Annotated in this window: 53 protein-coding genes (2 of these 53 cut by a window edge); 34 read left to right on the top strand and 19 right to left on the bottom strand. The window is 72.5% G+C overall.

Annotation, left to right across the window (positions count from 1 at the left end; translation table 11 throughout):
- On the top strand, positions 1–766 hold the 3' portion of the coding sequence (locus tag ACIF80_RS25440; RefSeq protein ID WP_399808721.1) for a 3-oxoacyl-ACP reductase. 167 nt of this gene lie to the left of the window's left edge; only the last 766 of its 933 coding nucleotides appear in the window; the start codon falls outside the window, past its left edge; its stop codon occupies positions 764–766.
- A 20-nt stretch (positions 767–786) separates the two neighbouring features.
- Here ACIF80_RS25440 and ACIF80_RS25435 read toward each other — a convergent pair whose 3' ends face one another.
- Positions 787–1,398 carry a TetR family transcriptional regulator gene (locus tag ACIF80_RS25435; protein WP_399808719.1) on the bottom strand — a complete coding sequence of 204 codons (612 nt, stop codon included), beginning with the start codon at positions 1,396–1,398 and terminating at the stop codon, positions 787–789.
- 174 nt (positions 1,399–1,572) lie between these two features.
- Between ACIF80_RS25435 and ACIF80_RS25430 the strand changes: the two genes are divergently transcribed.
- The 5 genes from ACIF80_RS25430 to ACIF80_RS25410 all read left to right on the top strand — a co-directional run bounded on the left by ACIF80_RS25430 (position 1,573) and on the right by ACIF80_RS25410 (position 7,959).
- The gene (locus tag ACIF80_RS25430) at positions 1,573–3,180 is read left to right on the top strand and encodes an FAD-dependent oxidoreductase (protein ID WP_399808716.1); all 1,608 of its coding nucleotides are present in this window, start codon (positions 1,573–1,575) and stop codon (positions 3,178–3,180) included.
- Positions 3,181–3,192: 12 nt separating this feature from the next.
- Positions 3,193–3,987, top strand: coding sequence for an SDR family NAD(P)-dependent oxidoreductase (locus ACIF80_RS25425; RefSeq protein ID WP_399808713.1), 795 nt, complete (start codon positions 3,193–3,195; stop codon positions 3,985–3,987).
- 79 nt (positions 3,988–4,066) lie between these two features.
- A complete protein-coding gene (locus ACIF80_RS25420) occupies positions 4,067–5,686 on the top strand; it encodes a FadD3 family acyl-CoA ligase (RefSeq protein ID WP_399808711.1) in 1,620 nt (539 codons plus the stop codon).
- A 60-nt stretch (positions 5,687–5,746) separates the two neighbouring features.
- Positions 5,747–6,913, top strand: a complete 1,167-nt coding sequence (hsaA, locus tag ACIF80_RS25415; RefSeq protein WP_399808708.1) for a 3-hydroxy-9,10-secoandrosta-1,3,5(10)-triene-9,17-dione monooxygenase oxygenase subunit — start codon at positions 5,747–5,749, stop codon at positions 6,911–6,913.
- Between the two features lie 278 nt (positions 6,914–7,191).
- Positions 7,192–7,959 (top strand): SDR family NAD(P)-dependent oxidoreductase, encoded by a 768-nt coding sequence (locus ACIF80_RS25410; protein WP_399808705.1) that lies wholly within the window; start codon positions 7,192–7,194, stop codon positions 7,957–7,959.
- 327 nt (positions 7,960–8,286) lie between these two features.
- On the opposite strand, the gene ACIF80_RS25405 is transcribed toward ACIF80_RS25410, so the two are convergent.
- The 5 genes from ACIF80_RS25405 to ACIF80_RS25385 are packed head-to-tail and all read right to left on the bottom strand — an operon-like array spanning position 8,287 to position 13,254.
- Positions 8,287–9,075 (bottom strand): SDR family oxidoreductase, encoded by a 789-nt coding sequence (locus ACIF80_RS25405; RefSeq protein ID WP_399808702.1) that lies wholly within the window; start codon positions 9,073–9,075, stop codon positions 8,287–8,289.
- Between the two features lie 46 nt (positions 9,076–9,121).
- A complete protein-coding gene (locus ACIF80_RS25400; protein ID WP_399808699.1) occupies positions 9,122–10,195 on the bottom strand; it encodes an acyl-CoA dehydrogenase family protein in 1,074 nt (357 codons plus the stop codon).
- A gap of 40 nt (positions 10,196–10,235) precedes the next feature.
- Entirely contained in the window at positions 10,236–11,222 is a 987-nt protein-coding gene (locus ACIF80_RS25395) for an acyl-CoA dehydrogenase family protein (protein WP_399808696.1), read from the bottom strand.
- Complete coding sequence (locus tag ACIF80_RS25390; protein ID WP_399808693.1) at positions 11,222–12,397, bottom strand: acyl-CoA dehydrogenase family protein; 1,176 nt, start codon at positions 12,395–12,397, stop codon at positions 11,222–11,224. The genes ACIF80_RS25395 and ACIF80_RS25390 overlap by 1 nt, the downstream gene beginning before the upstream one ends.
- A complete protein-coding gene (locus ACIF80_RS25385) occupies positions 12,397–13,254 on the bottom strand; it encodes an enoyl-CoA hydratase (protein WP_399808690.1) in 858 nt (285 codons plus the stop codon). Before ACIF80_RS25385 ends, ACIF80_RS25390 begins: the two co-directional genes overlap by 1 nt.
- A 46-nt stretch (positions 13,255–13,300) precedes the next feature.
- Here ACIF80_RS25385 and ACIF80_RS25380 point away from each other — a divergent pair, with 46 nt between their 5' ends.
- From ACIF80_RS25380 to ACIF80_RS25365, 4 genes are read left to right on the top strand one after another with little or no spacing between them, the layout of a single operon-like run.
- Positions 13,301–14,467 carry an acyl-CoA dehydrogenase family protein gene (locus tag ACIF80_RS25380; RefSeq protein WP_399808687.1) on the top strand — a complete coding sequence of 389 codons (1,167 nt, stop codon included), beginning with the start codon at positions 13,301–13,303 and terminating at the stop codon, positions 14,465–14,467.
- On the top strand, positions 14,464–15,249 hold the full coding sequence (locus ACIF80_RS25375; protein ID WP_399808684.1) for an SDR family oxidoreductase: 786 nt from the start codon (positions 14,464–14,466) through the stop codon (positions 15,247–15,249). The genes ACIF80_RS25380 and ACIF80_RS25375 overlap by 4 nt, the downstream gene beginning before the upstream one ends.
- Positions 15,246–15,848, top strand: coding sequence for a TetR/AcrR family transcriptional regulator (locus ACIF80_RS25370; RefSeq protein WP_399808682.1), 603 nt, complete (start codon positions 15,246–15,248; stop codon positions 15,846–15,848). Before ACIF80_RS25375 ends, ACIF80_RS25370 begins: the two co-directional genes overlap by 4 nt.
- A 32-nt stretch (positions 15,849–15,880) precedes the next feature.
- On the top strand, positions 15,881–17,038 hold the full coding sequence (locus tag ACIF80_RS25365; protein ID WP_399808680.1) for an acetyl-CoA C-acetyltransferase: 1,158 nt from the start codon (positions 15,881–15,883) through the stop codon (positions 17,036–17,038).
- 179 nt (positions 17,039–17,217) lie between these two features.
- Here ACIF80_RS25365 and ACIF80_RS25360 read toward each other — a convergent pair whose 3' ends face one another.
- On the bottom strand, positions 17,218–17,490 hold the full coding sequence (locus ACIF80_RS25360; protein WP_399808678.1) for a hypothetical protein: 273 nt from the start codon (positions 17,488–17,490) through the stop codon (positions 17,218–17,220).
- A 229-nt stretch (positions 17,491–17,719) separates the two neighbouring features.
- On the opposite strand from ACIF80_RS25360, the gene ACIF80_RS25355 reads away from it, so the two are divergent.
- Entirely contained in the window at positions 17,720–18,619 is a 900-nt protein-coding gene (locus tag ACIF80_RS25355; protein ID WP_399808675.1) for a penicillin-insensitive murein endopeptidase, read from the top strand.
- 237 nt (positions 18,620–18,856) lie between these two features.
- On the top strand, positions 18,857–19,768 hold the full coding sequence (locus ACIF80_RS25350) for an aminoglycoside phosphotransferase family protein (RefSeq protein ID WP_399808672.1): 912 nt from the start codon (positions 18,857–18,859) through the stop codon (positions 19,766–19,768).
- Positions 19,769–20,431: 663 nt separating this feature from the next.
- Here the strand turns inward: ACIF80_RS25350 and ACIF80_RS25345 are convergent.
- The 6 genes from ACIF80_RS25345 to ACIF80_RS25320 all read right to left on the bottom strand — a co-directional run bounded on the left by ACIF80_RS25345 (position 20,432) and on the right by ACIF80_RS25320 (position 24,650).
- Entirely contained in the window at positions 20,432–20,638 is a 207-nt protein-coding gene (locus ACIF80_RS25345) for a DUF397 domain-containing protein (RefSeq protein ID WP_399808671.1), read from the bottom strand.
- A complete protein-coding gene (locus ACIF80_RS25340) occupies positions 20,635–21,024 on the bottom strand; it encodes a DUF5753 domain-containing protein (protein WP_399808946.1) in 390 nt (129 codons plus the stop codon). Before ACIF80_RS25340 ends, ACIF80_RS25345 begins: the two co-directional genes overlap by 4 nt.
- Positions 21,025–21,179: 155 nt before the next feature.
- On the bottom strand, positions 21,180–22,259 hold the full coding sequence (locus ACIF80_RS25335; RefSeq protein ID WP_399808668.1) for an NAD(P)H-dependent flavin oxidoreductase: 1,080 nt from the start codon (positions 22,257–22,259) through the stop codon (positions 21,180–21,182).
- Positions 22,256–23,035, bottom strand: a complete 780-nt coding sequence (locus ACIF80_RS25330; protein WP_399808666.1) for a CoA-transferase subunit beta — start codon at positions 23,033–23,035, stop codon at positions 22,256–22,258. The genes ACIF80_RS25335 and ACIF80_RS25330 overlap by 4 nt, the downstream gene beginning before the upstream one ends.
- Positions 23,032–23,880: a CoA transferase subunit A gene (locus ACIF80_RS25325; protein ID WP_399808943.1), complete on the bottom strand. Its 849-nt coding sequence runs from the start codon at positions 23,878–23,880 to the stop codon at positions 23,032–23,034. Before ACIF80_RS25325 ends, ACIF80_RS25330 begins: the two co-directional genes overlap by 4 nt.
- 14 nt (positions 23,881–23,894) lie before the next feature.
- Positions 23,895–24,650 (bottom strand): enoyl-CoA hydratase family protein, encoded by a 756-nt coding sequence (locus tag ACIF80_RS25320; protein WP_399808664.1) that lies wholly within the window; start codon positions 24,648–24,650, stop codon positions 23,895–23,897.
- 134 nt (positions 24,651–24,784) lie between these two features.
- Between ACIF80_RS25320 and ACIF80_RS25315 the strand changes: the two genes are divergently transcribed.
- Entirely contained in the window at positions 24,785–25,705 is a 921-nt protein-coding gene (locus tag ACIF80_RS25315) for an SDR family oxidoreductase (protein ID WP_399808661.1), read from the top strand.
- A 99-nt stretch (positions 25,706–25,804) separates the two neighbouring features.
- Here the strand turns inward: ACIF80_RS25315 and ACIF80_RS25310 are convergent, their stop codons facing one another.
- Both ACIF80_RS25310 and ACIF80_RS25305 read right to left on the bottom strand, forming a co-directional pair.
- Positions 25,805–26,326: a nuclear transport factor 2 family protein gene (locus ACIF80_RS25310; protein ID WP_399808658.1), complete on the bottom strand. Its 522-nt coding sequence runs from the start codon at positions 26,324–26,326 to the stop codon at positions 25,805–25,807.
- Positions 26,323–27,198 carry an LLM class F420-dependent oxidoreductase gene (locus ACIF80_RS25305; protein ID WP_399808656.1) on the bottom strand — a complete coding sequence of 292 codons (876 nt, stop codon included), beginning with the start codon at positions 27,196–27,198 and terminating at the stop codon, positions 26,323–26,325. The genes ACIF80_RS25310 and ACIF80_RS25305 overlap by 4 nt, the downstream gene beginning before the upstream one ends.
- 149 nt (positions 27,199–27,347) lie before the next feature.
- On the opposite strand from ACIF80_RS25305, the gene ACIF80_RS25300 reads away from it, so the two are divergent.
- Both ACIF80_RS25300 and ACIF80_RS25295 read left to right on the top strand, forming a co-directional pair.
- Positions 27,348–28,064: a TetR family transcriptional regulator gene (locus tag ACIF80_RS25300; protein ID WP_399808654.1), complete on the top strand. Its 717-nt coding sequence runs from the start codon at positions 27,348–27,350 to the stop codon at positions 28,062–28,064.
- A 13-nt stretch (positions 28,065–28,077) separates the two neighbouring features.
- A complete protein-coding gene (locus ACIF80_RS25295; RefSeq protein ID WP_399808651.1) occupies positions 28,078–28,854 on the top strand; it encodes an SDR family oxidoreductase in 777 nt (258 codons plus the stop codon).
- A 60-nt stretch (positions 28,855–28,914) separates the two neighbouring features.
- Here the strand turns inward: ACIF80_RS25295 and ACIF80_RS25290 are convergent, their stop codons facing one another.
- Positions 28,915–30,558 (bottom strand): class I adenylate-forming enzyme family protein, encoded by a 1,644-nt coding sequence (locus ACIF80_RS25290; protein ID WP_399808648.1) that lies wholly within the window; start codon positions 30,556–30,558, stop codon positions 28,915–28,917.
- A gap of 294 nt (positions 30,559–30,852) precedes the next feature.
- On the opposite strand from ACIF80_RS25290, the gene ACIF80_RS25285 reads away from it, so the two are divergent.
- From ACIF80_RS25285 to ACIF80_RS25250, 8 genes are all read left to right on the top strand, one after another.
- Positions 30,853–32,472: an ABC transporter substrate-binding protein gene (locus ACIF80_RS25285; protein WP_399808645.1), complete on the top strand. Its 1,620-nt coding sequence runs from the start codon at positions 30,853–30,855 to the stop codon at positions 32,470–32,472.
- Positions 32,473–32,518: 46 nt separating this feature from the next.
- Entirely contained in the window at positions 32,519–33,487 is a 969-nt protein-coding gene (locus ACIF80_RS25280; protein WP_399808642.1) for an ABC transporter permease, read from the top strand.
- On the top strand, positions 33,480–34,514 hold the full coding sequence (locus ACIF80_RS25275) for an ABC transporter permease (protein WP_399808639.1): 1,035 nt from the start codon (positions 33,480–33,482) through the stop codon (positions 34,512–34,514). The genes ACIF80_RS25280 and ACIF80_RS25275 overlap by 8 nt, the downstream gene beginning before the upstream one ends.
- Positions 34,487–35,551 (top strand): ABC transporter ATP-binding protein, encoded by a 1,065-nt coding sequence (locus ACIF80_RS25270; RefSeq protein WP_399808636.1) that lies wholly within the window; start codon positions 34,487–34,489, stop codon positions 35,549–35,551. The genes ACIF80_RS25275 and ACIF80_RS25270 overlap by 28 nt, the downstream gene beginning before the upstream one ends.
- On the top strand, positions 35,548–36,582 hold the full coding sequence (locus ACIF80_RS25265) for an oligopeptide/dipeptide ABC transporter ATP-binding protein (protein ID WP_399808634.1): 1,035 nt from the start codon (positions 35,548–35,550) through the stop codon (positions 36,580–36,582). The genes ACIF80_RS25270 and ACIF80_RS25265 overlap by 4 nt, the downstream gene beginning before the upstream one ends.
- Complete coding sequence (locus ACIF80_RS25260; RefSeq protein ID WP_399808632.1) at positions 36,579–37,814, top strand: NADH:flavin oxidoreductase; 1,236 nt, start codon at positions 36,579–36,581, stop codon at positions 37,812–37,814. The genes ACIF80_RS25265 and ACIF80_RS25260 overlap by 4 nt, the downstream gene beginning before the upstream one ends.
- Entirely contained in the window at positions 37,811–39,232 is a 1,422-nt protein-coding gene (locus tag ACIF80_RS25255; RefSeq protein WP_399808629.1) for an amidase, read from the top strand. The genes ACIF80_RS25260 and ACIF80_RS25255 overlap by 4 nt, the downstream gene beginning before the upstream one ends.
- A gap of 770 nt (positions 39,233–40,002) precedes the next feature.
- Positions 40,003–40,875, top strand: a complete 873-nt coding sequence (locus tag ACIF80_RS25250; protein ID WP_399808627.1) for an SGNH/GDSL hydrolase family protein — start codon at positions 40,003–40,005, stop codon at positions 40,873–40,875.
- 203 nt (positions 40,876–41,078) lie between these two features.
- On the opposite strand, the gene ACIF80_RS25245 is transcribed toward ACIF80_RS25250, so the two are convergent.
- Positions 41,079–42,023 carry an IclR family transcriptional regulator gene (locus ACIF80_RS25245; protein WP_399808940.1) on the bottom strand — a complete coding sequence of 315 codons (945 nt, stop codon included), beginning with the start codon at positions 42,021–42,023 and terminating at the stop codon, positions 41,079–41,081.
- Between the two features lie 324 nt (positions 42,024–42,347).
- Here ACIF80_RS25245 and ACIF80_RS25240 point away from each other — a divergent pair, with 324 nt between their 5' ends.
- From ACIF80_RS25240 to ACIF80_RS25210, 7 genes are all read left to right on the top strand, one after another.
- Positions 42,348–43,325, top strand: a complete 978-nt coding sequence (locus tag ACIF80_RS25240) for an LLM class flavin-dependent oxidoreductase (RefSeq protein WP_399808624.1) — start codon at positions 42,348–42,350, stop codon at positions 43,323–43,325.
- A gap of 300 nt (positions 43,326–43,625) precedes the next feature.
- Positions 43,626–44,771: a Rieske 2Fe-2S domain-containing protein gene (locus ACIF80_RS25235; RefSeq protein WP_399808621.1), complete on the top strand. Its 1,146-nt coding sequence runs from the start codon at positions 43,626–43,628 to the stop codon at positions 44,769–44,771.
- A gap of 39 nt (positions 44,772–44,810) precedes the next feature.
- The gene (locus ACIF80_RS25230; RefSeq protein WP_399808618.1) at positions 44,811–45,989 is read left to right on the top strand and encodes an acyl-CoA dehydrogenase family protein; all 1,179 of its coding nucleotides are present in this window, start codon (positions 44,811–44,813) and stop codon (positions 45,987–45,989) included.
- Positions 45,990–46,026: 37 nt separating this feature from the next.
- Positions 46,027–46,932 (top strand): VOC family protein, encoded by a 906-nt coding sequence (locus ACIF80_RS25225; protein ID WP_399808615.1) that lies wholly within the window; start codon positions 46,027–46,029, stop codon positions 46,930–46,932.
- A 403-nt stretch (positions 46,933–47,335) separates the two neighbouring features.
- The gene (locus tag ACIF80_RS25220) at positions 47,336–47,590 is read left to right on the top strand and encodes a hypothetical protein (protein WP_399808613.1); all 255 of its coding nucleotides are present in this window, start codon (positions 47,336–47,338) and stop codon (positions 47,588–47,590) included.
- Between the two features lie 12 nt (positions 47,591–47,602).
- Entirely contained in the window at positions 47,603–48,199 is a 597-nt protein-coding gene (locus tag ACIF80_RS25215) for a nuclear transport factor 2 family protein (RefSeq protein ID WP_399808610.1), read from the top strand.
- On the top strand, positions 48,196–48,732 hold the full coding sequence (locus ACIF80_RS25210; RefSeq protein ID WP_399808607.1) for a nuclear transport factor 2 family protein: 537 nt from the start codon (positions 48,196–48,198) through the stop codon (positions 48,730–48,732). Before ACIF80_RS25215 ends, ACIF80_RS25210 begins: the two co-directional genes overlap by 4 nt.
- A 341-nt stretch (positions 48,733–49,073) precedes the next feature.
- Here ACIF80_RS25210 and ACIF80_RS25205 read toward each other — a convergent pair whose 3' ends face one another.
- The gene (locus ACIF80_RS25205; RefSeq protein WP_399808605.1) at positions 49,074–49,835 is read right to left on the bottom strand and encodes an SDR family NAD(P)-dependent oxidoreductase; all 762 of its coding nucleotides are present in this window, start codon (positions 49,833–49,835) and stop codon (positions 49,074–49,076) included.
- Positions 49,836–50,292: 457 nt separating this feature from the next.
- Between ACIF80_RS25205 and ACIF80_RS25200 the strand changes: the two genes are divergently transcribed.
- The 3 genes from ACIF80_RS25200 to ACIF80_RS25190 all read left to right on the top strand — a co-directional run bounded on the left by ACIF80_RS25200 (position 50,293) and on the right by ACIF80_RS25190 (position 53,517).
- Positions 50,293–51,207, top strand: a complete 915-nt coding sequence (locus ACIF80_RS25200; RefSeq protein ID WP_399808602.1) for a diiron oxygenase — start codon at positions 50,293–50,295, stop codon at positions 51,205–51,207.
- Positions 51,208–51,230: 23 nt separating this feature from the next.
- Positions 51,231–52,781 (top strand): FAD-dependent oxidoreductase, encoded by a 1,551-nt coding sequence (locus ACIF80_RS25195; protein ID WP_399808599.1) that lies wholly within the window; start codon positions 51,231–51,233, stop codon positions 52,779–52,781.
- Between the two features lie 337 nt (positions 52,782–53,118).
- On the top strand, positions 53,119–53,517 hold the full coding sequence (locus ACIF80_RS25190; protein WP_399808596.1) for a carboxymuconolactone decarboxylase family protein: 399 nt from the start codon (positions 53,119–53,121) through the stop codon (positions 53,515–53,517).
- Positions 53,518–53,775: 258 nt separating this feature from the next.
- On the opposite strand, the gene ACIF80_RS25185 is transcribed toward ACIF80_RS25190, so the two are convergent.
- Complete coding sequence (locus ACIF80_RS25185; RefSeq protein WP_399808593.1) at positions 53,776–54,036, bottom strand: GlsB/YeaQ/YmgE family stress response membrane protein; 261 nt, start codon at positions 54,034–54,036, stop codon at positions 53,776–53,778.
- Positions 54,037–54,328: 292 nt separating this feature from the next.
- Between ACIF80_RS25185 and ACIF80_RS25180 the strand changes: the two genes are divergently transcribed.
- On the top strand, positions 54,329–55,044 hold the 5' portion of the coding sequence (locus tag ACIF80_RS25180) for a Vms1/Ankzf1 family peptidyl-tRNA hydrolase (protein WP_399808590.1). It continues 430 nt past the right edge of the window; 716 of the gene's 1,146 nt are visible here — the first part of the coding sequence; the start codon lies at positions 54,329–54,331; the stop codon falls past the right edge of the window.

Below are 55,044 nucleotides of genomic sequence, written 5' to 3'. Positions count from 1 at the left end.
CGGGGGCGCGGTGGCGGTGACCGGTGACGTCGGGGACTGGTCCATGGGCGACCGCCTGGTGGAGGCAGCCGTGGAGACCTTCGGCGGCCTCGACATCGTCGTCAACAACGCGGGCGTGCTGCGCGACAGGATGCTGTTCAACCTGACCGAGTCCGACTGGGACGACGTCATCCGCGTCCATCTCAAGGGCCACGCCGGCCTCTCCCGTGCCGCCGCCGTGCACTGGCGCGCGGCCTCCAAGGCGTCCGGCGGCCCCGTCTACGGCCGGGTCGTCAACACCTCCTCCGAGGCCTTCCTGTTCGGCGCCCCCGGCCAGCCGAACTACTCCGCGGCCAAGGCCGGGATCACCGCGCTCACCCTGGCCACCGCCCAGGGCCTGGCCCGCTACGGCGTGCGCGCCAACGCCATCTGCCCGCGCGCCCGCACCGCCATGACCGCCGACTCCTTCGGCGAGGGCGTGAACGCGCCGGGCGGCCTCGACATCATGGCCCCCGAGCGGGTCGCCACCCTCGTGGCCCACCTGGCCTCACCGGCCGCCGACGGGATCAGCGGGCAGGTCTTCGTCGTCTACGGCGACATGGTCGCCCTGCTCGCACCGCCCACCGTGGAACACAAGTTCACCGCCGCCGACGGCACCTTCACCCCGCAGGAGCTCGACGCCCAGCTGACGCCGTACTTCAGCGGCCGTGACCCGTACCGGACCTACGCGGCCTACAGCGTCGCCGGACTCGACACGACGGGGACGCAGCAGACGCCGACGGGCTGAAGACCCCGGTCGCCGGCGGGTCAGACCCCGTCGTCCCCGGGGGCGAGCAGCAGCCGGCAGGCCAGCCGCAGGTCGGCGTCGGCCTCCTCCGGGGTGATCCGCTCGTTGAGCCGGGACTGCAGTACGCCGTACCAGAGCAGGGTCAGCAGCCTCAGCCGGGCCACATGGTGCTCCGTGGGCCGTTCGACCCCCCAGGCCCGCATCAGCAGGTCGAGGAAGCCCGTGTCGACCCGCTCCAGGTCGGGGACGGCCGAGGCGCGGGCGGAGTTCGCCGACTGGATCATCGCGGTGGCGAGCGCCGGCCGGCGCAGCAGATTGCGGGTGGCGCCGGCCAGCGTCGCGAAGACGGCGTCCTCCGGCGACCCGTGCGCGGCGCGGCCGGGCAGCCGCGCGCCGAATTCCTCGATCTGATCGGCCATCGCGGCCGTGAACAGGTGGGTCTTGGACGGGAAGTACCGGTACAGGGTGCCGATCGCCACCCCCGCGGACCTGGCCACCTCGTGCATCTGCACCCGCTCGAGCCCCGTCTCGGCGGCGATGTCCGCCGCCGCCCGGAGGATGTTCTGGCGGCGTGCGTACTGCCGGGGCGAACTGGGCTCCGCCCCCGCCCTGGCCTCGGCGATCCTGGGCACGCTCTTCCTCCACACGCTGGGTCGCGGCAACGGCCTTCGACAATACGCGCGGCGCGGTCGTCACGGCAGGTGCTGTCCGTCCCTCCGTACCGGTCAGTGGGACCGCTCCCGTCCCCACCGCCGCCGGCGGGGTCTGCTGAAGCCCCACACCACCGACGGGCAGGAGAGGCATCCATGCGGGACGGCCGAGGAGGAGACGACGCCACCCACGACGTGATCGTCGTCGGGTCCGGCGCGGGAGCGATGACCGGGGCCCTGGTGGCCGCCGCGGACGGCCTGGACACGGTCGTCCTGGAACGGACGGAGCTGCTCGGCGGGACCTCCGCGTACTCCGGGGCCGCCTGCTGGCTGCCCGGCACCCAGGTGCAGGAACGGGCGGGCCTCGGCGACTCCACCGAAGCGGCCCGCGCCTACCTGCGCGCCCTCGTCGGCGACGCCGGGGCGGACCGCCGGGAGGCCTTCCTGCGGCACGCGCCCGAGCTGGTCGCCCGGCTCGAACGCGACCCGGCCGTGGAGTTCGAGTGGTCCGCCTTCCCCGACTACTTCGCCGCCCCCGGCCGGATGGACGCCGGACGCTCCTTCATGCCACGCGACCTGTCGCCGGACCTGCTGGGCGACCTGCTGCCCCTGGTCCGCCCGGCGGTCGACCGGGACCGCGCGGGCCAGGGGCACCCCGACGGGCCGCTGATCGCGGGCCGCGCCCTGATCGGCCGCCTCCTGCTCGCCGCCACCCGCACCGGGAACGCGACCGTGCGCACCGGGCACCGGGTCACCGGACTGGTCACCGAGAACGGGCGGGTGACCGGGGTCGAGGCCGAGACCGCGCACGGCACGGTCACCGTACGGGCCCGGCGCGGCGTGCTGCTGGCCGCGGGCGGCTTCGAGGGCGACGACGCGCTGCGCGCGGAGCACGGGGTGGCGGGCGGGGCGGCATGGACCATGGCGCCCCGCGGAGCCACCACCGGCGACCTGCTGCGCGCCGCCGTCCGCATCGGTGCCGCCACCGACCTCATGGACGAGGCCTGGTGGTGCCCCGGCACCGAACGGCCGGACGGCACGGCCGCGTTCACCCTCGGCCTGCGCAGCGGCATCGCCGTGGACGGCTCCGGACGCCGCTTCGCCAACGAGTCACTGCCGTACGACCGCATGGGCCGCGCCCTCGCCGCCGCCCGGACGCCCGTCCACCTCGTCTTCGACTCCCGCGAGGGCGGCTCCCTCCCCGCCATCGCCCTGCCGCCCGCCGACCCCGCGGAGCACCTGGCGGCCGGCACCTGGGCGCGGGCCGACTCGCTGCCGGAACTCGCCCACCGCATCGGCGTCCCGGCCGACGCCCTGACCGACACCGTCGCACGCTTCAACGGCCACGCCGCCACCGGCACCGATACCGACTACCACCGCGGCGAGGACCCCTACGACCGGTTCTTCGCCGACCCCCGCGACGCCCCCGGACCCAACCCCTGCCTGGTCCCGCTCGACCGCCCGCCCTACTACGCGGCCCGCCTGGTCCTCGCCGACCTCGGCACCAAGGGCGGACTGCGCACCGACGCCCACGCCCGCGTCCTCGACACCGACGACCGCCCCGTACCGGGCCTGTACGCCGCGGGCAACACCAGCGCGTCCTTCACGGGCCGGGTCTATCCGGGCCCCGGCGTCCCCATCGGCAGCGCCATGGTCTTCGCCTCGCTGGCCGTGCGGGACATGGCGCTCCCGGCCAGTGGGATCTCCGGCGGCGCCCCCGGCGGCGGGCGTTCTACGGTCACGGCACCGCCGGGCCAGGACTGAGAGAGGTACTCGATGATCGACAAGAACGTGTACGGGCCGTGGGCGGTCGTCGCGGGCGGCTCCGAGGGCGTCGGCGCCTCGTTCGCCGAACTGCTCGCGGACGCCGGGATCAACCTGGTCCTCATCGCCCGCAAGCCCGGCCCGCTGCGGGAGACCGCCGACCGGGCCCGCGCCCGGGGCGTCGAGGTCCGCACCCTCGCCCTCGACCTGCTCGACCCCGGAGCCCTGACGACGGTCCGCTCGGTCACCGACGACCTGGAGGTCGGCCTGCTGATCTTCAACGCGGGAGCCAACTCCTACGGCCACGAGTTCGTCACCGGCGACCTCGACCGCGTCCAGGGCGTCCTGGACCTGAACATCACCGCGCAGCTCGCCCTCACCCACCACTTCGGGGCCCTGATGAAGGAGCGGCGCCGCGGCGGCATCGTGCTGGTCGGCTCGCTCTCCGGCTTCATGGGCCAGGCGCGGATCAGCGTCTACTCGGCGGCCAAGGCCTTCGGCCGCGTCTTCGCCGAGGGCCTGTGGCTGGAACTGCGGGAGTACGGCGTGCACGTCCTCGAACTGGTCCTGGGAGTGACCCGGACCCCCGCGATGGAACGCGCCGGACTGCGCATGGACCTGCCCGGCCTCCGGGTCGCCGAACCGGACGACGTCGCCCGGGAGGGGCTGGAACACCTCGCCGACGGACCCGTGTGGGTCGCCGGGGGCAACGCCCAGACCGCCGAGCGGCGCAGCGGCTTCCCCCGCGCCGAACTGGTCCTCGACGCGCACGAGGCGTCCCAGCGGCTGCTGCCCTCGTCCTCCTGACCGGGGAGCGGCGCACCTCCGCGCGCCGCCGGCCCGCCACCCGTACCGACCGCGCACGCCGTTCCCTCCCGGAGAGCAGATGAGCGAGACCGACCCCCCACTGACGATTCCCGGCGTCCTCGGCCTCGCCGTGGACCGCGCCCCCGACCGGGAGGCGCTGGTGGACGGCGATGTGCGGCTGACCTGGGCGCAGTTGCGCGACCAGGTGCGGGCGGCCGTGAAATCGCTGCTCGCGCTCGGCACGCGGCGCGGCGACCGGATCGCCGTCTGGGCACCCAACAGCCACCGCTGGGTGGTGGCCGCGCTCGCCGTCGCCTCGGCCGGGGCGGTACTGGTCCCCGTCAACACGCGCTACAAGGGCGCCGAGGCGCGCTGGCTCCTGGAACGCGGCGCGGCTCGGCTGCTGTTCGTCGAGAACGGCTTCCTCGGCAAGGACTACCTGGCCATGCTGGGCGAGGGCGAGGGCGAGGGCGAGGGCGAGGGCGAGGAAGCCGGGGAAGAGGCGCGTCCGGTGCCGTCCCTGCCCGGGCTGGCCCGGGTGGTGACCCTCGACGGCGGCGAACGCCCCGGCACCCTGCCGTGGGAGGACTTCCTCACCCACGGCGCTCACCTGCCGGACACCGACGTCACCGTGCGCACCGCGTCCGTGCGTCCCGACGACCCGTCCGACCTGCTCTTCACCTCGGGCACGACCGGCCGGCCCAAGGGCGCGCTGACCACGCACCGGCAGAACCTCACCACCTACCGGGCCTGGAGCGGACGGACCGGACTCACCGGCGACGACCGCTACCTGATCATCAACCCGCTGTTCCACTGCTTCGGCTACAAGGCCGGTGTCCTGGCCTGCCTGCTGCGGGGCGCCACGTTGGTGCTGCAACCGGTGTTCGACGTGCGCCGGGCCCTGCGCGCCGTCGAGGCCGAACGGATCACCGTCCTGCCCGGCCCGCCCACGATCTACACCGAACTCCTGGACGCCCCCGAAAGAGAGCACTACGACCTGTCGTCGCTGCGTCTCGCCGTGACCGGGGCCGCCGTCGTGCCGGTCGCCCTGGTCCGGCGCATGCGGTCCGAGCTGTTCCCCGAGGTGCTCACCGCCTACGGCCTGACCGAGTGCTGCGGCACGGTCACCGCCTGCTCCGCGGACGACGACGCGGAAACCGTGGCCCTGACCGCGGGCCGTCCCATCGACGGCGTCGAGGTGCGGATCACCGACGGCGACCGGCGTCCGCTGCCCGCCGGCCGGGACGGCGAGATCATGGTGCGCGGCCACAACGTGATGCTCGGCTACCTGGACGACCCGGCGGCGAGCGCGGCGGCCGTCGACGCGGACGGCTGGCTGACCACCGGCGACGTCGGCCACCTCGACGAGCGCGGCAACCTGGTCGTCACCGGCCGCTCGAAGGACATGTTCGTGGTCGGCGGGTTCAACGTCTATCCGGCGGAGGTCGAGCAGGTGCTCGCCGGGCACGACGCCGTCGCGGAGGCCGCCGTGGTCGGCGTCCCCGACGCACGGCTCGGGGAGGTCGGGCGGGCGTACGTGACGGCCCGGCCCGGCACCGGGGCCGACCCGGACGCCCTCGTCGGCTGGTGCCGCGAGCGGCTCGCGAACTTCAAGGTCCCCCGCGAGGTCGTCGTCCTGAGGGCGCTCCCGCGCAACGCCTCCGGCAAGGTCGACAAGGCGGCGCTGCGCACCGACTGACGGACGCGGCGCCGCGACGCGCCGCACGGACACGGCTCGCGAGGGCCGGAAGGACGGACGATGGGCAATCAGGTTCTGGAGTCGGTGCGCGCCCTGCTGCCGGCCATCGGGGAACGGGCCGTCGCCGCGGACGAGGCGCGGCGCATACCGGAGTCCACGGTCCGTGAGCTGACCGGGGCCGGCGTGTTCCGGATGCTGCAGCCGGCCCGGTACGGCGGCCTGGAGGCCGATCCGGCCGACTTCTACCAGGTGGTGCGGGAGATCTCCGCGGTGTGCTGCTCCACCGGCTGGGTGGCGTCGGTCCTGGGCGTGCACTCCTGGCAGCTGGGCCTGTTCCCGCGCCGGGCGCAGGACGACGTCTGGGGCGACGACCCGGACGCCCGCGTCTCCTCCTCGTACGCGCCGGTGGGCCGGCTCACGCCCGTCGACGGCGGCTACCGGCTCACCGGCCGGTGGGGCTTCTCCTCGGGCTGCGAGCACGCCACGTGGGCCCTGCTGGGCGCCCTGGTCGTCGGCGCGAAGGGGCGGCCGGTGGACTTCCTCACCGTCCTGGTGCCCCGGTCCGACTACACCATCGAGGACATGTGGGACGTCGTCGGACTGCGCGGCACCGCCAGCAACGACATCCTCGTCGAGTCGGCGTTCGTGCCCGCCCACCGGGTGCTGCGCAACTACGAGCAGGCCCAGTTGAAGGTACCGGGGCAGCAGGTCAACAAGGGGCCGCTGTACCGGCTGCCGTTCGGGGCGATCTTCACGAGCGCCGTCACGGCACCGGTGATCGGAGCCGTGTCGGGCGGCTACGACGCGTACGTGCTGCTGATGAAGGAGCGGGTGCGGCTCAGCCTGGGCGGCGGCAGGTTCACCGAGGACCCCTTCGCCCAGGTCGCCATCGCGCGCGCCGCCTCCGACATCGACGCGACCGTCCTGCAGATGGACCGGAACCTGCGCGAGCTGTCCGCACTCGCCGCCGCGGACCAGGAGATCCCCATGGAGCTGAGGCTGCGCACCCGGCGCGACCAGGTCCGGGGCACCGAACGGGCCGTCGCCGCGATCGACCTGCTCTTCAAGACCGCCGGCGGCAACGCGCTGCGACGCGGCAACCCCATCGAGCGCGCCTGGCGCGACGCCCACGCGGGCAGCGTCCACGTCGCCAACGACGTGGAACGGGCCCTGGCCATGTACGGCCGCGGGGCCTTCGGCCTCACGGTGGAGGACAACCTGGTCTGAGGAAGGCCGCCCCGGCCCGCGGGTGATGCGGCCGGGGCGCGCGCGTACGCCGTGGGTCCGGCGCACACCACGCTCACCGGCGGCGCGACGGTCGCGGTGTGCCACGCGCCGACACCGGTGCAGGGCCGGTACGGGATGAGCGGTGCAGCCGTGCAGCCGCGGACCGCCGTCAGCCGCGACGCACCGGGACCGGCCGGCAGGTCCCCCCGCACCACCGGAATTTCCGCCGGGCGTCCGGACGGCCGGCCGCCCGGCGGCGGAGCGCAAGGAGAGAAGGCATGCAGCTCGAAGGACGTGTGGCGATCGTCACCGGCGCCGGAGACGGAATCGGCGCCGCGGTGGCCCGGCGGTTCGCCGCCGAGGGGGCCAGGGTGCTGGTCGCGGAGGTGAACGAGGAGACCGGCCGTGCCACGGCCGACGAGATCGGTGGCCGCTTCGTGCACACCGACGTCGGCGACAAGGCGCAGGTGCTGGCGATGGTCGACACCGCGGTGCGGGAGTGGGGCGGCGTCGACATCCTGGTCAACAACGCCTGGGCGACCGGCGACCTCGGACGGGTCGAGAACAAGACCGACGAGATGCTGTCCCGCGGTCTGGGCATCGGCTTCTACGGACCGTTCTGGGCGATGCGGGCGGCCTTCCCGCACATGAGGGAGCGGGGATGGGGGCGGGTCATCAACATGTGCAGCCTCAACGGCGTGAACGCCCACATGGGGACCCTGGAGTACAACGCCGCCAAGGAGGCCCTGCGCACCCTCACCCGGACCGCCGCCCGCGAGTGGGCCCCGACCGGGATCGTGGTCAACGCCGTCTGCCCCGGCGCGAAGAGCGCGGCCTACCGGCTGAGGATGAGCGAAAACCCCGAACTGGAGAAGCAGGTCGGTGCCATGAACCCCATGGGCCGGATCGGTGACCCCGACCTGGACATCGCCCCGGCGGCGTTGTTCCTCGCGGGCGAGGGCGCGCGCTACGTCACCGGAAACACGCTCTTCGTCGACGGCGGCTCGCACATCAACGGAGTCGCCTGGGCCCCCGACCTGCCGTGACCTCGCCCGCGCGAAGCCCGTCGCCGCCGCCCGGTCGTGCCGGAGGCCCGGACGGCCGGGCGCTCGGACGGACGGGTGGCCGGCACCTGCCCGGCGACCCGCCCGGCCGGGACGCCGGCACGGCCGCCCGGGTGAGCCGCGCGCGACGGCCCCACGGCGAGCGATCACGACGGCCCTGCAGTGCGTGGACACGCCGGGGGCCCGGGAGGGCGCGGCTCACCCGGGCCCCCGGCCGGTTCTTCCGTCTTCGGCGCTCACCGGCGTCGTACCGCGGGGCCCTGGCTGCCGCGCCGCCCGTGCCGCGGGGCGCGGCAGCCGAGGCCCCCTTCACCCCTGCCCGCCGGCCGACTTCGCGGCGAGGTAGCGGGCCGGGAACTCCCCGCCCCCGTGCACCGCGAGATCGGCGCCGTTGACGTAGCCGGCCAGATCGCTCGCGAGGAACAGACAGGCGCGGGCGACGTCCGCAGGGACGGCCATCCGCTCCATCGGGATGACGCCGGCCACTGAGGCGCCGCCGTCCGCCCCGTACACCGAGGCCGCGTTCTCGGTGCGGATCAGCCCGGTGGTGATGTGGTTGACCCGCACCTCCGGCGCCCACTCCAGGGCCAGCGCCTTGGTGAGGGCCAGCAGCCCCGCCTTGGCGGCCGTGTACGCGGCGGTGCCCGGCTGCGGGTCGTGGGCGGAGACGCTGCCGATGTTGACGACCGAGCCGCCGCCCGGCCGGCCCCGCATGACGCGGTGGGCCGCCTGCGCCACGTAGAACGGCGCGAGCAGATTGAGCGCGACGATCTTCTCCACGAAGCGGGGCGAGACGGTCGCCGCGTCGGCGTCCGGGGAGCCGCCCGCGTTGTTGACGAGCACGTCGAGGCGGCCGAAACGCTCCACCGTGCTGTCGACGAGCCCGGCCGCCGCCGCGGGATCGCGCACGTCGGCGGGGACGAAGACCGCCTCCCGGCCCTGTGCCGCCGGCGGGGCGTCCGGGGCGGTGCGGCCGCAGACGACGACGTCGGCCCCGGCACCGAGGAACGCCTGGGCGATGACGGCACCGATGCCCTTGGTGCCGCCGGTGACGAGCACCACGCGTCCCGTGAAGTCCAACGGGTTGCCGATGTCCATGTTTCCGGGCCTCTCCTGTTCGCTGGGGTGCGTGTTCCGTGCAGGGTCAGTGCGAGGTCAGCCCGAGCCCGGCGGCCAGCCGCGTCCGGTGCCGGGCGGGCGCGCCGAACAGCTCGCCCGCTCCGTGCGCCCGCTTGAAGTAGCGGTGCGCGTCGTGCTCCCAGGTGATGCCGATCCCGCCGTGCAGCTGGATCGTCTCGCCGGCCACGGCCGAGAACGCCTCGGAGCAGACCGACTTGGCGACGGCGGCGGCCCGCGGCAGCGCGGAGGGGTCCTCGTCGGCGGCGAAGGCGGCGCCGAGCGCGGCCGAACGCGCCGACTCCACCAGCACGTAGGCGTCCGCCAGCCGGTGCTTGACGGCCTGGAACGAGCCGATGGGGCGGCCGAACTGGACGCGGTCCCGCGCGTAGGCGACGGTGAGCTCGAGGCAGCGCCCGGCGGCGCCCACCTGCTCGGCGGCGAGCGCCGCGCAGGCCAGGTCCCGTACGTGCGCCAGGGTCCGCTCCCCGTCGCCGTCCACGCCGATCAGGTGCCCCTCGGCGCCGCTCAGGACCCACCGGGCCTGGCCACGGGTGCCGTCCATGGTGACGACGGGTTCGCGGCGTGCCCCGGCGGCGTCGACCGCCACCTCGAAGAGCGAGACCCCGGCCGCCGTACGGGCCGCGACGAGCAGCACGTCGACGCCGGGCCAGTCCAGGACGTACTCCTTGGTCCCGGTGAGAAGCCAAGTGTCCCCGGAGCCGGGCACTGCCTCCGCGCGCACCGCCGCCGCCTCCCAGGAGCCCCGCTCGGCCCAGGCCAGCGTGCCCACCGAGCGGCCCTCGGCGAGCGGCGGCAGCAGACGTCCGCAGGCCTCCTTGTCGCCGGAGGCGAGCAGCGCCCCCGCCGTGAGCACCGCCGAGCCGAGCAACGGCAGCGGACTCAGGCTCCGGCCCAGCTCCTCCATCAGTACGTGCACGTCCCGGGCGCCGCCGCCCGCGCCCCCGTACTCCTCGGGCACGGCGAGCCCGGCGACGCCGACCTGCTCGGCCAACGGCCCCCAGGCCGCGGCTCCTTCGTGCCGGGTCAGCAACGACCGTACGGCCGACCGCAGCTCTTCCTGCTCCTCCGTCAGCCTCATCGGGCTGCTCCCCTCGGTGTGGCGCGCGATGCCGCGCGCGTCAGACGGCCAGTACGCGGGCCCGGCAGGCGGCCGGGGTGCCCCAGGCGTCGCGCAGCGGGCGGGCCTTGCGGATCCACAGGGACAGGTCCAGTTCGTCGGTGTAGCCGACCGCCCCGTGCAACTGCAGCGCCGTGCGGGCGGCCCGGTAGGCGGCCTCGCCCGCCGTGACCTTGGCGGCGGCGATCTCCCGGCCCGCGTCCGGGGAGCCGGCGGCGAGCGCGAGCGCGGCGCCGTGCACCAGCGGCTCGGCGAACTCCAGGGCGACGAGGGTGTCCGCGAGCCGGTGCTTGACGGCCTGGAAGGAGCCGACGGCCACCCCGAACTGGGTGCGCTGCTTGACGTACTCGACGGTACGGGCGAGCAGCGCGCGGCCGAGGCCCAGGGACTGGGCCGCGGTGGCCAGCGCCGCCACGTCGGCCGCGTACGCGGCGGCCGAGGCCACGGCCGGGCCCTCGGCGAGAACCGTTCCGCCGGACGGCCGCGACAGGCGCCGCCCCGGGTCGGCCGAGGGTTGTACGGGGCCCGGCCGGGCCCCGACGCGCAGGGTGTCGCCGTCCACGACCAGCACCGTGTCGGCCGCGTCGGCGTCCAGGGCGTACGGGCCCAGCGCGGTCGGACAGAGGGAGACGACGGTCTTGCCGGAGGCGATGCCGGGCAGGTGGGCGCCGGCCGCGTCCGCGTCGCCGAGCCGGTCCAGCAGGGCCGCCGCCGCGACCGTCTCCACCAGCGGGCCGGGGACGGCGTGCCGCCCCAGCTCGGTGAAGGCGACGGACAGTTCGAGCGGCAGCGGGCCGAACCCGTCGTGCCGTTCCGGCACGGCCAGGGCGAACACCCCGGCTTCGGCCAGCCGCGCCCACAGGGCCCGCCCCGGGGCGTGGTCGCCGGCCGCCCAGGACCGTATCGCGGCCGGGGTGTCGCAGGAGGCGAGCAGCCCGTCGAGGGAGCGGGCGAACTCCCGCTGCTCGGCGTCGAGGAGGAACCGCATCACCGGCGTCCCTTCGGCAGGCCGAGCAGCCGCTCGGCGATGATGTCGCGCTGGATCTCGTTGGTGCCGGCGTAGATGGGCCCGGCCAGGGAGAAGGTGTAGCCCTCGGCCCAGCCGCCGTGGGCGGGGGAGTCGGGCGCGTGGTCGGCGAGTTCGCCGTACGGGCCGAGCAGGTCCAGGGCCGTCTCGTGCAGGGCGATGTCCAGCTCGGACCAGTAGATCTTGTTGAGGCTGGAGGCGGCGCCGGCCGGTCCGCCCTCGTCGTGCAGGATGCGGGAGGCGCCCGCGTAGGAGAACAGCCGGTAGGCGCGGGCGCCGATCACCGCGTCGGCGACCCGGTCGCTCAGCGCCGTGTCGGTGGGGTCGGCGTGCTCGCGCCACAGCGCGGTCAGCCGGTCGGCGGCGGTCGTGAAGCGCCCCGGGCTGCGCAGGGTGAGCCCGCGTTCGTTGCCGGTGGTGCTCATCGCGACCCGCCAGCCCCCGCCGGGCTCGCCGATCACGTCCTCGTCCGGCACGAACACGTCGTCCAGGAAGAGTTCCGCGAAGGCCGGCCTGCCGTCGAGGCGCCCGATGGGCCGCACGGTGACGCCCTCGGCGTCCAGCGGGAACATCAGGTACGTCAGCCCGTGGTGCGGCTTTTCGGCATCCGGGTCGCTGCGGAACAGGCCGAAGGCCCGGTCGGCGAAGGCGGCCCGGGACGACCAGGTCTTCTGCCCGCTCAGCAGCCAGCCGCCGTCGGTGCGCCGGGCCGTCGACTTCAGGGAGGCCAGGTCGGAACCGGACTCCGGCTCGGACCAGGCCTGGGCCCAGACGACCTCGCCGCTGGCCATCGCGGGCAGGACCCGGGCCCGCTGCTCGGCGGTGCCGTGCTCGAAGAGGGTGGGGGCGAGCAGGTTGATGCCGTTCTGACCGACCCGTCCGGGGGCGCCGGCGGCGAAGTACTCCTCCTCGAAGATCAGCCAGTGCAGGATCGAAGCGCCCCGCCCGCCGTACTCCTCGGGCCAGGACACCACCGACCAGCGGTCGGCGGACAGTTCGGCCTCCCAGCTCCGGTGGGCGGCGAAGCCCTCGGCGCTCTCCAGGGACGGCAGGGGAGTGGCCGGCACATGGGCGGCCAGCCAGTCGCGGACCTCGGCGCGGAACGCCTCGTCCGCCTCGCTGAAGTCGAGGTCCATCAGCCGCCCGCCTTCTTCATCGCGCGGATGTCCATGCCGCCGAGCGCGTCGGTCGCGGTCTCGGCGTTGTGCGCGTGCGCCAGGTGGTGCAGGCCGAACACCGAGTCCATGCCGGTGTGCAGCCCCTGCAGATCCTCGGCCTGGTTGACGGCGCGCTTGGTCAGGGCGAGACCGAGGCGTGGCATCTCGGCGATCCGCAGCGCCAGCTCCTGTGTGCGTTCCGCCAGTTCCTCGCGGGGGACGACACGGTTGACCATGCCGACCTCGTAGGCGCGCCGTGCGCTCATGCGGTCGCCGGTGAAGAGGAACTCCTTGGCGATGCGCGGCGGCATCACCCACGGGTGGGCGAAGTACTCGACACCCGGGATGCCCATCCGCACCACCGGGTCGGCGAAGAACGCGTCCTCCGAGGCCACGATCAGGTCGCACACCCAGGCGAGCATCAGACCGCCCGCCACACAGGCACCCTGCACGGACGCGACGAGCGGCTTGGGCAGCTCGCGCCAGCGGCGGCACATGCCGAGGTACACCTCGGACTCGCGGGCGTAGCGGCTCTCCGCGCCCTCCTTGTCCGAGTGGTCCCACCACAGTCCGGCCCTGCGCTCGAACGGCAGGTGGGCGTCCCGTTCGGGGGTGCCGATGTCGTGGCCGGCGGAGAAGTGCTTGCCCGCTCCCGCCAGGACGACGGTCTTCACCTCGTTGTCCTCGGCCGCGCGGTAGAACGCCCGGTCCAGGGCGTAGGTCATCGCGGAGTTCTGGGCGTTGCGGTAGTCGGGCCGGTTCATGGTGACCGTCGCGACCGGGCCCCGCTTCTCGTAGCGCACGGGTTCGTTGGGTTCGTCGTGGGCAGCGGACATCGCGCCCTCCTTCCCTAACAAGTGTTTGGTAGATTAACGTAACGGCATGAGCAGCGTCGAGGAGTTCCGCACCGAGATCCGCGGCTGGCTGGCCGCCCACCTCACCGGCGCCTTCGCGAGCCTGCGAGGCCGCGGCGGGCCCGGTCGTGAGCACGAGGCCTTCACCGAACGGCTCGAGTGGGAACGGCACATGGCCGCCGCCGGCTGGACCTGCGTCGGCTGGCCCGAGGAGTACGGCGGCCGGGGCGCGACCATCGAGCAGCAGGTCGCCTTCCATGAGGAGTACGCCCTGGCCGACGCTCCCGCCCGGGTCAACCACATAGGCGAGCAACTGCTCGGCCCGACCCTGGTGGCCTTCGGCACCCCCGAGCAGCGGGCCCGCTTCCTGCCGCCGATCGTCGCCGCCGAGGAACTGTGGTGCCAGGGCTACAGCGAGCCCGACGCGGGCTCCGACCTGGCGAACGTACGGACCAGGGCCGAGCGCGAAGGCGACGACTGGGTGGTCACCGGGCAGAAGATCTGGACGTCACTCGCCCACGAGTCGCAGTGGTGCTTCGTGATCGCCCGCACCGAGCCGGGCTCGTCCCGCCACAAGGGCCTGTCCTACCTCCTGGTCCCGCTCGACCAGCCGGGCGTCGAGGTCCGGCCCATCACCCAGCTCACCGGCACCTCCGAGTTCAACGAGGTCTTCTTCGACGGCGCCCGCACCCGCGCCGAACACGTCGTCGGCGCCCCCGGCGACGGCTGGCGCGTGGCCATGGCCACCCTCGGCTTCGAACGCGGCGTCTCCACCCTCGGCCAGCAGGTCGGCTTCCGCCGCGAACTGGAAACCCTCATCGGCCTGGCCCGGCGCAACGGCGCGGCGGACGACCCGCTGATCCGCGACCGCCTCGCCCGCGCCTGGACCGGCCTGGAGACCATCCGCTGCAACGCCCTGCGCATGCTCGACGGCGTGGCCGCCGGCGCACCCGGACCGGAGGCGTCCATCGGCAAGATCTTCTGGGCCACCTGGCACCGGGAACTGGGCGAACTCGCCATGGACGTGTGCGGCGCCGGCGGCATGGTCGCCGCCGGGGAGCCGTACGACCTCGACGGCTGGCAGCGCCTGTTCCTCTTCTCCCGCTCCGACACCATCTACGCCGGGTCGAACGAGATCCAGCGCACCATCATCGCCGAGCGCGTCCTCGGCCTGCCCAAGGAGATCCGCCCGTGACCCCCCAGCCGCCCTACGTACCGGGGCACTCCCTCCTGGCCGGACGCACCGCGGTGATCACCGCCGCCGCGGGCGCCGGGATCGGCGGAGCCACTGCCCGCAGGTTCCTCGAGGAGGGCGCCCGGATCGTCATCGGCGACGCCCACGAACGCCGCCTGAAGGAGAGCGCCGCCGCCCTCGCCGAGGAGTTCGGCGCGGACAACGTCGCCGCACTGCCCTGCGACGTCACCGACCAGCAGCAGGTCGACGCCCTGTTCGCGCTCGCCGCCGAGCGCCACGGCGGCCTCGACGCCGTCGTCAACAACGCCGGGCTCGGCGGCACCGCCGACCTCGTCGACATGAGCGACGACCAGTGGTCCAAGGTCCTCGACGTCACCCTGAACGGCACCTTCCGCTGCACCCGCACCGCCCTGCGCCACCTCAAGGAGCAGGACACCGGCGGCGTCGTCGTCAACAACGCCTCCGTCATCGGCTGGCGAGCCCAGCGCGGCCAGGCCCACTACGCCGCCGCCAAGGCCGGCGTCATGGCCCTGACCCGGTGTGCCGCCCTGGAGGCCGCCGACTTCGGCGTACGCGTCAACGCCGTCGCCCCGAGCCTCGCCATGCACCCGCACCTGGTGAAGGTCACCACCCCCGAACTCCTGGCCGACCTCACCGAACGCGAGGCCTTCGGCCGGTACGCCGAACCCTGGGAGATCGCCAACGTCATCGTCTTCCTGGCCAGCGGATACTCCTCGTACATGACCGGGGAGACCGTCTCCGTCAGCAGCCAGAGAGCATGAGCACCATGACCGGACACGCCAACGCCGAACGACGCGCCGAACTCCTGGCCACCGCCGCCCAGGTCTTCGCCGACCAGGGCTACAACGCCACCACCGTCCGCCGCATCGCGGACGCCGCCGGGATGCTCGCGGGCAGCCTCTACTACCACTTCGACTCCAAGGAGTCGATGCTGGACGAGATCCTCTCCGCCTTCCTGGACGAGCTGTGGGCGGGCTACGACACCGTCCTCGCCGCCGGACTCGGCCCCCGCGAGACCATCGAGGCCCTCGTCACCGAGTCCTTCCGGCAGATCGACCGGCACGGCCCCGCGGTCGCCATCTACCAGAAGGAGTCCAGGCACCTCTCCGCCCAGCCGCGCTTCGGCTATCTCGCCGACTCCCAGGTGAAGTTCGAGAATGCCTGGCTGCGCACCCTGGAACGCGGTGTCGCCGGGAATGCCTTCCGCGGCGACCTGGACGTGCGGCTCGTCTACCGGTTCGTCCGCGACACCGTGTGGGTGGCCGCCTCCTGGTACCGCCCCGGCGGCACCCACAGCCCGGAGGAGATCGCCCGCCAGTACCTCTCCATGGTCCTGGAAGGCATCACCCCACGCACCTGACACCCCATCACGCCCCTTACGAAGGAGCAGTCATGGCCGAGGCCTACATAGTCGAAGCGGTCCGCACCCCCGTCGGCCGGCGCAAGGGCGGCCTGTCCGCCGTCCACCCCGCCGACCTCGGGGCGCACGTCATCAAGGCGCTGGTCGAACGCACCGGCATCGACCCGGCAGCCGTCGACGACGTCGTCCTCGGCTGCCTGGACACCGTCGGCCCGCAGGCCGGGAACATCGCCCGCACCGCGTGGCTCGCCGCGGGCCTGCCCGAGGAGGTGCCCGGCACCACCGTCGACCGCCAGTGCGGCTCCTCCCAGCAGGCCGTCCACTTCGCCGCCCAGGGCGTGCTCTCCGGCACCCAGGACCTGGTCGTCGCGGGCGGCACCCAGAACATGTCGATGATCCCCATCGCCTTCGCCAGCCGCCAGGCCGCCGAACCCCTCGGGCTCACCGACGGCCCCTACGCGGGCTCCGAGGGCTGGCGCGCCCGCTACGGCGACGCGCCCGTCAACCAGTTCCACGGCGCCGAACTCATCGCCGAGAAGTGGGGGATCAGCCGCCGGGACATGGAGGAGTTCGCCCTGCGCTCGCACCAGCGGGCCCTGCGCGCCATCGACGAGGGCCGCTTCGACCGCGAGACCGTCGCCTACGGCGACGTCACCGTGGACGAGGGCCCGCGCCGCGACACCTCGCTGGAGAAGATGGCCGGTCTCAAAACGGTCGTCGAGGGCGGCCGGCTCACCGCCGGCGTCTCCTCCCAGGTCTCCGACGGCGCCTCCGCGCTGCTCATCGCCTCCGAACGGGCCGTCGCCGAACACGGCCTCACCCCGCGCGCCCGCGTCCACCACCTGTCGGTGCGCGGCGAGGACCCGATCCGCATGCTGTCGGCGCCCATCCCGGCGACGGCGTACGCGCTGAAGAAGGCCGGGATGTCCATCGACGACATCGACCTGGTCGAGATCAACGAGGCGTTCGCCCCGGTCGTCCTGGCCTGGCTGAAGGAGACCGGCGCCGACCCGGACAAGGTCAACGTCAACGGCGGTGCCATCGCCCTCGGCCACCCGCTGGGCGCCACCGGCACCAAGCTGATGACGACCCTCCTGCACGAACTGGAGCGCACCGGCGGCCGCTACGGCCTGCAGACCATGTGCGAGGGCGGCGGCCTGGCCAACGTCACCATCATCGAACGCCTCTGAGGGGCCCCGTGCCGTCCCCGGTCCCGCGCCCCGGTGCTGCCGGTTGAACCCGCCCGGCGGTCACAGGCCCCCGTGAGCCCGTGCCGGGGGCCCAGGGTGCTCCGGCCACGGACTGTGTCGCTTTCCCGAAAAGTGACACAGTCCGTGGGCCATGACTCCCGTCCACCGGATCCGTACGGTCATTCGGTGACGGTGGCGGGCGCGTCGTCCCAGGCCAGTGAGGACATCCCCCACCCCGACGGGGTCCGGACGAACTGGGTGGTCTTGTGGCCGGAGCCCTCGAACCACTCGCCGTGCCGGAAGCCGGACCTGCGGTATGCGCTGAACCGGTGTGCGATCGATCCGAAGATCTCGGTCCGCTCGGAGACCTCCCACTCGCGGAACTCCGTCAGCGTCCCGTCCGTGAGCATCTTCTGCCGCGGCTCGATGAACGTGTCGAGGTCGTGGATCACCGGCTCCTCCCCGACAGGGCTGAGCCGAGGCCGCGTCACTTCCTGGCGGGGAACACGTTCGACAGGCGAGCGCCATGCGGCCGGCCCCTGCTCGGCACGGGCTCGTCACAGACCTATTATTGTCATGCTCTGTACAAGTTTTGCGCAGCTCCCCGAACTGCTGGAAGGCGAGATGAGAGCCATGAGAACCACAGCACGACTGAGAAACATATGCGCACTGCTCGCGGCGGTGGCAGCTCTGCTCATCGCCTCGTCGCTGCCCGCGCACGCGTACTCCCAGGCCGCGTTTCCCCTGGTGAGCAACGGCAGCCGAGGTACTGACGTCCTCGCGGTGCAGCACCTGCTGACCGCTCACGGACACAGCGTGTCGGCGGACGGCGCCTTCGGTTCAGGCACGCGCAGCGCGGTCGTGGCCTTCCAGCAGTCACAGAACCTGGGCGCGGACGGCATCGTCGGATCCGGTACCTGGGGGGCGCTGGCCCTCACCGTACGCCAGGGCGACAGCGGCCCGGCGGTGAAGGCGCTCCAGGTCCAGCTCAACGCCAAGCGGGGCACCGGCCTCTCCGTGAACGGCGAGTTCGGAGCCACCACCGCCACCGCCGTGCGCTCCTTCCAGTCGCACGCGGGCATCGACGCGGACGGCATCGTGGGACCGGCCACGTGGAAGAACCTCCTGTGGCACTACGAGAAGATCGACTTCAGCAGCGGCACGATGTGCGCGCAGAGCCCCGACGGCAACGCGAACGCCCACTGGGCGACAGCCGGCGCCGTGGGCCAGCTGGAGGCCGCTGCCGCGACCTTCGCAGGCACGGGGAACGGCGTACTGCCGATCGGCGACGCGGGCTTCGAACACGGCGGTGACATCCCGGGCCACGGCAGCCACGAGACCGGTATGGACATCGACGTGTGGCCGATCCGCACGGACTCGGCCCAGTGCAGCGCAGGGCGCATCACCTGGCAGTCGTCCACCTACGACCGCGCTGCCACCCGCCGCCTCGTCCAGGAGATCCGCGCGAAGGCACCCGGCCACATCGCACTCGTCTTCTTCAACGACCCCCAGCTGATCGCCGAGGGACTGACCACCAGCTACCCCAACCACGACAACCACCTGCACATCCGCTACAGGTAGTCCGTCGCGGACCGGCGAGCGCCATACCGGCACACCTGCACGCGAGTGGTGATCCGCCGCGGGCCGGGGCCGCCCCACCACCAAGCGTGACGGCGACCCCGACCGCGGACCTTTCAGGGACTCGGTAAAGTCTTCGGCCCTCTCTCGCGTTCGGCGGTAACCGCGTGGCGCGTTCGCGCAGGACCCGATTGCGCAGCTCACGGAACGGGACGGCCGGCGCCGTTATCGTTGCTTCGCATGACGCACACCGGGATCGAGGTCACCGCGGAGCTGGTCCGGGATCTGCTGCGCGACCAGCACCCCGACCTGGCCGATCAGCCTCTGAGGTTCGGTGCGCGTGGCTGGGACAGTCAGATGTGGCGGCTCGGCGACGACCTCGCCGTCCGGTTGCCCTGGGCGACGCAGTCCGCGGACGCGCTGCTGCGCAAGGAGCACGCCTGGCTGCCCGCCCTCGCCCCGCACCTTCCTCTGCAGGTCCCCGTCCCGCAGCGCCTCGGCGAACCGTCCGAGCGGTTTCCGCGTCCCTGGATCGTCACCACCTGGGTGCCGGGTGAGCCCGCCGACCGCGCTCCCGCCACGCGCGCCGAGGAGGCGGCCGACGCCCTGGCCGCCTTCCTGACGGCTCTTCACCGACCCGTTCCCACCGGGGCTCCCGCCGGCCGTGATCGCGGCGGGCCGCTGGCCGGCCATGCCGAGCAGTTCGCCGAGCAGCTCGCCTCGGTCACCGAGCTGGGACTGATCCCCGACCCGGACGCGGTCCGCGCGGTCTGGGAGGACGCCGCCGCCGCATCCGACTGGGCGGGCCCGGCACTGTGGCTCCACGGCGATGTGCATCCGGCCAACGTCCTCACCGCGGACGGCACCTTCTGCGGCGTGATCGACTTCGGCGACCTCTGCGCGGGCGATCCGGCCTGCGACCTCGCCGCCCCTTGGATCCTGCTGCCGGACGGCGCCACCGACCGCTTTCAGGGTGCCTACCAGCCGGCCCCGGACGCCGCGACCCTGCGCCGCGCCCGCGGCTGGGCGGTACTGCGCGCACTCAGCGGCATCCTCATCGGAGATGCCGGTGTCCACGGCCGCCCCGGCGGCAAGCCGACCTGGGGCCCGCCCGCCCACGCCGCCCTGCGACGCCTCCTCGAAGCCGAGTGATACGTATTGATTCGACACACCGAGAGGCTCGACGACCTCGCGGCCGATCGCGACAAGGCCGAGAACCCGGCGACGGGACTCGGGCGGACCGTCGCGGGGGATGGCGGTCGCGTGCGGAGCCGCAGTCGGATCGCCGCGGCCGTGACCGTCCCGCGGAAGACGTAAACCCTCCCGCCGCAGCGGGTGACGGCGTCGCGTCGGCCGGTGTGCCGGATCTCGGCAGTTCCGGCCTTGCGGACCCAGGAGACGGATGCCGTGCGGAAAAGTGTGAGCAGTCGGCGGGCACGTGTCATCGGGGCGCTCAAACGAGCGGTGTCAGGGCAGTGGCGGTCAAAGTGCTCACGTTTTTGGAAAGGCGTGTTACACCTCGAGCACAGCGCGGGCCCCCGTCCCGGCTCCCGCACAAGCTGTGGTGCAGCGCCACCCGTAACACCATCCGGGTCGTGTCACATTGCGTGGTGCGGACGGCCGGCCGTCCGACGCGGCGGGCAGCACGGTGGGACTGCCGGTGTGGAGGGCCTCCGTGCTCTCTTCGAAGAGGTCGCGGTGGGGGAAGGCGATCCGTTCGCCGCGGAGTTCGGCGAGGGCCCCGGTGAAAGCCGGAGGCCGGCGGGCCGGTCCGAACCACCTGCGCAGTTGCGGTCCCTTGAGAACGCCCTGCTGCTACGCGCTCGCGTGCGAGACGAACGCCGCCCACTCCGCGCGGCCGATCCGCAGCGCGGGCCCGCCGGCCGGCGCCTTGGAGTCCCGTACGTACACCGAGACATCGGCCACGGCCACCTCCACGCAGTCGCCGCCATCCGATCCGCTGTAGCTGCTCTTGAACCAGTGCAGTCTGTCCACGTTCTGGTTCACCCGCTCCATGCTCATGTCTCTCCCACCAGCCGTTCGATGAGTCGCGCAGACTCTTCGACGTTCAGTGCATGCGATCGCAGCTTGCCATATCGCAACCCGAACGTGCTGACCTCCGCCGGATCGCTCACCGTGCACCCGACACCTTGCGACTCGAAGTACCCGAGGTGCTGATGCTCCTTCGTCTGCACCGTCACGAACGGACCGTTCTTACCGGGGTGGAACCCTCGCCCCGCAGGCATCACCTGGACCTCTACGTCGCGCAACCTGCCTACCTCCAGCAGGCGTTCCCATTGGCCGCGCATGACCACCGCACCGCCCACAGGATCGCGCAGCGCCTCTTCCCCGATGATGAACGACAGTTCCGCCATCGGGTAGCGCGTCAGCAGCCTCTGGCGGCCGATCCGTGCCTCCGTGTGGACGAGCGTTCCGGATCATTCGTCGTCATGAGGGCACGACCTGCGCGCGGCAGGCGGCCGCGGGCCATGCGTCTCCCGGTCGCGGGACGGGGCGGCCGGGAAACCCCGGCCGCCCCGTCCCGCGCACGTGACCCCGGACGTCAGCCCGCCCCCGGCAGGGACTTCAGCGCGGTTCGGGCCTCGTCGATGATGCGCTCGACCAGTTCCTCGCACGACGGCAGGTCCTCGATCAGGCCCGCCACCTGGCCCGAGGCCATCACCCCGATGTCGGTACGGCCCTCGACCAGCGAGGCCTTGAGCAGCATCGGGGTGTTGGCGGCCAGCAGGACCTGGCTCCAGGTCAGTTCCTTGCCGTGTTTCATCGTCATTCCGTCTCGTACCAGTTGGGGCCAGGACGCGCCGGACTCCTTGCGGAACGCCGAGGCGTGCCGCAGCGCCCGCAGCAGTGAGGTGGCGCGGCCGGAACGCTCCAGCGAGTCGACCATCGCGGTCCGCAGCATGCGGTGCGGCAGCCCGTCCACCTGCGTGGTGACCGTGACGTCCTTGACGGTGGCGGCCAGGTACTTCGCCTTCACCGCGTCGGGGACGGTGCTGTCGGAGGTGAGCAGGAAACGCGTGCCCATCCCGATGCCCGCCGCCCCGTAGGCGAGCGCGGCGACCAGGCCGCGGCCGTCGTGGAAGCCGCCCGCCGCGATCACCGGGATGTCCACGGCGTCCACGACCTGGGGGAGGAGCACCGTGGTGGCCACCTCGCCCGTGTGGCCGCCGCCCTCGCCGCCCTGCACCATCACCGCGTCCGCGCCCCATGCGGCGACCTTCTCCGCGTGCCGGCGGGCGCCGATGGAGGGGATGACGACGACACCGGCGTCCTTGAGGCGGGCGATCAGGTCCTTGGAGGGAGCGAGGGCGAAGGACGCCACCCGCACCCCCTCCTCGACGATGATCCGCACCCGCTCGCCGGCATCCCCGGCGTCCGCCCGCAGGTTGACGCCGAAGGGCGCGTCCGTACGGGACTTGACCTCGCGGACCGCGGAACGCAACTGGTCCACGGTCATGGTGGCGGAGGCGAGGATGCCGAGGGCTCCGGCGTTCGCGGAGGCGGAGACCAGGCGCGGGCCGGCCACCCAGCCCATGCCGGTCTGCACGATCGGGTGGCGCACCCCGGTCAGTTCGGTGAGCGCGGTCGGGAACACGGCGGGGGAGGCGGCGGGCCCGGTCATGCCGGGACCTCGCGCTCGCGCAGCCCCTTCGGGTCGATGACCTCGCGGATCAGGCGGAGTTCGTCCTCGGTGGGCTCCCGGGTGTACGGCACCTCGTCGGGGATCGTGAGGGCGAAGCCGGTGGCCCCGGTGACCTCCTCGACGGTGACCCCGGGGTGCAGGGAGCGCAGCCGCATCGTGCGGTCGGGGGTCTCGAAGTCGAAGACGCCCAGGTTGGTGATCACGTCGGGAACGCGGTGGTAGCGGGTCGCGGAGGGACCGGCCGCCGCGGCCCGGTCGTACCCGACCCCGCTGACCATGTCGACATGCTCGACGAACACCCGCGCCGAATGCTTGGGCACCCAGTAGCTCGTCGGGTTGTTGAGGGTGTTGACGGGCGCGCCGCGCACCCCGAGCAACTGCCGGGCGGGCTTGGCCCAGTCGCCGATGCAGGAGATGTTCTGGTTGCCGTGGCGGTCGATCTGACTGGCGCCCATCATCACGTGCCGGCGGCCGGTGGCGGTCAGCGTCAGGTGCTGGCGGAACGGCAGCCAGCCCTCGACCGCCCCCGGCTTCGACCCGATCGCGGGCACGTCCGCCATGAGCAGCGCCTCCCCGTCGGTCAGCAGCAGCTCGGGCGAGAAGGTGAGCTTCGCCAGGCGTGCCCCGATGGCCGGGACGGTGCCCATCGGGCTGGCGAGGACCTCACCGGCGCTGCGCCAGGCCTCGGCGCAGGCCACCACGCAGTACTCGGCGCGGCTCGTCGTCGTGGCGGCGGTGGTCTCGGTGGCGCTCATGCTTCCTCCTGGTGGAAGGCGCTGACGGCGGCCTGGTAGGCGGCCTCGTCCCCGGACAGGAACCGTTCGACGAAGGCCGGCCACGCCTCGGGGTCGCGGGCCGCCCGGACATAGGCGCGCTGGAAGGACTCGTCCCGGTCGTGGTCGGGCACGCAGGACGTGAAGTGCGCGCCGTTCGGCGTCTCGATCACCCCGTCCACGAACAGGCGCTTGACCAGCAGGGTCTGCGGCCCGTGCTCCTTGAGCAGGTCCGCCGTCTCCACGATCCGCTCGCAGGAGACGTACGCCTGGTCGGCGGCCTCGCAGAACAGGTCGTCGAAGTACGGGTCGGGGCCCAGGTACTGCCCGTTGCCGTGCCGGTCGGCGCGGTTGAGGTGGACCAGGGCGGCGTCCAGGCGCAGGGCCGGGGCCGCGACCAGCTCCTCCCCGTCGTCGTAGGGAGACCTGACCGTGCGCAGCGACGGGTTGACCTTCATCACGTCGGAGCCGAGACCGGCCCGTACCGGGAAGAACGGCAGCCGCTGCGCCCCGGCGGTCAGGCCCCACATGAGCATCGCCTCGTCGAGCTCGGCCATCTCGAACGCGCCGCGCTGCCGGGCCGCGGTGAAGTGCGGCTCCAGCGGTATCGAGTCGAGCGTGCCGAACGCCGCGACGAGCTTGCGGATCTTCCCCGCGGCCGCCAGCAGGCCGACGTCCGGGCCGCCGTAGGAGACCACGGTCAGGTCGGTGAGGTCCGAGCGCAGGATGGCCCGCACCAGGGCCATCGGCTTGCGGCGCGAGCCCCAGCCGCCGATGCCGATCGTCATGCCGCTGCGCAGCCGGCCGACGACGTCGTCGGCCGTCATCGTCTTGTCCTGGGTCACGCTCGCTGCTCCTTGTCGGTGCCGAAGGTGTCGCGCACGCGGTCGGCGACCCCGCTGAGGTTGGCCTCGAAGGTGAAGCCCTGCTCGAAGCGGTAGCTGCGGCGTACGTCGACCGGGTCGATGCCGTTGATGGCGGCCTTGGCCAGCCGGATCAGGTAACCGTCCTTGGCGGCGATCTCACCGGCCAGTTCGAGGGCGGCCGCCCGCAGGCCCTCGCGCGGGACCACGCGCCACACCGAGCCGTGCCGGTGCAGTTCCTCGGCCGTCGCGGTGCGGGAGGTGTAGTACAGGGCCCGCATCAGATGCTGGGGGACGAGCCGGGCAAGGTGCGTGGCCGCGCCGAGCGCGCCCCGGTCGAGCTCCGGAAGCCCGAAGGTCGCGTCCTCGCTGGCCACGATCGCGTCCGCGTTGCCGACCAGGCCGATACCGCCGCCCAGGCAGAAACCGTGCACGGCGGCGACCACCGGGACCTCGCACTCGTAGACGGCGGCGAACGCCTCGAAGCAGCCGCGGTTGGCGCCGATCAGCGCCCCGTGCCCGTCCGCGCGCTGCATCTCCTTGATGTCCACGCCCGCGTTGAACCCGCGGCCCTCGGCGGCGAGCACCACGCAGCGCACCTTCGGATCGGCGCCGGCGGCGCGCACCGCGGCGGCCAGCTCGTACCAGCCCTGCACGGGGAGGGCGTTGACCGGGGGAAAGTCCACGGTGACGACGGCGACGCCCTCTTGCGGGGCGGAGGTGGAGACACCCATGAGCAGATCAGCTACCTTTCCACCAAACGTTTGTTAGGCCCAGAAGGTAGCAGCGTTACGGACGCCGCGGGAGAGCGCGATGCCACTGAGCGGTACGGCCGCCCGCCTCCCGCCCACCGAAAGGACTTGCCGTCATGACCTCACCGACCGCCCTCTGCGCCGGCCGCGTCGTCGCCGTCACCGGCGCCGGCCGCGGACTCGGCCGCGCACACGCCCTGGCGTTCGCCGCCGAGGGCGCGAAAATCGTCGTCAACGACCTCGGCGTGGGCCTCGACGGCTCCGGCGCGGGCAGCGGCCCCGCCCAGCAGGTCGTCGAGGAGATCCGCGCGGCCGGCGGCGAGGCCGTCGCGCACGGCGGTGACATCGCCACCGCCGACGGCGCCGCCTCCCTCGTCGCCACCGCGCTCGACTCCTTCGGCCGGCTCGACACCCTCGTCAACAACGCCGGGTTCCTGCGCGACCGGATGCTCGTCAACCTGGACGAGGACGACTGGGACGCGGTGATGCGCGTCCACCTCAAGGGCCACTTCCTGCCGCTCAAGCACGCGGCGGCGCACTGGCGCGCCGAGGCCAAGGCGGGCCGTGTCCCCGAGGCACGTGTGATCAACACCAGTTCCGGAGCGGGGCTGCTGGGCAGCGTCGGCCAGGGCAACTACTCAGCGGCCAAGGCCGGCATCGTCGGCCTGACCCTGGTGGCCGCCGCCGAGATGGGCCGCTACGGCGTCCAGGTCAACGCGATCGCCCCGGCCGCCCGCACCCGGATGACCGAGGAGGCCTTCGCCGAGACCATGGCGGCGCCCGGTGAGGGCGGCTTCGACGCCATGGCACCGGAGAACGTGTCGCCGCTCGTCGTGTGGCTGGGTTCTGCGGCCTGCGCCGGCGTGACCGGCCGGGTCTTCGAGGCCGAGGCGGGACGGATCACCGTGATGGAGGGCTGGCGGCCGGGACCCACCGCCGACAAGGGCGCCCGCTGGAGTCCCGCCGAGGCCGGGGAGGCGGCGGCGAAACTGCTCGCCGCGTCCGGGACGCCGCAGCCGGTCTACGGGGCCCGCTGACGCCTGCGGTGGGGTGGTACGCCTGCGGCGGGGGGGGGGGGGGGGCGGGGGGGCGCGCCCCCCCCCCCCCCCCCCCCCCCCCCCCCCCCCGCCGCTCCCTCAGGCCCCCGCCGGTTCGCCGCGTACCCCGCCGGCCAGCAGCGCGGGGGACTCGGGCCGGCCGTCCAGGATCCGGTTCGTCCGCGTGACCACCTGCCACCCGGAGCCGGACCCGGACCCGGAATCGGAGCCGGAGTCCGTACGGCGCAGCAGCCAGTGGTTGGCGGTGGCCCGGCGCACCACGTACCGGCCCTCCTCGTGCACGACCATCAGCGAGTGGCACACCGCCACCGCCTCGTCGCCGTCCACCGTGATGTGCGGCGGCCCCACGACGTGCGCGCAGCCCTGCCGGATCCAGCCCTGATGCGCGGCGGACCGCACCATCTCGCCGATCTGCTCCCGGCCCGCCAGGAAGAGCGCGTCGATGTCGTAGACACCGTCCGGCGCCCAGAGCGCCGCGACACCGTCCGCGTCGCCGCCGTCGACCAGCGGCCCGTACGAGGCCATCATCCGGGCGATGTCCCGTTCGTCCTCCAGGCTCCGCAGCCGGGCCTCGACAGCGGCCAGCCGGTCCTCGCTCATGCCGGCACCTCCCCGTCCGCCGTGACACCGGCGATCCCGGCGAGTGCCTCCAGCTGCTCGACGTAGTGGCCCGCCGACTCGGCGGCCAGCGACACGCTGACCAGGGTGGCGCCCGCCTCGGACACGTCCCGCAGCGCCTTCGCCGTACCGTCCGCGTCGCCGCACGGATCGAGCGGACGGCCCGCGCTCAGCACCACCTCGAAGCCCTCCGGCAGCGGGGCGGCGTCGACCATCTCGCGCAGCCGGTCCAGCGACAGCCCGAACGGCACCCAGCCGTCGCCGTGCGCCACCGCCCGGCGCAGCGAACGCGGCGTACGGCCGCCGATCCACAGCGGTACCCGTTCCTGCACGGCGTGCGGCTCCACCACGAAATCCCGGTAGTCGAAGTGCTCGCCGTGGTAGGCCGGTTCGCGCCGGGACAGGGAGGCCCGCAGTGCCGCGAGGGCGTCGTCCGCGATCCCGCCGCGCCCCTCGAAGGCCGCGCCGAGCAGCCGGAACTCCTCCTCCAGACTGCCGACCCCGAGCCCCAGGACGAGCCGCCCGCCCGAGATCCGGTCCAGCGTTCCGTAGCGCTTGGCGAGGGCCAGCGGGTGGTGGTAGCCCAGCACCAGGACCTGGGTGGCGAGCCGGATGCGGCGGGTACGGGCGGCGAGGTAGCCGAAGGTGGCGAGCGGGTCCCAGTAGGTACCGCCACGCTGTTCGGCGACGTCCACGGGCACCGCGACGTGTTCCGAGCAGGTCAGGTGGTGGAAGCCGAGCCGGTCGGCGGCTTCGGCCACCGACCCCAGCTCCTCGATGCCGGCCTCGCGCTCCCACGGGGAGTGGACGCCGGGGACGGCCGTGACGACGGGACTGTTGATGCCGAGCCGCATGGGGGGCACCTCTCTCGGACGGGACAGGAGGGGAGCGGCCATCCAAGTCCGGGCCCCGCCCCGTACGCGGCCGGGTCCCACTGACCGGAACGTGGCGCACCCCACCCGCGCGGCACGCGAAACCATCGGCCCGCCGGCGGAAGGAGCTCATGACCGTGCCCCGAACGACCCGCGTGAGAGTTCCAGCGCGCCCCACCTCGGCCAAGCAGCACCAGCGCCACGCCCGCATCCTGCGGGCCGCCGCACGGCTCGGCGCGGAGCACGGCCTCGAACGGATGCAGATGCACGACGTGGCCAGGGAGTCCGGCGTCGCGATCGCCACCCTGTACCGCTACTTCCCCTCCAAGACCCACCTGTTCGCCGCCGTCATGCACGCCCAGGTGCGCCGCCTCGACGCCGACACCCCGCCGCCCGCGCCGGGCACCGGGCCGGTGGACGCGGTCGCCGGCCTGCTCACCGGGGCGAGCCGGCAGCTCTTCGAACAGCCGCTGCTGGCCCTCGCCATGATGCAGTCCCACAACGTCGCGCACACCGGCCCCGGCGGACCGGCCCGCAGCACGGACGAGATCCTCACGGACCTGGTGCTGCGCACGGCGGGGGTGACCGACCCCTCCGAACGGGACCGCCGCGTGGTCCGCATCCTGGCGCAGGCCTGGTACGGCCTGCTCACCACCGTCCTGTACGAACGCTCCTCGCCCGAAGTGGCACAGGACGGCATCGGACTGGCCTGCCGCCTCCTGCTCGGCCCGCTCCTCACCGAGCGCCGCGTCCGGCATGCCGTCGTGCGGCCCGCCCGCTCACCGGGAGTGGACAGGCCACGCGGAAGGCGGGTGATTACAGTGGAAATGGATCATCGGCCGACCTGAGGAGTCTCCCCCCATGCCACGCAACGTCGTCGTCACCGGATCCGGTTCCGGGATCGGTGCCGCCCTCACCGCCCTGCTCCGCGCCCAGGGGGACCGCGTGATCGGGGTCGACCTGCGCGGCGGTGAGATCGACGCCGACCTGTCCACCCCGGACGGCCGTGCCGCCGCCGCCTCGGCGGCGGCCGAGGCGGCCGGCGGCGTGGTGGACGCGGTCGTCACCTGCGCCGGCACCTCCGTACCGGGCAAGGCCATGGTGACGGTCAACTACTTCGGCACGACCGAGTTCGTGACGGCGCTGCGCCCGGCCCTCGCCGCCGCCCCCGAGCCCCGTGTCGTCCTCATCGGCTCCATCTCCGGCACCCAGCCCGCGGACGCGGACGTCGTCGACGCCTGCCTGGCCGCGGACGAGGACAAGGCCCTGGAGCACGCCGAACGGGCCGTCGCCGACGGCCGCGCACAGCAGCTGTACCCCTCGTCGAAGTCGGCGCTGGCCCAGTGGGCGCGGCGCACCGCCGTCGCCGAGGGCTGGGCCGACGCCGGAATCCCCGTGAACGTGGTGGCCCCCGGCGTCGTCCTGACACCGATGACCACCGGCCTCTTCGCCGACCCGGAGATGAAGAAGGTCATGGACACGGCGGTCCCGATGCCGCTGAACGGCTACCTCCAGCCGGAGGACGTCGCACGGGCCGTCCTGTTCCTGGCCTCCGACGACAACAGCCACATCACCGGGCAGGTGCTCTACGTCGACGGAGGCGCCGAGGCGACACTGCGCGGGCCCGAGGACTTCTGAGCCGCGGGACGACGGTGCCCCGGCCGCCGTACGCGGCCGGGGCACCACCCGTTCCGGGTCTCAGACCCGCACCGAGCGCCGGATCACCTTCCCGGTCGCGTTGCGCGGCAGCTCCTCGACGGTCAGCCGCCAGCGCTTGGGAACCTTGAAGTAGGCCAGCTCGTCCGCCACGTACTCCCGCAGCGCCTCCTCCGTGACCGCCGACCCCGGCCGGAGCACCACGACGGCGGCCACCTCCTGACCGAGGTCGGGATCCGGCACACCGAGGACCAGGCACTCCCGGACGTCCGGATGCTCGGCGAGCACCGTCTCGATCTCGGCCGGATAGACGTTCTCGCCGCCGCGGATGATCAGGTCCGAGCGGCGGCTGCTGAGATACAGCCGGCCCTCGCGCAGACACCCCAGGTCCCCGGTGCGCAGCCAGCGGTCCGCCCCGATGGCGTTCGCGGTGGCCTCGGGGTCGCGCCAGTAGCCCAGCATGTTGTACATGCTGCGCACCCACACCTCGCCCTCCTCGCCCTCGCCGACGACCTCGCCGGCGGGATCGCGGATCTCCAGCCGGACGCCGGTCACGGGCCGGCCCAGGGTGCCCGGCGCCGCCGCCAGTTCCTGCGGGCTCGCGGCGGCGATCCCCGTGCAGGACTCGGTCAGACCGTAACTGTCCACCAGTGAGTTCTTCGCGAACGGCAGCTCACGCCGCAGCCGCTCCTTGAACTGTGTCGACGACGGCGCCGAGGCCAGCGCGAACGACGTCAGCGACGAGGTGTCGTACCGGCCGGCCCGGCCGTGCTCCAGCATCCGGTGCGCCATCGTGGGCACCGCACCCCAGTTGGTGACCCGCTCCCGCTCGATCATGCCCAGCACGGCGTCGACGTCGAACGCGCCCTGGTGCAGGGCGATCCGGCTGCCCGTGGCGAGCCGCGGCACGGCCAGATTGTGCAGGCTCGCGATGTGGAACAGCGGCATGGCGAGCAGGTAGACGCGGTCCTCCGGGGCCAGCGGGTCGCCGAACTCCCGCAGCAGGGCGTCGTTCAGCCGGTGGTACTCCACGACGGCCAGCAGATTGCGATGGGTGTGCACGGCGCCCTTGGGACGGCCCGAGGTGCCCGACGTGTAGAGGATGACGGCCGGGTCGTCCTCGGCGACCTCGGCGGACGGCAGCGGCGCGTCGGGGTGGGCCGTGAGGAAACGGCGGACGTCGTCCTCCAGCGACAGCACCGGAACGTCGCAGCCCTCCAGCTTCGCCGCCTGCTTGGCGTCGGCCACCACTAGCGAGGGCTCCGCGTTCCGCACGCCGTGGGCCATCTCGCGCGCCGACCACCAGGCGTTGAACCCGACCGCCACCGCCCCGATCGACACCGTCGCCCAGAAGGTCTGGATCCACTCGGGGGAGTTGGCGGCGGCGATGGCCACCCGGTCGCCCTCGGCGACGCCGTACTCCTCGCGCAGCACCCGCGCCAGCGAGGCGACCTGGGCCGCGTGCTCGGCGAAGGTGATCCGGCGGTCCGCCGTGACGATGTAGTCGCGGCCGGCGTACGCGAGGGAAGCGTGCAGGACCTCGTGCAGCGCTCGCTGCCGGTGGGTGAACACCGGCAGCCGGGTGCCGAGCACGTCGTCGTCGGCCAGCTCGAACCGGCCGCCCGGGCCGGTGAGGGCGGCCACTCGGGCGAGGGCGGCGGAGCGGTGATCCGTGTCGCTGGGCATCGGGGGACTCCTGGTGCGTCGGGAACTCCACTGGGATCGCGGTCGTGGTCAGTGTCGGCGCGAACGGGTACCGCTCTCCGGCCGATTCCGTTCACTGGGACATCGCGTCACGGCACGGACGGACACCGAACCGCCGTCCCACCCGTGAAAGCCTCCTCCCGCCCGATTCCCGGTGAGTGGGATGCGTCACGTCGGCCGGATTTCGTCGGCCGTAGCGTCCCCCCACCCGGCGTCCCCCACACGATCCGGCACCGGTCCGCCCCGTCCCCCGCCACCGGACAACTGGAGGAAGACATGAAGCGAGCACCCCGGGCGAGAGCCCGCCTCGCCGCAGCCCTGGCCGCCACGGCGATGCTCACCTCCGCGTGCGTCTCACCCGACGACGGGGGCAGCGACAGCGGCAAGCAGCAGAAGGCCGAACGCGGCCGTTACACGTTCGGCAGCATCGGCGAGCAGCCGGCCGCCGGTAAACCCGTCCGCGGCGGCACCCTGCACTTCGCCGACTACGCCGAGGCCCGCAGCCTCAGCCCCGCCGTCACCTACGCGACGGGCGCCTCCGGCGGCTCCGCGCTCGCCGCCGTCTACGACGTCCTGATGCGCTACGACACCGCCGCCCACAGGTACGAGCCGTGGCTGGCCGAATCCCTGAAGGCCGACGACGACTCCAAGACCTGGACCCTGACCCTCCGCGACGGCGTCGAGTTCTCCGACGGCACACCGCTCGACGCCGAGGCCGTCATCAAAAGCATCGAGTGGTACCAGGAGAACAAGGGCGCCGACACGGCCCTGCTCGCCCCCAACCTCGCGAAGATGGAGGCCACCGACGACTCCACCGTCGTCTTCACCCTCCGCAACTCCTGGGCCACCTTCCCCGCGATGCTCGCCCAGGCACCCGGCATGATCGTGGCCCCCTCCGCGTACGCCGGAAAAACGTTCAAGCCGATCGGCGCCGGCGCCTTCACCCTGGGCACGCACTCCCCCCAGGAGGAGATGGTCCTCAAGGCGAACAAGAACTACTGGAAGGGCGAGCCGTACCTCGACGCGCTGCGCTTCACCTGGCCGCAGTCGGACCGCTCCAAACTGGAGGCCCTGAACGACGGCACGGCCGACGTGGTGTACATGCGCGGCCCCGACGTGGTCGACGACGCCGTGAAGGAGGGCCACCCCGGTGAACTGACCCTGACCGGCCTCGGCAACATGATCACCGTCAACACCCGCGAGGACCGGCCCGGCGCGGACCTGAGGGTCCGCAAGGCCATGGCCCTGGCCCTCGACCCCGCCCTCGACACCGAACGCGCCTACAACGGCAAGGGCCTGCCGGGCCAGGAGATCTTCCCGCCCGAGTCGCGCTGGCACTCCGAGGTGAAACCGGTCGGCGTCGACCTCGACCAGGCCAAGAAGCTTCTCGCCGAAGCCAAGAAGGACGGCTACGACGGCACCCTCACCTACATGGACGGCACCGACCCCGTCTCCCGGGCCAAGGCCGTCGTCACCAAGGCGATGCTGGAACGGGTCGGCTTCACGGTGAAGCTCGACATGGTCTCCTCGATCGCCGACCGGACGGCGAAGACCTACGTGGAGCACGACTTCGACATCAGCCGCGGCGCGGCGAGCGTCTCCGAGAGCGACCCCTACCACCGCCTGCAGAGCGTCCTGAACTCCAAGAGCTACGGCAACCCCGGCGGCTACGCCAACCCGAAGATGGACCAGCTGCTCGCCGAACTGCAGGGAGCGACCGACGAGGCCGAGACCCAGCGCATCCTCGACGACGTCCAGACGCTGTTCAACGAGGACGTCCCGGTGCTCAACCTCGGCGCCAGCGCCGCCTTCACCGCCTGGGGCGAGAACGTGCACGGCATCGTGCCGACCGACGAGTACATGGCCCTCTTCGGCGAGGCCTGGATCGGCAAGTGACCCCCACGGCCCCGACCCGGCGGCACCGGGCAGATCTGGAGGAATCATGAGTCCCGCCGCGCTGCGCCGACTGGCCCTTCGGGCGCTGGAACTCGTCGGCGTACTGCTCCTCGCGAGCATCGGGGTGTTCTCCCTGGTGGTCCTGCTGCCCGGCGACCCCGCGGTCGACATCCTCGGGGCCGGCCGGGCGCCCGCCGAGTACGCCGAACTCCGCACCGAACTCGGCCTCGACCAGCCCCTGGTCACCCGCTACTTCGACTGGCTGGGCGGTGCGCTCACCGGCGACCTCGGCCGCTCCGTCGTACCCCCGCAGAGCGACGTCACCGACCGGGTGCTGTCCGCGCTGCCCGTCAGCTTCGAGATCGCGGTGCTCGGACTGCTCATCGCCCTGCTGATCGCGGTGCCGCTGGCCATGTGGTCGGCGTACCGCGAGGGCTCGGCCGCCGACCGGATCATCGGCGCCGGCACCTTCGGCGTACTGTCCGTGCCGAGCTTCCTGGCCGGACTGCTGCTGATCCTCCTCCTGGTCAACTCGGCCGGCTGGTTCCCGCGTTCCGAATGGGTACGGATCGGCGACGGCGACCTGCTGGGCAACCTGCACCACGCCTTCCTGCCGGCCCTGACCGTCGCCCTCGCCGAACTCGCCCTGTTCGCCCGGGTACTGCGCGGCGACCTGATCGTGACCCTGCGCGAGGACTACATCCTCGCCGCCCGCGCCAAGGGCATGAACCCCCTGCGCATCCTGTTCACCGACGCCCTGCGCCCCTCCTCGTTCTCCCTGGTCACCCTGCTCGGCCTGAGCCTCGGCCGGCTGATCGGCAGCACCGTCGTCGTCGAGTACCTCTTCTCGCTGCCCGGCATGGGCACGCTCATCGTCAACGCCGCGGGCCAGGGCGACTATCCGATGGTCCAGGGCGCCGTGCTCACCATCGCCGTGATCTACGTGGTGATCAACGCCGGCATCGACCTCTCCTACGGCTACCTCGACCCGAGGACGCGACGTGTCCATGTCTGACATCGCTCCGCGCACGCGGACCGCCTTCCCCCAGCCCCTGCTCACCGCCGTGGCCCTCACCGTCCTCGGCCTCGTCCTGCTGGTGTTCGGCGCGACCACGCCCCACCTGGTCGCGCCGGCCAAGGCGACCGTCGCGCTGCTCGGCCTCGGCCTGCTGCTCGGCGGGGCCTCCCGGCTCGGCAAACGGTGGGCGGGGCCCGGCTTCGACGTGGTGTTCTGGTTCGGCGCGCTCTGGCTCCTGCTGCTCGGCCTCGCCATCCTGTGCGCGCCGTGGCTGCCGCTCGCCGAGGACCGGGACGTCGCGAGCACCGTCACCGAACCCGTCTTCGCCACCCCGGCGTTCACCGGCAGCCACCCGCTGGGCACCAACGCCTTCGGCCTCGACCTGCTCGCCAGATCCCTGTACGGCGCCCGCTCCTCGCTGCTCATCTCCCTGTCCGCGGTCGCCCTCGGCACCGTCGTCGGCGGGGCGATCGGCATGATCGCCGGCTACTTCCAGAAGACCGTCGACCGGGCGGTGGGCATCGCGACCAACTCGCTGCTCGCCGTGCCCCCGCTGATCCTGCTCATCGCCCTCGCCACCGTGCTCGAGCCGCACCTGCGCAACGTCGCCCTCTCCCTGGCGCTGCTCACCATCCCCGGCATGGTGCGCCTCGCCCGCGCCACCACCATGGCCTACGCCAACCGCGAGTTCGTCGTCGCGGCCCGCGCCATGGGCGCCACCCGCTCCCGCATCCTGCTGCGCGAACTGCTGCCCAACGTGCTGCTGCCCCTGCTGTCCCTGGCCGTCGTGATGATCTCGGTGCTCATCGTCGCCGAGGCCTCCCTCAGCTTCCTCGGACTCGGCATCCAGCCGCCGGAACCCACCTGGGGAAACATGATCGCCGAGGGGGAGGGACGGGTCTTCGAGGAACACCCGCACATCGTGCTCGTGCCCGGCGCCTTCCTCTTCCTCACCGTGTTCGCCTTCAACATCGTCGGCGAGAAGGCTCGCGGGCGATGGGACTCCCGGAGCGTGAAACTGTGACCACCACACCGGCGCCCGCCCCCGGCACCGACGAGGCCCCGCTGCTGAGCGCCACCGACGTCACCACCGCCTTCCACACGCCCCGCGGCCCGGTGCAGGCCGTCGACGGCGTCTGTCTGACCCTGTCCGAGGGCGAGACCCTCGGCATCGTCGGCGAGTCGGGATCGGGCAAGTCCGTGCTCGGCCGCACCCTCATGGGCCTGATCACCGACGGCCCCGGCACCACCGTGTCCGGCACGGTCCTGATCGGCGGCAAGGACGTCCACGCCCTGACCCCCGCCGGGCGGCGGGCCCTGTGGGGCACCGAGGCCGCCATGGTCTTCCAGGACCCCATGACCTCCCTGAACCCGGTCAAGAAGGTCGGCACGCACCTGTCCGAGAGCCTCCGGCTGCACCTCGGCCTGAACCGCGCCGAGGCCCGGGACCGGAGCGTCGACCTGCTCCGGCAGGTCGGCATCCCCGAACCCGCCCGGCGCGCCGGCCAGTACCCGCACGAACTCTCCGGCGGCATGCGCCAGCGCGTCGTCATCGCCATGGCCCTCGCCTGCGGCCCACGCCTGCTCATCGCCGACGAACCGACCACCGCGCTCGACGTCACGGTGCAGAAGCAGATCCTGGACCTGCTGCGGTCACTCGCCGAGGAACTGCGGATGGCGACCGTCCTCATCAGCCACGACCTCGCCACCGTCGCGGGCCGCACCGACCGCGTCGCGGTCATGTACGCCGGCCGCCTCGTCGAGTACGCCGACACCACCGCCGTCTTCGACCGCCCCCGCCACCCCTACAGCAGTGCCCTGATCGCCTCGATCCCGCGCCTGGACCTGCCCCCGCACACCCTGCTGCCCGCCATCGAGGGCCGCCCGCCCAACCTGCTGCACCCGCCCCCCGGATGCCGGTTCGCCCCGCGCTGCGACGCGGCGACCGACCACTGCACCACCGAGGCGCCCCGCCTCGCCGGATACGCCGGTGACCGCGACGCCGGCGGCGTCGTCGCCTGCCACCACCCCCTGGGCGCCGCCGAGGAGGCCACCGTATGACCCTCACCGAAGACGCCCCCGCCGCACGTGACCGGCGCCCCGCACTGACCGCGGAGAACCTCGTCGTGGAGTTCCCGGCCGGACGCGGGCAGAAGGTGCACGCCGTCTCCGGCGTCGGGCTGGAGGTCCCGGCCGGTCAGACCCTGGGCATTCTCGGCGAGTCGGGCTGCGGCAAGTCCACCGTCGGCCGCTCCCTGATCCAGCTGCCGCCCCCCGACTCGGGCACCGTCCGCCTCGGCGACGTCACCCTCACCGGACTCGCCCCGCGCGAACTGCGCCGCGCCCGCGCCCGGATGCAGATCATCATGCAGGACCCGGTCTCCGCCCTGAACCCGCGCCGCAGGGTCAAGGACCTGGTGTGGGAGGGCCCGTCGATCTGGGGATCCGGGGACGACCCCCGCGACAAGGACGCCCGCGTCGACGCCGCCCTGCGCGACGTCGGCCTCGACCCCGCGACCGTACGGGACCGCCGGCCGCACGAACTCTCCGGCGGCCAGTGCCAGCGGGTCTGCGTCGCCCGCGCCCTCATGCTCGACCCCGAGGTGCTGATCTGCGACGAACCCGTCTCCAGCCTGGACGTGTCCGTACAGGCGCAGATCCTCAACCTCCTGGAGACGACGACCCGTCGGCGGTCACTGAGCATGGTCTTCATCGCCCACGACGTGTCCGTGGTGAAGAACATCAGCGACCGCGTCATGGTCATGTACCTCGGCAAGGTCTGCGAGGTCCTGCCCTCCGACAGGATGCAGCACGAGGCCCTGCACCCCTACACCCGCCTGCTGCTCGCCTCCCTCCCCGAGGTCCAGCTCGGCTCCGCCGGGACGGCCGGCCCCGCCGCCGCGGGTCCCGTCACCGACGGGCCGGCCGCCGAACTTCCCTCACCCCTGAACCCGCCGTCCGGCTGCCGCTTCCGCACCCGCTGCCCGCTGGCCACCGAACAGTGCGCCACCGAGGAGCCCGCGCCGCGGGAGGTCCGCCCCGGCCACCAGGTCGCCTGCCACCACGCCGCACCGAGGAGGAACCACCCGTGACCACCAGCGAGACACCCGAGGCCCCCGACGTCCTGGCCCCCGCCAAGCTGGGCCCCGTCGAGCTCCGCAACCGCGTCATCAAGGCCGCGACCTACGAAGGGCTCAGCCACCGGTCCCTGGTCACCAAGGACCTCGTCGACTTCCACGTCGCCTACGCCCGCGGCGGCGTCGGCATGACCACCGTCGCCTACTGCGCGGTCGCCAGGGAAGGGCGCACCGACCGCCACCAGATCCACTGGACCGACGAGGCGATGCCGGGCCTGCGCGTCCTGACCGACGCCGTGCACGCCGAGGGCGCCGCGGTCTCGGCGCAGATCGGCCACGGCGGACCCGTCGCCAACCCGAAGGGCAACGGCGCCCCCGCCCTCTCCCCGTCCAAGCACTTCCACGCCACCACCCTGAGCTTCGCCCAGGAGGCGACCACCGCCGACATCCGGCGCATCACCGAGGCGCACGGGCAGGCCGCGCGCCGCGCCGTCGAGGCCGGCTTCGACGCCGTCGAGGTGCACCTGGGCCACAACTACCTGGCCAGCTCCTTCCTCAGCCCCCGGGTCAACCACCGCACCGACGCCTACGGCGGCAGCCTGGAGAACCGCGCCCGGTTCGCCCGGGAGATCATGCGGGCCGTGCGCGACGCGGTCGGCGGGCGCATCGCCGTCATCGCGAAGATGAACATGGACGACGGCGTGCCCGGCGGATTCTGGCTCGACGAGGCCATCCCCGTGACGCAGTGGCTCGAACAGGACGGCACCGTCGACGCCCTGGAGATGACGGCGGGCAGCTCGCTGCTCAACCCGATGTACCTCTTCAAGGGCGACGCCCCGCTCAAGGAGTTCTCCGCGATCATGCCGCAGCCGATCAAGCTCGGCGTGAAGATGGTCGGCGACCGGTTCCTGCGCAGCTACCCCTACCGGGACGCCTACCTCCTCGAGGACGCCCGGCAGATCCGCGCCGCGGTGAAACTGCCGATGATCCTGCTCGGCGGCATCACCGGCAAGCCCGTCATGGACCTCGCGATGCGGGAGGGCTTCGAGTTCGTCGCCATGGCCCGTGCCCTGCTGAGGGAACCCGACCTGGTCAACCGCCTGCGGGACGACGCCGGTACGCCGTCGCTGTGCATCCACTGCAACAAGTGCATGCCGACCAACTTCACCGGCACCCGCTGCGTCCTGGTCGACCGCGGCACCACCCGCGGCGACACCTGGGGCAAGTCCGCCGGGTACGTGGCGTGAGGGGTACGACAGGCGTCAGGAGCCGACCCGACGCCGTCGCCACGGCCGAGGCCGTCAGGAACGGCGAGAGCGACGCCCGCACCGTCACCGAGCAGGCGATCGCCCGCATCGAGAAGCTCGACCCCCGGCTCAACGCGGTGATCCACACCCGGTTCGAGGCTGCCCTGGCCGAGGTGGCCGCGGGCCTGCCCGACGGCCCGCTGCACGGCGTCCCCCTGCTCGTCAAGGATCTCGGAACCGAGGTGGAGGGCCTGCCCGCGACGGGCGGCAGCCGTCTCTTCGCCGACCTCACGGCCCGACGCGACAGCGAACTGGTGGCCCGCTACCGCCGCGCCGGCGCGGTCGTCCTCGGCACCACCAACACGCCCGAGCTGGGCCTCAACGCCTCCACCGAACCGGCGCTCTTCGGCCCCACCCGCAACCCGTGGAGCGGCGCGCACTCGCCCGGCGGCTCCAGCGGCGGTTCGGCGGCCGCGGTGGCGGCCGGGATGGTCCCGGTCGCGCACGCCAGCGACGGCGGCGGCTCGATCCGCATTCCGGCGGCGGCCTGCGGCCTGTTCGGCCTCAAACCCAGCCGCGGCCGTGTCTCACCCGCGCCCCGGCCCACCACCCTGTCGGGCCTCGTCTCCGTACACCACGCCGTCACCACGACCGTCCGGGACAGCGCCCTGCTCCTCGACGTCGCCGCGGGCCCGCTGCCCGGCGACGCCTACGCCGCACCGCAGCCGCCCGCCGCCTTCGCCGAACTGGCCCGCCGCGACCCGGGACGGCTGCGGATCGGCCTGCTCACCGAGCTGCCGGGGGGCCCGGACGTGCACCGGGAGTGCGCCGACGCGGCACGTGCCGCGGCCCTGCTGTGCGAACGCCTCGGCCACGAGATCGTGGAGACCACCGCCCGCTACCGCCCCGCCGACGTCGGCCGCACCTCCGGCGTCCTGATGGGCGCCGACCTCGTCGCGCAGATCGACGCCCGCCTCGACCGGCTCGGCAGGCCCCTGGCCGACGACGACGTCGAGCCCTTCACCCGCGTCCTGTACGAGACCTACCGCGCCCTTCCCGCGGCCGACGTCAGCCGCGCGCTGCGCCGGGCGCAGGAGATCGGCTGGGAGGTGGGCGCCGCGTTCCACGAGGTCGACGTGCTGCTCAGCCCGACCCTCGCGCGGCCCACCCCGCTGCTCGGCACCCTCGACACGGCCGACCCGGAGTCGATCCACCGGCACGCTTCCGTCTGTTCCGCCTTCACCAGCGTCCACAACGTCACCGGGATGCCGGCGATGTCCGTCCCCTTCGGCCACGACGGCGAGGGCCTGCCGCTCGGGGTCCAGTTCGCCGCACCACTCGGCGGCGAGGGCCTGCTGTTCGCCCTCGCGGCACAGCTGGAACAGGCGGCCCCGTGGGGCGGCCCGCCCCCACCGTGACCGGGGGCCGGGACGAGCTGTGCGGCGGACGACGGGGCCGCCCCGCCCACCAGTGACGAAGTTCGTGGGCGGGGGCTTCACGGACGGCACGTGCCCGCCCCGCGCCCGGGTGCGCTGTGCGGCGTCGGTGCGGGAACGCCGAACGGCACGGCGTCGCATGCGCAGGGGCAGCGCGTACCAGCAGAGGCCGAACCACGGCATGACCCCGCCGGCGCTTCGGCTTCGGCTTCGGCGAGGAGTTCTCCCGGACGACCCGGTGGCACGTCGCGCAGGGGCCCGTCGTCGACCGTCGGGTGCGTTGCCTTCAGGAACAGGAGCTCTTTGCTCCGGGAACGACGGACCACCACAGGAGGTTTCGTGGCGGCCGCCGGCCGGTCCGACGGGTGCCGGTTCCGGAGAAGCCCTGCTCCTGGGGCAGCCGGACGGCGGCCGCGCGGATGACTTCGCGGGCCCTGGTGCCGGAGTCGGCCTGAAGCATGCGGGACAGGACAGGGGTGCCACTGCTTCGCAACTGCGGGTTCGCGCGTTCACGGGAGCGAGTCGGGCACCCTGTGACGGCTTTCAACAACTTCGGTCAACCATGTTGACTCCCCACTGAGGGGTCTGCACATTACCTGTCAGTAGAACCGTTCCGCCATCGCGCGACCCGCGGCACTTTTCCGTGCTCGAACAGCTCCGCTCCCGCCCTTGGCGTGCCCAGTCGACGGCCGCCCCCACTGCTCCGCGTCCGCCTCCGCTGCTCCGCGTCCGCCTCCGAGGAGAGGGATCACATGCCGAAACGCACCCTGCGGAATGTCATGTCCACATCAATCGCGCTGGTCGGTGCGCTCGCCTTCAGCCTTACCGGCGGCACCGCACACGCTTCCGCGCCGCTGGACTACGTCGCTCTCGGCGACAGCTACAGCGCCGGCTCGGGCGTGCTGCCCGTGGACCCCACCAACCTGCTGTGCCTGCGATCCACCGCGAACTACCCCAACGTGATCACCGCCCGGACGGGCGCCCGCCTGAAGGACGTGACCTGCGGCGCCGCCCAGACGAAGCACTTCACCGAGTCCCAGTACCTCGGGGTCGCGCCCCAGACGAACGCGCTCAGCACGAACACCGACCTGGTGACGCTGACGATCGGCGGCAACGACAACGGCACCTTCATCAACGCCCTGACGGCCTGCGGCACCGCGGGCATCCTCAGTGGCGGGAAGGGCAGCCCTTGCAAGGACAAGCACGGCACGTCCTTCACCGACCAGATCGACACGAACACCTATCCGGCGCTCAAGGCCGCCCTGCAGGCCGTGCGGGCCAAGGCGCCCAGCGCCCGGGTGGCGGTCCTGGGCTACCCGTGGATCACACCCGCCGGGGCCGACCAGTCCTGCTTCGCGAAGCTGCCGATCGCCACCGGTGACGTGACCTACCTGCGCGGCATACAGGCACACCTCAACGCGGCCGTCGAACGCGCGAGCAAAGCGACCGGCGCCACCTACGTGGACTTCTCCCGGGTGTCCGAGGGCCACGACGCGTGCAAGCCCGCCGGCACCCGCTGGATCGAGCCCCTCCTCTTCGGCAGCAGCGTCATCCCCGTCCACCCCAACGCCCTCGGAGAGCGGCGCATGGCCGAGCACGCCATGAGCGTCCTCGGTCTCGGCTGACGGCGGCGCGCTTCATCCCCGATGACCGGTCCGCTCGGGCTCGGTGCCCGAGCGGACTGGTGCGGTCGTCTTCGACGCCGCCTCCGGGGCGAAGGCTCCCGTCGGTCCCGAACCGTCGCCCAGCCCGAAGGCACCCTCGCCCGGCCCGGAACGCCTCTCCCGGGGGGTGGAGGGCGGGGGGCCGGGTGCCGCACGCCGGGCGGTCACACCTTCCTGCGCCGGCTGCACACGGCGCGCTGCCCGCAGCATCCGCCGCCGTACGGCCCCTCCAGCCACTCGCGCGCCGTGTCCCGCCGGAAGGCGGTGCCCGGCCGGGCACCCGGCCGGCCCGCACCGGACGGTCCGCCGCCACCGGATCCGGCCAGGTCCGGGTAGAGCGCCTCCGACACCTGGTGCGCGGCCGTCGCGACCAGTGGCGCCAGGCGTTCGAGATGCATCTGCCCCAGCTCGCCGCAGAGCGATATGGCGCCGACCGGACCGTCGGGGCCGCGGACGACGCAGGCCACGGATCCCACCCCGGGCATGCCTCCGCCGCGGTCGAAGGCGACCCCGCGCATGCGCCGGATGACGTTGAGCTCGCAGTGGACGGGGGTGAAGCCCTCGTCCGTGTTGTCGACGAGCTCGGGGCAGTCCCGCAGCAGTTCCTGGACGTCCTCCGGAGGGAGGTACGCCAGCATGGACTTGCCGAGCCCGTTGCTCGTCACCCACCAGCGGGTACCCACGTCGGACGGCAGGGCCGCGGCGAAGGTCCCGCCGATCTTGTCCAGGAAGACCACCTCGGGACCGTCGAGCACCCCGAGGTGGACGACCAGTCCCGTATGCACCTGGAGTCGGTGCAGAACGGGCGCGGCCGCCTTGCGCAGCTCGTCCCAGTTGCGGGTGCCTCCGCCGGACCGCAGTGCGCGGCGCCCGAGGGAGTACCCGTGGTCACCACGTGTGATCCAGCCCAGCTGGATGAGTTGGTTGAGGATTCTGTGTGCGGTGGAACGGGGCAGGGAGGTGCGGCCCTCCACCTCCTCCAGGGTGAGGCTGGTTCCGCTCCTGCCGAACGCATCGAGGATGCGTGTCATCCGGCCGACCATGGACGACGACAGGTCGTGTCCTTGCTCGGGCTCGGTGAGGACGGGCAGTGGCATGGCGGACTTCATTGTCGGCACGGGCCGCTCCTCTTCTTTGCAGAAGGGCCTTGGACGCTGACGCGCATCTTTCAAGCAAGCGTTTGGTTGGCTGGGACTGTAATCGCCGCATCGTTGCAGGTCCATACTCCTGACAAGGCCTGTTGCAACGGACCGGCGACGGGGCCCGCCTCCCGCTGACCGGGAGCCACGGGCTGAAAGCCGTCGGCCGGTCCCCATACTCTCCGGGCACCTCTCGCCGTCGTCCCGCCCGCCCCGACGCGTCGCACCCACGACGGCGCATCCACCGCCACGGGCGCACGGCGTGTTCGCCATCGGAGCCCCAGGAGCGGAACCATGAAGACCGGCCTCTTCTTCGACCTGCGCAACCCTCCCCGCTGGCAACGGCCTTGGGCCGATCACTACCGCAGCACCCTGGACCTGATCGGTGAGGCCGAGGAGACGGGCGCGGACGCGGTGTGGCTGACCGAGCACCACTTCACCGAGGACGGGTACCTCCCGCAGCCGCTCACGTTCGCCGCTGCCGTGGCGGCACGCACCTCCAGGGTCCGGATCGGCACCGGGATCCTGCTGGCGGCCCTGCGGCACCCCCGGCACACCGCGGAGGAAGCCGCGGTCGTCGACCTCGTCTCCGGCGGCAGGCTGGAACTCGGGATCGGCGCCGGCTTCTCCCGACGGGAGTACGACGCCTTCGGTGCGGATCTGCGGCGCCGGTACACCCTGACGGACAGCGCGGCCGCCGAGATCCGCCGGCTGCTGGCCGAGGAGGTGACACCGCCTCCCGTGCAGAGCCCGGTGCCGCTCTGGATGGGATACCAGGGGCCGCAGGGAGCCCGCCGCGCAGGCCTGCTCGGTACCGGACTGCTGTCCCTGGACCCGCGTCTGCTGGGGCCCTACACGGAGGCCCTCGCAGCGGGCGGACACCCGCCGTCGGCCGCCCGCATGGGCGGCCTGATCGACATCATCGTGGCCGACGACCCCGAGGAGGCGTTCCGGCGCATCCTCCCGCACTACACCTACCAGGTGAACTCCTACCGGCGGATCGGCGCCGCGGGGCCGGACGTTCCCCGTGACCTCACCGTCGACGAGGTGTCGGCCGGAGCCGTCCGCAGGAGCGGGGCCCCCGGACTGACCGTGCTCACCCCGCAGGACGCCGTCCGGGCCGTCCGGGAACGCACGACCGGACTCCCGGTCGAGCACGTCTACTTCTGGGCCAGCGTCGCCGCCATGCCCGAGGACCTCGTACGGCGTCACATCGAGCTGCTGTTCGGCGAGGTGGCGCCGGCGCTGCGTTCCGGGGCGGGAACCGGGTGACGGTCACGGAGGGCCCGGGAAAGCCCGCACCGGCCGGGGGCGGACTTTCCCGGGCCCTCCCTCGTACTGGGGCACCGTCCTGCCCGGCCCTCACCGGTGCGCGATGCGCCGTAGGCGGAGGGAAAGGAGTGCCCGCCGCGGATCCGCGCCTCCCTCCGATCGGGAGACGGAGGCCGCCCGCGACCCGCGGGCCGCCGCTCCCGATCAGCGGGAGCGGGAGTTCGGAAGTCGGCCGAGGGCTGTTTCAGGATGACCCACCGACACGGTGCAGTGGCGCACCGGTCAGCCGGGGAGGCAGACATGGGTGACACAGTGGCCGAGGACGAGGTCCGGACCATCGAAGCCGGGAGCAACCCCACCAGGTTCGCGCGTGGCTGGCACTGCGTGGGTCTGGCGGAGAGCTTCCGGGACGGCACACCCCACGAGATCAAGATCTTCGGTGAGACGGCCGTCGTCTTCGCCCGGCAGGACGGCACGATCCACATGATCGACGCCTTCTGCCGCCACATGGGCGGCAACCTGGCCAAGGGCACGGTCAAGGGCGACACCGTCGCCTGCCCGTTCCACGACTGGCGCTGGAACGGCGAGGGACGCTGTGCGGGCGTGCCGTACGCCCGGCGGGTGCCGCTGCGCGGGCGGACCAAGGCCTGGATCACGATGGAACGCAACGGGCTGTTCTTCGTGTGGAACGACCCCCAGGGCAACCCGCCGCCGCCCGAGGTGACGATCCCCGGGATCGACGACTACGACAACGGCCGGTGGACCCAGTGGGCCTGGAAGTCGTACCTGGTCGAGGGCGCGCACTGCCGGGAGATCGTCGACAACCTGGTCGACATGGCGCACTTCTTCTACGTGCACTTCCAGATCCCGCGCTTCTTCAAGAACGTCTTCCAGGGGCACGTCGCGTCCCAGTACATGACGTCCACCGGGCGGGACGACATCAAGACCGGCGTCCAGATGGACCTGCCCGAAGCCGTCACCCGCTCCGAGGCGAGCTACTACGGCCCCTCGTTCATGCTGGACACCATCTGGACCGACTCCGACGGCGACACCGTCGAGGCCAAGCTCGTCAACTGCCACTACCCGATCTCGCCCGACTCCTTCCTGCTGCAGTACGGGATCATCGTCGAGAAGAAGCCGGGCATGACCGACGAACAGGCCCAGGAGATGGGCACGATGTTCGTCGACGGTCTCGAGGAGCAGTTCCTCCAGGACGTCGAGGTCTGGAAGCACAAGTCGCGGATCGAGAACCCCCTGCTCACCGAGGAGGACGGTCCGGTCTACCAACTGCGCCGCTGGTACGAGCAGTTCTACGTCGACGTCGAGGACGTCACGCCCGAGATGGTGCAGCGCTTCGAGTTCGAGGTCGACTGCGACCAGGCGATCGGTATCTGGGAGGCGGAGTCCCGGGAGAACGCCGCCCGGGAGGGCCAGGCCCAGGCCTGAGTCCCGCGTCCCCAACCGTCCACCCTCACGAGGATCCTCATGAACACCGTACGCGAATACATGATCGCCCATGCCGGCAAGCTGCGGGAGCAGGATGTCGAGGCCGAGCGGCTCGGACGGCTGTCCGACGGGACCGCGGCCCTGATGAGGTCCGCGGGCGCCGTCCGCATGCTCCAGCCGAAGGAGTTCGGCGGAGCCCAGGCGCACCTCGCCGAGTTCGCCGAGGCGGTCATGGAGACCGCCCGCTTCTCCGGGTCCGCCGGCTGGGTCCAGGGGATCGTCGGCGTCCACCCCTGGCAACTCGCCTACGCCGACCGCCGCGTGCAGGAGGAGGTGTGGGGCGAGGACCCCGACACCTGGATCGCCTCGCCGTACCAGCCCGCCGGCCGGCTGCGGCCGGTGGACGGCGGCTACCGCTTCTCCGGGCGCTGGCAGTTCTCCTCGGGCACCGACCACTGTCAGTGGATCTTCCTCGGCGGTCTGCTCTGTGACGCGGACGGGGAGCCCGTCGGCCCGCCCCGGCAGGTGCACGTCATCCTGCCGCGCTCGGACTACGAGATCATCGACGACTCCTGGAACGTCGTCGGTCTCAAGGGCACGGGCAGCAAGGACATCGTCGTGCGCGACGCCTTCGTGCCCGACTACCGGGTCATGGACGGCGACAAGGTCCTCGACGGCCGCGCCGTCAGGGAGTTCGGCCGGGAGGAGACGCTCTACCGCATCCCCTGGTCCTGCGCGTTCCCCGCGGGCATCACCTCCGCGGTCATCGGTATCGCCGAGGGCGCCCTGGAGACGGCCCTCGGATACCAGAGCGACCGGATCAACGCCCAGGGCACCAAGGTCCGTGAGGACCCGTACACGTTGTCGGTGATGGGGGAGGCCATCGCCGACATCCGGGCGGCCCGCAGCGAGATCCTGGGCAACCTCAACCGTGTCTGGGACATCGTGGACTCGGGCCGTGACGTCCCCTTCGACGTGCGGGCCGAGGGCCGGCTGTCCCAGGTGCGGGCCGCCTGGCGGGCCGTCCGCGCCGTCGACGAGATCTTCGCCCGGTCCGGCGGCAACGCCCTGCGCATGGACAAGCCGCTCCAGCGCTACTGGCGCGACGCCCACGCGGGGCTGAACCACGCGATCCACATCCCCGGCCCCACCTACCACGCGAACGCCCTGACCCGTATGGGAGTCGAACCCCAGGGCGCCTTGCGGGCCCTGATCTGACCGCCGTCGAACACAGTGCAGAAGGAGAACGAGAACGATGACAGAGATCCGCGCTCTGGGGTACGTGACCGTGCAGACCACCGACATGGAGCGGTGGCGTGAACTGGCCTTCGACGTCCTGAGCTTCGCCGAGGGCACCGGCCCCGACCCCGACGCCCTCTACCTGCGGATGGACGAGCGGGCGGCGCGCATGGTGGTCCACCCCGGTGAGATCGACGCCGTGCGCAGCGTGGGCTGGGAGGTGCGCGACCGGTTCGCGCTGGCCCGGGTCACCGAGACGCTGGAGAAGGCCGGGTACGAGGTCGAGCGGCTGTCGGAGGAGGAAGCGGACGAACGCCGGGTGGAGGAGGGCATCGCCTTCCTGGACCCGTCCGGCATACGGACCGAGATCTTCCACGGTCCCGTCCTCGACCACTCGCCGGTCGTCACCCGGCACGGCAACCGCTTCGTCACCGGCGCCGAGGGACTCGGGCACGTGGTCCTGCCGACCACCGACATGGAAGCGTCCGAGAAGCTCTACCTCGAGACACTCGGCTTCCTTCCGCGCGGAGCCATGCGCATGACGCCGCCCGGCGTCCCGGCGCAGCGGATCCGCTTCATCGGCGTGAACCGCCGCCACCACAGCCTGGCGCTCTGCCCGGCCCCGAAGGTGGGCATGCCCGCGCTGGTGCACGTGATGGTCGAGGTCGAGGACCTGGACGACGTGGGCCGCGCGCTCGACCGCTGCGTCGGCCGCGAGTTCTCGATCTCCTCGACGCTGGGCCGGCACACCAACGACAAGATGGTCTCCTTCTACCTGCGGGCACCCGGCGGCTGGGACATCGAGTACGGCTGCCACGGCATGCTCGTCGACGAGTCGCACTACACCGCCGAGGAGATCACCGCGGACAGCTACTGGGGTCACGACTGGTCCGGCTCCGAGCCGCTCGCGACCTTCAGTTAGGCCGTCACCGCACGGTTGCGCCGTCCGCCCCGGGGAGTCGAGGGCGGGGGCGGATCCCGCCGGCCCGGCCCGGGGTCTCCCGTCCGCATCCGGTGGACCGGGGAGCTGTTCAACCGGTCCCGGTCCGGTCCGCCGGCCCGATCCGGACGGGAGAGCCCGGGGTGTTCCGGGCCGTCGGCGCCGCCGTCCCGCACCGCCGTGACGGACGGCGGCGCGAGACGGCGGTGCGGCAGGTGCCCGTTGCACGGTGCTCCCCCCACCGCTCCGGCGGGCACCTGCCGCACCCGCACAGCCGGCTCCCTGCCCCCCCGGGGGCACATCCCCTACCGCAGACAGAGGTCCGGTCCGTGTGCGTATCCGTACGGGACGCGACGGCGACCGGGCCCGGAGAGCGAGCGTTTCCATGCAACCGGTCAAGTGCGGCGCGTGCGACACCCGCGTGCTCGTGGCGAAGTACAGCGAGATCCACACCAGTGTCCAGTGGCTCTCCGAGGCCGAGGAGACCTGCCCGGAGTTCGCCGCCGCCGCCGGAGAGGGCAGGCCCAGCGCCTTCGTACCGTCGTGCCCGCGGCTGCGGGAGACCATCGGCGCGGCGACGCGCGACGGGCTGATACCCGAATCCCGGTTCAGCGAGCCGGCACCCCTTCCCGCGCAGTGAGGGGACGGACCCATGAGTGATCTCGAAGAGCGGGTCGGGCGGCTGGAGTCCATCGAGGACATCCGGCAGCTGGTCTCCCGCTACGCCCTCGCCCTGGACAGCCGGGACATCCCCACCCTGGTGTCGCTCTTCGTCGAGGACGTCAGGACCCATGACGGGCGGGTCGGCCGCGAGGCCCTGGCCGAGTGGTTCGATCCGGTGCTGCGGCCCTTCGGAACCACCTTCCATCTCGTCGGCAACCACATCATCGACTTCACGGACGGGGACCACGCCACCGGCATCGTCTACTGCCGGCCGGAGCACGAGGTCCAGGACCTGTGGGTGGTGATGCCGATGCAGTACTGGGACCGCTACGAACGCCGGGACGGGCGCTGGTACTTCACCTCGCGCAGCACCCACGTGTTCTACGCGGCGGACGTCCGGGAGAATCCGCTGGAGGTCCCGGGACGGTTCCATTTCCCGGGAAACCCCTTCATCCACCGGGCGGACCTGCCCGAACGCTGGGAAACCTGGCAGCGCTTCTGGGGCACCGGCACCGGCACCGGCACCGGTGCCGGCACCGGCACGGACACGGACACCGGCGCCGGCACCGAGGAGGAGGCCACATGAGCGGCGACGCGGTCGAGGCCCGGATCGCTCGTCTGGAGGCCCTCGCGGAGATCCGGACCCTGCCGGTCAGGTACGCACACCATTACGCCGGTCTCGACATGGACGCCCTGGCCGGCCTCTACGCCGATCCGCTGACGCTGCGGACGGGCGAGGCGAGCAGCAGGGAAGCCCTGCGCGCGTCGTTCGAGCGGTCCGGCGCTCCACCCGACGGGGTGCGGATGGCGGTCCTGCACACCGGGAACCACATCGTCCGCCTCACCGACGACGGCCGGGCGGTGGGGAGCGTCTACTGCCGGGCAGAGGTCCAGCGCGGCGACGGGTCCTTCTTCCACCAGGCCATTCACTACGGTGACCACTACTGCCACCAGGACGGAGCCTGGAGGTTCGAGCGGCAGCGCGACCACGAACTGTTCTACGGCGCGCCCCCCGCGACCCCGCCGAACAGCCTCCCGCCCGCGAACTGGCCCGAGCGCGATACCGGCCGCGGCACGTTCCCCCCTGGCGTGGCGGACGGACGCGGCCCGGTGGAGTGAGGGTGTGATGCCACCCGGGGGGGCGGGTCCGCCCTGGAGTGTGCCGGGTCCGCCCGGCGCGCGTCCGCGGGGTTCGCCCGGCAGGCAAGCAGAGGAGGCGGTACCGGCCGCGGAAGCCGGTACCGCCCCTGTTCCGTCCGAGGGCGAAGGGGGCCGTCGGTGAACAGATCCCCGTCGGTCGGCACCGCAGCCGGCCACCCGGGTGCGCGGCCGGTCGCACAGATACGTCCGAGGCGACCGGGAACTCCCGTTGCCGTACCCCGCCCGCAGTGGTCGCGGCCGGTGCCGGGGCGTGGCCCCGGGGCACCGGCCGGGGTACCGCCGGGCTGCTCCGGTCGCTGTCAGCCGAAGTTGGCCTGGCCTCCGTCCAGCGGTACCGTCGCCCCGGTGAGATAGCGGGCGTCGGGCCCGCAGAGCATCGCGACGGCCCGGCCGACGTCGTGCTCGCAGTCGCCGACGTGGCCGAGCGGTATGGTCGCGCGGAACTGCGCCGCCTCCTCGGGGTTCTCGGCCTCCCACCTCTCGTACGTGGGCGACACGGCGTGCGGAGCCACCGCGTTCACCCGGATGTTGTCCGGCCCCCACTCGCTGGCCGCGGTGCGGGTCACGGAGCGGATGGCCGACTTGGCCGCCGCGTACGCGCCGTAGTTGCTCTGGTCCCAGCGGACCATGACCGAGCTGAGCAGGTTGACGATCACGCCGCCGCCACGCCGGAGCAGGTGGGGATGGGCGGCCTTCATGAAGGCGAAGGTGGCGAAGGGGCCACTGCCGAACCCGGCCCGGAAGTCCGCGTCGCTCATCGAGAGCAGGGGGCCGAAGGCGCCGCTGTAGGCGTTGTTGACGAGGATGTCGATTCCGCCGAAGTGGCCGGCGATCCGGTCCAGCAGCTCCGGCACACGGTCGGTGTCCGCCACGTCGCAGACGAAGGGATCGGCCTTCACACCGCGTGCGCGAAGGAGTTCGCAGGTCGTCTCCAGCTTCTCGGGAGTCCGTCCGAGCACGGCGATCGACGCCCCCTCGGTGCCGAGCGCGAGGGCTATGCCCCGGCCCACCCCCTGGCCCGCTCCGGTGACGATCCCGACCTTGCCCTCGAGTCTGCCCATCGGTCTTCCTCTCTCGTATCCCGCTCCGAGGCCGGATCCCCCGTCGTAGGTGATGCGCGGCCGGTCGTCGGCCGGAACGCGCGGCAAGCGAGGACGAGCCCCTCGGCAGGCTCCTGCTCGTCGAGCACCTCGTTCGGTCATGGCTCCGAGAACGTAGTCAGGGGTGCCGGACAGGCGCCCGTGTTCCTCCCGATCAGCGGGAGCCGGTGGTGGGCCGCGAACAGTTCCGGACGCCGGTGCGGGGCACGGCACCGATGACAACGGCACCGCCTCAGCGGGCGAGTTGCCCGAAGACCTCGCCCCCCGCACCGACCGACGCGGGTGCGGACCGGACGGGGCACTCGAGGGTGGGCACACGGCGACTCTTGCTATAAGATTCGTCAGCAAGGCGCTGTTACCGCCAGTAATAGCAAGGGAGGGCGGCGCGCTTCCCGGACCCGACTCGAGGAGTCCCCGCATGGCCATCAGCATCTCGCGACCGGAGAGCAAGAGCCGCACGTCCGAGGACGGCACCGCGCGGCGGCTGCTCGACTCCTCCGCGCAGCTCTCGTACGACCCGCTCACCGAGGTCGACTGGGAGACCCCGCTCGACGAGAGCTTCCACGGCACCAGCCCTGAGTGGAGCACCCTCTACGGGACGGAGTACTGGAACGAGTTGACCGACGCGCAGCGCAAGGCGCTGACGCGGCAGGAGGCCGCCTCGGTGGCCAGCACCGGAATCTGGTTCGAGATGATCCTGCAGCAGATGGTGCTGCGGGACATCTACGCCAAGGACCCGACGGACGACACCGTCCAGTGGGCGCTCACCGAGATCGCCGACGAGTGCCGCCACTCGATCATGTTCGCCCGCGGCGCGAAGAAGCTTCGGGCACCGGCCTACCGCCCCCACCGGGCAGCGGTCGAACTCGGCCGGATCTTCAAGACCGTCGCGTTCGGTGAAGCGGCGTACGCGGCGATCCTGGTGGCCGAGGAGGTCCTCGACGTCATGCAGCGCGACTGGATGCGCGACGAACGGGTCGTGCCCTTCGTCCGCACCATCAACAACATCCACGTCGTCGAGGAATCACGGCACATGAAGTTCGCCCGCGACGAGACGCGCAGGCACCTCGCGCGCGCCGGACGCGTGCGCCGCCGGATCCACTCGTTCGTCATCGCCGTGGCGTCCTACGTCATCGTCACCAGCATGGTGAACCGGAAGGTCTACGCCAACGCCGGACTGGACGAGGCGCGCGCCCTTCGTGAGGCGAAGGCCAACGAGCATCACAAGTCGATGATGCGCTCGAGCTGTTCCGGGCTGATGGACTTCCTGGCCTCGGCAGGACTGCTCACCAAGCCCGCGCTGTTCTTCTACAAGCGCGCCCATCTGATCTGACGACCTCCAGGCGAGCGGACGACATGGCCTTCGCGATCACCCAGACCTGCTGCACGGACGCCACCTGCGTAACCGTCTGCCCGGTCAACTGCATTCACCCCACGCCCGAGGAACGGGCCTTCGGCAGCACGGAGATGCTGTACATCGATCCGAAGGCGTGCATCGACTGCGGTGCCTGCGCCGACGCCTGCCCGGTGGACGCCGTCTTCCCGGTCGACAGCCTGACCGGCGGACAACGGGAGTACGCCGGCATCAACGCGGCCCACTTCGGGCACACCGGGACGGCGTCACAGGCGGAGGCGGAGACACCGGCGGTTTCCGGAGCGGCCGACCCCGGCCCGAACTTCCACCCCTGGGGCGGACCGACCTTCGACCGCGTCCTGCCACCGGACTTCCGGCCGCTCCGGGTGGCGATCGTCGGCACCGGGCCGGCCGGCATGTACGCCGCCGAGGACCTGCTGCTCCACACCCGGTCCGAGGTGACCCTCGTCGACCGGCTTCCGGTCGCCGGCGGACTCGTCCGGTACGGCGTGGCGCCGGACCACCCGGCGACCAAGAGGATCGGCGACACCTTCGCCCGCTTCCACACCCACCCCCGCGTCCGCATGCACCTCGGCCTCGAAGTGGGCGCGGGCGTCACGGCCGAGGAACTCGCCGCACACCACGATGCGGTGATCTACGCCGTGGGCGCCGCCGCGGACCGGCAACTCGGCATCCCCGGCGAGAACCTGACGGGCAGCCTCCCCGCCACCACCTTCGTCGCCTGGTGCAACGGACATCCGGAGGTCGCACCGGACGCCGTCGACCTCTCGGCCGGACGTGCCGTCGTGGTCGGCAACGGCAACGTCGCCCTCGACGTCGCCCGGATCCTGGTCTCCGACCCGGAGACACTGGCCGGCACGGCGATCGCCGGCCACGCGTGGGAGGAGCTGCGCCGCAGCAAGGTGCGCGAGGTGGTGCTGATCGGGCGCCGTGGTCCGGAACACGCGGCGTACACCAGGCCCGAACTGCTCGCTCTGAAACACCTACCCGGCGTGGACCTGCTCGTGGACGACCACGATGCGCGCGTCGGGGCCACGATCGACGCCGCCGGTCCCGGGGACAAGGCGGGACTGCTGCGGGGCGTGGCACGTGAGGCCGTCGACTGGTTCCTCGTCCCCGGGGCAGCGGGACGGCGGCGCCGCATCGTGTTCCGCTTCCTCTCCACGCCCGTCGAAGTCCGCGGAGACGAGGCCGTCCGCGCGGTGCGCGCCACCGGCGGCGCCGGTGAGCAGGAGATACCGGCCGGCCTGGCGCTGCGGGCGGTCGGCCACCGCGGAGCACCCCCGGCGGGGCTGCCGTTCGACGAGGACACCGGGACCGTTCCGCACGAGCGCGGCCGGGTGCCCGGCAGGCCCGGGACCTACGTCGTGGGCTGGATCAAACGCGGGCCTTCGGGAGGCATCGGCGCCAACCGCACGTGCGCGGCCGAGACGGTCGGCACCCTGCTGGCCGACGCGGTCGCGGGCGTACTGCCCGCGCCGTCCGGCGGACCGAAGGCATTCCGCCGCCTTGCACGCCGACGACGCCGCTGACTCCCCACGCCCGACACCACCGAGCCGTCATTCCCACCGTCGAAACGGGCCTCGGCGTCGAAACGGGCCTCGGCGTCGAAACGGTGCGGCCTTCGCCGGACCGCCCGGTGGAGGGCACCGGACGAGGGCGTATTCGGCCCGCGCCCCGCGCCGCCGTGCCGGGCTCTCCTGCCGTGTTCCTTTTCGGCACCGAGTCCATGAACACGCCGGGACACGATGACACGGATCGCCGGGCAGACCTCCATTACGCTGCGCAGGCGTACCGAATCGATCTCGTGCGGCGCCGCCGCTCCCGGGGGATGCAGCAGGCTCCCTCCGCCCACACGAAGGAGTCTCCATGGCGTCCGAGCGTTTCCAGAAGGCAATGGAAAAGATGATGGAGTACCAGCCCAAGGAAAACCCCGATATCTCGTCGCACACGAAGCTCATCGAGTACTACGAGGAACTCGCGCCCGACCTGCCGAACCTGATCGTCGAGTTCCCGTTCGGTGACATCTATTCCCGGACGGCCCTGGACAAGAAGCAGCAGGCCCTGGTCACCATTGCGGGACTGACGGCCTTCGGCACCGAACCGCAGCTCGAGTTGCACATCAACACAGGCTTCAACGTCGGCCTCACGAAGGACCAGGTGGTCGGGGCGATCATCCACCTGATTCCCTACGTCGGCTATCCGAAGAGCCTGAATGCCCTGACACTCGTCAAAAAGGTGCTCGCCGAGCGCGACGACGTCGAATAGGCCCCGCCGGCAGCCGGGGCTGATCCCGCGTCACAAAGAAGCTCGTCATGCATCTGGTGATCGGCCTCGGGCCGATCGGCAGGAACCTCGGCAGAATCTCGCCGAAAAGGGCCGCGAAGTCTACGGCTGCGATACTTCCGTCCTGGGCTCCGAGGCGAAGTAAACCCTCACGTCAACGGACCTGGTTCCCCGTCGACCGGCAGCTGGGCACGGCACTGGCCGTGCCCAACTGTCGATGGACGAGCCTCAACTGAGGTGTCAGGCGTGTCGCCGGGTCCACACGGGGGTGACGAAGGCGATGAGGACGGCCGCGATGCCGATCTGGAAGATATGGCGGATCCAGTCGATGCCGCCGGTGTCGCGCACGCCGACGGCGCTGGCGAGTGCGTTGCCGGCGACGGCGCCGACGATGCCCAGGAGAACGGTCAGCCACAGGGGGATGGGCTGGCGCCCGGGAATGACGAGCTTGGCGAGCAGACCGATGATGAGCCCCGCGACGATGGCCCAGAGAAACGACACGACATCTCCTTCCGTTCGTGGTCCCGACCTTCGGGAACCACTACCGCGTGCCCGCCGGAGACCGCCATAAGCGTCGTCCGCCGCTGTGATCTCCCCGCCGGCGCCACGTCCGCACGACCCGTCGGGGAAAGGCTCACCTCGCGGCCAGGGACCAAGCGCCGGGCGCCAGGCCCTGGACACGATCTGCCGGTACCGGCCACGCCCGCGCCCCGCGCTCGAAGGGCGCCCGCCGCGTGTTCCTTCCCGTCCTCCGGGTACTCAGCCGGGAATCAGGACGAATGAGGGAGAAAGCGTGCATCTGTCATTTTTGGAGCCACTGTTCGACCGTCCCGGTCCGTGGGCCACCGTCTACTTCGACCCCGCCCAGAACGACGAGGCGGGAGCCAAACGACGCGAGCTGTCCGTACGGGAAGCGTGCCGGACGCTGGAGGAGGAAGGCGCTGACGCGGCGACCACCCAGGCGATGCGCGAGGCCCTGACGAACATCGGCCCCGCCGAGGACCCGGCGGGACGAGTGGTCTTCGCCGCCGGAGGGGACGTGGTGCTCAGCCGTCGCCTCTCCCGGCCTCCGCAGCGGCAGATCGCCAGCTGGGCCCCTCTGCCCCGTCTGACGCCCCTGCTGGAGCTGTGCGGCCAGGACCCGGTCTGCCTCGTGGCGTACATCGACCGGACCGGCGCCGACTTCGAACTGCGCGGGGCGGCCGGTGCGCAGGACGCCGGGCAGATCGAGGGGCGGCAGCGGCCGGTTCACCGTACGGCCTCGGCCGACTGGTCCGAGCGGCACTTCCAGCTCAAGGTCGAGAACACCTGGGAACACAACGCCGTCGAGATCGCCGACGCGCTCGGCTCGGCGTACGAGGAGTCCGGCGCCGACCTGGTCGTCCTGGTCGGCGACCCCCGTGAACGGCCCGCCGTGCAGGAGAGGCTCCCCGAGGCCGTCCGCCGGGTCACGGTGGAGACCGAGCACGGCGGCCGCGCCGCCGGCTCCTCCTCCGCCGTGCTGGAAGA

It is taken from the genome of Streptomyces sp. NPDC085927 (assembly GCF_044540975.1).
Lineage (GTDB): Bacteria > Actinomycetota > Actinomycetes > Streptomycetales > Streptomycetaceae > Streptomyces > Streptomyces hirsutus.
The sequence above is the reverse complement of the archived record's forward strand: the minus strand, read 5'-3'. Positions and strand labels throughout refer to the sequence as shown.

Bases quoted from the DNA above. Each gene is read 5' to 3' on its own strand.
- ACIF80_RS25430 (WP_399808716.1), top strand. From the start codon at position 1,573: ATGCGGGACGGCCGAGGAGGAGACGACGCCACCCACGACGTGATCGTC.
- ACIF80_RS25425 (WP_399808713.1), top strand. From the start codon at position 3,193: ATGATCGACAAGAACGTGTACGGGCCGTGGGCGGTCGTCGCGGGCGGC.
- ACIF80_RS25420 (WP_399808711.1), top strand. From the start codon at position 4,067: ATGAGCGAGACCGACCCCCCACTGACGATTCCCGGCGTCCTCGGCCTC.
- hsaA (WP_399808708.1), top strand. From the start codon at position 5,747: ATGGGCAATCAGGTTCTGGAGTCGGTGCGCGCCCTGCTGCCGGCCATC.
- ACIF80_RS25410 (WP_399808705.1), top strand. From the start codon at position 7,192: ATGCAGCTCGAAGGACGTGTGGCGATCGTCACCGGCGCCGGAGACGGA.
- ACIF80_RS25405 (WP_399808702.1), bottom strand. From the start codon at position 9,075: ATGGACATCGGCAACCCGTTGGACTTCACGGGACGCGTGGTGCTCGTC.
- ACIF80_RS25400 (WP_399808699.1), bottom strand. From the start codon at position 10,195: ATGAGGCTGACGGAGGAGCAGGAAGAGCTGCGGTCGGCCGTACGGTCG.
- ACIF80_RS25395 (WP_399808696.1), bottom strand. From the start codon at position 11,222: ATGCGGTTCCTCCTCGACGCCGAGCAGCGGGAGTTCGCCCGCTCCCTC.
- ACIF80_RS25390 (WP_399808693.1), bottom strand. From the start codon at position 12,397: ATGGACCTCGACTTCAGCGAGGCGGACGAGGCGTTCCGCGCCGAGGTC.
- ACIF80_RS25385 (WP_399808690.1), bottom strand. From the start codon at position 13,254: ATGTCCGCTGCCCACGACGAACCCAACGAACCCGTGCGCTACGAGAAG.
- ACIF80_RS25380 (WP_399808687.1), top strand. From the start codon at position 13,301: ATGAGCAGCGTCGAGGAGTTCCGCACCGAGATCCGCGGCTGGCTGGCC.
- ACIF80_RS25370 (WP_399808682.1), top strand. From the start codon at position 15,246: ATGAGCACCATGACCGGACACGCCAACGCCGAACGACGCGCCGAACTC.
- ACIF80_RS25365 (WP_399808680.1), top strand. From the start codon at position 15,881: ATGGCCGAGGCCTACATAGTCGAAGCGGTCCGCACCCCCGTCGGCCGG.
- ACIF80_RS25350 (WP_399808672.1), top strand. From the start codon at position 18,857: ATGACGCACACCGGGATCGAGGTCACCGCGGAGCTGGTCCGGGATCTG.
- ACIF80_RS25345 (WP_399808671.1), bottom strand. From the start codon at position 20,638: ATGAGCATGGAGCGGGTGAACCAGAACGTGGACAGACTGCACTGGTTC.
- ACIF80_RS25335 (WP_399808668.1), bottom strand. From the start codon at position 22,259: ATGACCGGGCCCGCCGCCTCCCCCGCCGTGTTCCCGACCGCGCTCACC.
- ACIF80_RS25330 (WP_399808666.1), bottom strand. From the start codon at position 23,035: ATGAGCGCCACCGAGACCACCGCCGCCACGACGACGAGCCGCGCCGAG.
- ACIF80_RS25325 (WP_399808943.1), bottom strand. From the start codon at position 23,880: ATGACGGCCGACGACGTCGTCGGCCGGCTGCGCAGCGGCATGACGATC.
- ACIF80_RS25320 (WP_399808664.1), bottom strand. From the start codon at position 24,650: ATGGGTGTCTCCACCTCCGCCCCGCAAGAGGGCGTCGCCGTCGTCACC.
- ACIF80_RS25315 (WP_399808661.1), top strand. From the start codon at position 24,785: ATGACCTCACCGACCGCCCTCTGCGCCGGCCGCGTCGTCGCCGTCACC.
- ACIF80_RS25310 (WP_399808658.1), bottom strand. From the start codon at position 26,326: ATGAGCGAGGACCGGCTGGCCGCTGTCGAGGCCCGGCTGCGGAGCCTG.
- ACIF80_RS25305 (WP_399808656.1), bottom strand. From the start codon at position 27,198: ATGCGGCTCGGCATCAACAGTCCCGTCGTCACGGCCGTCCCCGGCGTC.
- ACIF80_RS25300 (WP_399808654.1), top strand. From the start codon at position 27,348: ATGACCGTGCCCCGAACGACCCGCGTGAGAGTTCCAGCGCGCCCCACC.
- ACIF80_RS25295 (WP_399808651.1), top strand. From the start codon at position 28,078: ATGCCACGCAACGTCGTCGTCACCGGATCCGGTTCCGGGATCGGTGCC.
- ACIF80_RS25290 (WP_399808648.1), bottom strand. From the start codon at position 30,558: ATGCCCAGCGACACGGATCACCGCTCCGCCGCCCTCGCCCGAGTGGCC.
- ACIF80_RS25285 (WP_399808645.1), top strand. From the start codon at position 30,853: ATGAAGCGAGCACCCCGGGCGAGAGCCCGCCTCGCCGCAGCCCTGGCC.
- ACIF80_RS25280 (WP_399808642.1), top strand. From the start codon at position 32,519: ATGAGTCCCGCCGCGCTGCGCCGACTGGCCCTTCGGGCGCTGGAACTC.
- ACIF80_RS25275 (WP_399808639.1), top strand. From the start codon at position 33,480: ATGTCTGACATCGCTCCGCGCACGCGGACCGCCTTCCCCCAGCCCCTG.
- ACIF80_RS25270 (WP_399808636.1), top strand. From the start codon at position 34,487: ATGGGACTCCCGGAGCGTGAAACTGTGACCACCACACCGGCGCCCGCC.
- ACIF80_RS25265 (WP_399808634.1), top strand. From the start codon at position 35,548: ATGACCCTCACCGAAGACGCCCCCGCCGCACGTGACCGGCGCCCCGCA.
- ACIF80_RS25250 (WP_399808627.1), top strand. From the start codon at position 40,003: ATGCCGAAACGCACCCTGCGGAATGTCATGTCCACATCAATCGCGCTG.
- ACIF80_RS25245 (WP_399808940.1), bottom strand. From the start codon at position 42,023: ATGAAGTCCGCCATGCCACTGCCCGTCCTCACCGAGCCCGAGCAAGGA.
- ACIF80_RS25240 (WP_399808624.1), top strand. From the start codon at position 42,348: ATGAAGACCGGCCTCTTCTTCGACCTGCGCAACCCTCCCCGCTGGCAA.
- ACIF80_RS25235 (WP_399808621.1), top strand. From the start codon at position 43,626: ATGGGTGACACAGTGGCCGAGGACGAGGTCCGGACCATCGAAGCCGGG.
- ACIF80_RS25230 (WP_399808618.1), top strand. From the start codon at position 44,811: ATGAACACCGTACGCGAATACATGATCGCCCATGCCGGCAAGCTGCGG.
- ACIF80_RS25225 (WP_399808615.1), top strand. From the start codon at position 46,027: ATGACAGAGATCCGCGCTCTGGGGTACGTGACCGTGCAGACCACCGAC.
- ACIF80_RS25220 (WP_399808613.1), top strand. From the start codon at position 47,336: ATGCAACCGGTCAAGTGCGGCGCGTGCGACACCCGCGTGCTCGTGGCG.
- ACIF80_RS25215 (WP_399808610.1), top strand. From the start codon at position 47,603: ATGAGTGATCTCGAAGAGCGGGTCGGGCGGCTGGAGTCCATCGAGGAC.
- ACIF80_RS25210 (WP_399808607.1), top strand. From the start codon at position 48,196: ATGAGCGGCGACGCGGTCGAGGCCCGGATCGCTCGTCTGGAGGCCCTC.
- ACIF80_RS25205 (WP_399808605.1), bottom strand. From the start codon at position 49,835: ATGGGCAGACTCGAGGGCAAGGTCGGGATCGTCACCGGAGCGGGCCAG.
- ACIF80_RS25200 (WP_399808602.1), top strand. From the start codon at position 50,293: ATGGCCATCAGCATCTCGCGACCGGAGAGCAAGAGCCGCACGTCCGAG.
- ACIF80_RS25195 (WP_399808599.1), top strand. From the start codon at position 51,231: ATGGCCTTCGCGATCACCCAGACCTGCTGCACGGACGCCACCTGCGTA.
- ACIF80_RS25190 (WP_399808596.1), top strand. From the start codon at position 53,119: ATGGCGTCCGAGCGTTTCCAGAAGGCAATGGAAAAGATGATGGAGTAC.